Source organism: Pseudomonas sp. R11F, assembly GCF_050312575.1.
Classification (GTDB): domain Bacteria; phylum Pseudomonadota; class Gammaproteobacteria; order Pseudomonadales; family Pseudomonadaceae; genus Aquipseudomonas; species Aquipseudomonas palleroniana.
On record NZ_JBNPJU010000024.1, the window covers coordinates 56603 to 114273 of the forward strand.

At 60.5% G+C, this 57671-nt stretch carries 51 protein-coding genes and 2 tRNA genes (2 of these 53 running past the window's edge); 28 read left to right on the forward strand and 25 right to left on the reverse strand.

Going from position 1 to position 57671, the window contains the following annotated elements:
• The 3 genes from ACQRBV_RS07400 to ACQRBV_RS07410 form a co-directional block, all read right to left on the reverse strand.
• Nucleotides 1-1251, reverse strand: partial view of a DUF3999 domain-containing protein gene (locus tag ACQRBV_RS07400; protein WP_411985313.1) — the 5' portion only. It extends 99 nt beyond the left edge of the window; only the first 1251 of its 1350 coding nucleotides appear in the window; its start codon is at nt 1249-1251; its stop codon lies beyond the left edge, outside the window.
• Nucleotides 1251-4769, reverse strand: a complete 3519-nt coding sequence (locus tag ACQRBV_RS07405) for a DUF2339 domain-containing protein (protein WP_411985314.1) — start codon at nt 4767-4769, stop codon at nt 1251-1253. The genes ACQRBV_RS07400 and ACQRBV_RS07405 overlap by 1 nt, the downstream gene beginning before the upstream one ends.
• Before the next feature lie 166 nt (nt 4770-4935).
• Nucleotides 4936-7386, reverse strand: coding sequence for a glycogen/starch/alpha-glucan phosphorylase (locus ACQRBV_RS07410; RefSeq protein ID WP_104995279.1), 2451 nt, complete (start codon nt 7384-7386; stop codon nt 4936-4938).
• A gap of 227 nt (nt 7387-7613) precedes the next feature.
• Here ACQRBV_RS07410 and ACQRBV_RS07415 point away from each other — a divergent pair, with 227 nt between their 5' ends.
• Nucleotides 7614-8048 (forward strand): YkgJ family cysteine cluster protein, encoded by a 435-nt coding sequence (locus ACQRBV_RS07415; RefSeq protein ID WP_003237464.1) that lies wholly within the window; start codon nt 7614-7616, stop codon nt 8046-8048.
• A 195-nt stretch (nt 8049-8243) separates the two neighbouring features.
• Here ACQRBV_RS07415 and typA read toward each other — a convergent pair whose 3' ends face one another.
• Together typA and thiI are read right to left on the reverse strand one after the other, a co-directional pair.
• A complete protein-coding gene (gene typA, locus ACQRBV_RS07420) occupies nt 8244-10064 on the reverse strand; it encodes a translational GTPase TypA (RefSeq protein WP_411985315.1) in 1821 nt (606 codons plus the stop codon).
• A gap of 139 nt (nt 10065-10203) precedes the next feature.
• The gene (gene thiI / locus ACQRBV_RS07425; RefSeq protein ID WP_411985316.1) at nt 10204-11658 is read right to left on the reverse strand and encodes a tRNA uracil 4-sulfurtransferase ThiI; all 1455 of its coding nucleotides are present in this window, start codon (nt 11656-11658) and stop codon (nt 10204-10206) included.
• A gap of 333 nt (nt 11659-11991) precedes the next feature.
• Between thiI and glnA the strand changes: the two genes are divergently transcribed.
• From glnA to ntrC, 4 genes are all read left to right on the forward strand, one after another.
• A complete protein-coding gene (gene glnA, locus ACQRBV_RS07430; RefSeq protein ID WP_024072899.1) occupies nt 11992-13398 on the forward strand; it encodes a glutamate--ammonia ligase in 1407 nt (468 codons plus the stop codon).
• Between the two features lie 178 nt (nt 13399-13576).
• Complete coding sequence (locus ACQRBV_RS07435) at nt 13577-14113, forward strand: chorismate mutase (protein ID WP_060754599.1); 537 nt, start codon at nt 13577-13579, stop codon at nt 14111-14113.
• Nucleotides 14114-14374: 261 nt separating this feature from the next.
• Nucleotides 14375-15460, forward strand: coding sequence for a nitrogen regulation protein NR(II) (glnL, locus tag ACQRBV_RS07440; RefSeq protein WP_060754600.1), 1086 nt, complete (start codon nt 14375-14377; stop codon nt 15458-15460).
• Entirely contained in the window at nt 15457-16893 is a 1437-nt protein-coding gene (ntrC, locus tag ACQRBV_RS07445) for a nitrogen regulation protein NR(I) (RefSeq protein WP_060754601.1), read from the forward strand. The genes glnL and ntrC overlap by 4 nt, the downstream gene beginning before the upstream one ends.
• Nucleotides 16894-17355: 462 nt before the next feature.
• Here ntrC and ACQRBV_RS07450 read toward each other — a convergent pair whose 3' ends face one another.
• Nucleotides 17356-17796 carry a hypothetical protein gene (locus ACQRBV_RS07450; RefSeq protein ID WP_090367358.1) on the reverse strand — a complete coding sequence of 147 codons (441 nt, stop codon included), beginning with the start codon at nt 17794-17796 and terminating at the stop codon, nt 17356-17358.
• On the opposite strand from ACQRBV_RS07450, the gene ACQRBV_RS07455 reads away from it, so the two are divergent.
• Nucleotides 17795-18250, forward strand: coding sequence for a tRNA (cytidine(34)-2'-O)-methyltransferase (locus ACQRBV_RS07455; RefSeq protein ID WP_003171120.1), 456 nt, complete (start codon nt 17795-17797; stop codon nt 18248-18250). The two genes, ACQRBV_RS07450 and ACQRBV_RS07455, sit on opposite strands and share 2 nt — an antisense overlap.
• Before the next feature lie 126 nt (nt 18251-18376).
• On the opposite strand, the gene secB is transcribed toward ACQRBV_RS07455, so the two are convergent.
• Genes secB through ACQRBV_RS07470 form a run of 3 tightly spaced genes read right to left on the reverse strand, consistent with a single transcriptional unit; the run spans nt 18377 to nt 19567 of the window.
• A complete protein-coding gene (gene secB, locus ACQRBV_RS07460; RefSeq protein WP_060754603.1) occupies nt 18377-18856 on the reverse strand; it encodes a protein-export chaperone SecB in 480 nt (159 codons plus the stop codon).
• A 41-nt stretch (nt 18857-18897) separates the two neighbouring features.
• On the reverse strand, nt 18898-19152 hold the full coding sequence (gene grxC / locus ACQRBV_RS07465) for a glutaredoxin 3 (protein ID WP_060754604.1): 255 nt from the start codon (nt 19150-19152) through the stop codon (nt 18898-18900).
• A 1-nt stretch (nt 19153) separates the two neighbouring features.
• A complete protein-coding gene (locus tag ACQRBV_RS07470) occupies nt 19154-19567 on the reverse strand; it encodes a rhodanese-like domain-containing protein (protein ID WP_060754605.1) in 414 nt (137 codons plus the stop codon).
• A 150-nt stretch (nt 19568-19717) separates the two neighbouring features.
• On the opposite strand from ACQRBV_RS07470, the gene gpmI reads away from it, so the two are divergent.
• From gpmI to ACQRBV_RS07495, 5 genes are all read left to right on the forward strand, one after another.
• Nucleotides 19718-21244, forward strand: a complete 1527-nt coding sequence (gene gpmI / locus ACQRBV_RS07475; RefSeq protein WP_411985317.1) for a 2,3-bisphosphoglycerate-independent phosphoglycerate mutase — start codon at nt 19718-19720, stop codon at nt 21242-21244.
• Between the two features lie 504 nt (nt 21245-21748).
• Entirely contained in the window at nt 21749-23044 is a 1296-nt protein-coding gene (locus ACQRBV_RS07480) for a murein hydrolase activator EnvC family protein (RefSeq protein WP_090367365.1), read from the forward strand.
• Between the two features lie 31 nt (nt 23045-23075).
• Complete coding sequence (locus ACQRBV_RS07485; RefSeq protein ID WP_411985318.1) at nt 23076-24395, forward strand: S41 family peptidase; 1320 nt, start codon at nt 23076-23078, stop codon at nt 24393-24395.
• A 1-nt stretch (nt 24396) separates the two neighbouring features.
• A complete protein-coding gene (locus tag ACQRBV_RS07490; RefSeq protein WP_198760812.1) occupies nt 24397-25182 on the forward strand; it encodes a divergent polysaccharide deacetylase family protein in 786 nt (261 codons plus the stop codon).
• Between the two features lie 64 nt (nt 25183-25246).
• Nucleotides 25247-26578, forward strand: coding sequence for a Vps62-related protein (locus ACQRBV_RS07495; RefSeq protein ID WP_411985319.1), 1332 nt, complete (start codon nt 25247-25249; stop codon nt 26576-26578).
• Here ACQRBV_RS07495 and ACQRBV_RS07500 read toward each other — a convergent pair.
• The 7 genes from ACQRBV_RS07500 to ACQRBV_RS07530 form a co-directional block, all read right to left on the reverse strand.
• A complete protein-coding gene (locus tag ACQRBV_RS07500; RefSeq protein WP_060754611.1) occupies nt 26531-27286 on the reverse strand; it encodes a substrate-binding periplasmic protein in 756 nt (251 codons plus the stop codon). The genes ACQRBV_RS07495 and ACQRBV_RS07500 overlap by 48 nt on opposite strands.
• A 66-nt stretch (nt 27287-27352) precedes the next feature.
• Complete coding sequence (gene hisF, locus ACQRBV_RS07505; RefSeq protein ID WP_003171107.1) at nt 27353-28123, reverse strand: imidazole glycerol phosphate synthase subunit HisF; 771 nt, start codon at nt 28121-28123, stop codon at nt 27353-27355.
• 9 nt (nt 28124-28132) lie between these two features.
• Nucleotides 28133-28870: a 1-(5-phosphoribosyl)-5-[(5-phosphoribosylamino)methylideneamino]imidazole-4-carboxamide isomerase gene (gene hisA, locus ACQRBV_RS07510; RefSeq protein ID WP_008435688.1), complete on the reverse strand. Its 738-nt coding sequence runs from the start codon at nt 28868-28870 to the stop codon at nt 28133-28135.
• Nucleotides 28871-28909: 39 nt separating this feature from the next.
• Nucleotides 28910-29167: a DUF2164 domain-containing protein gene (locus ACQRBV_RS07515; protein WP_060754613.1), complete on the reverse strand. Its 258-nt coding sequence runs from the start codon at nt 29165-29167 to the stop codon at nt 28910-28912.
• Nucleotides 29168-29806: an imidazole glycerol phosphate synthase subunit HisH gene (gene hisH, locus ACQRBV_RS07520; protein WP_060754614.1), complete on the reverse strand. Its 639-nt coding sequence runs from the start codon at nt 29804-29806 to the stop codon at nt 29168-29170.
• The gene (gene hisB, locus ACQRBV_RS07525; RefSeq protein WP_017849940.1) at nt 29806-30399 is read right to left on the reverse strand and encodes an imidazoleglycerol-phosphate dehydratase HisB; all 594 of its coding nucleotides are present in this window, start codon (nt 30397-30399) and stop codon (nt 29806-29808) included. The genes hisH and hisB overlap by 1 nt, the downstream gene beginning before the upstream one ends.
• A 272-nt stretch (nt 30400-30671) precedes the next feature.
• A complete protein-coding gene (locus ACQRBV_RS07530) occupies nt 30672-32333 on the reverse strand; it encodes an OFA family MFS transporter (protein ID WP_060754615.1) in 1662 nt (553 codons plus the stop codon).
• 327 nt (nt 32334-32660) lie between these two features.
• On the opposite strand from ACQRBV_RS07530, the gene ACQRBV_RS07535 reads away from it, so the two are divergent.
• The 5 genes from ACQRBV_RS07535 (at nt 32661) to ACQRBV_RS07555 (ending at nt 37236) form a co-directional block, all read left to right on the forward strand.
• Nucleotides 32661-34877, forward strand: a complete 2217-nt coding sequence (locus ACQRBV_RS07535; protein WP_060754616.1) for an AsmA family protein — start codon at nt 32661-32663, stop codon at nt 34875-34877.
• Nucleotides 34874-35941, forward strand: a complete 1068-nt coding sequence (mutY, locus tag ACQRBV_RS07540; RefSeq protein WP_161547688.1) for an A/G-specific adenine glycosylase — start codon at nt 34874-34876, stop codon at nt 35939-35941. Before ACQRBV_RS07535 ends, mutY begins: the two co-directional genes overlap by 4 nt.
• Nucleotides 35938-36210 (forward strand): oxidative damage protection protein, encoded by a 273-nt coding sequence (locus ACQRBV_RS07545; protein ID WP_060754618.1) that lies wholly within the window; start codon nt 35938-35940, stop codon nt 36208-36210. The genes mutY and ACQRBV_RS07545 overlap by 4 nt, the downstream gene beginning before the upstream one ends.
• Before the next feature lie 103 nt (nt 36211-36313).
• Nucleotides 36314-36389: transfer RNA gene (locus ACQRBV_RS07550), tRNA-Phe, on the forward strand.
• A 172-nt stretch (nt 36390-36561) separates the two neighbouring features.
• Nucleotides 36562-37236, forward strand: coding sequence for a hypothetical protein (locus ACQRBV_RS07555; protein WP_411985320.1), 675 nt, complete (start codon nt 36562-36564; stop codon nt 37234-37236).
• Between the two features lie 19 nt (nt 37237-37255).
• On the opposite strand, the gene ACQRBV_RS07560 is transcribed toward ACQRBV_RS07555, so the two are convergent.
• Both ACQRBV_RS07560 and ACQRBV_RS07565 read right to left on the reverse strand, forming a co-directional pair.
• On the reverse strand, nt 37256-38863 hold the full coding sequence (locus tag ACQRBV_RS07560; RefSeq protein WP_060754620.1) for an ArnT family glycosyltransferase: 1608 nt from the start codon (nt 38861-38863) through the stop codon (nt 37256-37258).
• 86 nt (nt 38864-38949) lie between these two features.
• Nucleotides 38950-39915 carry an arsenic resistance protein gene (locus ACQRBV_RS07565; RefSeq protein WP_411985321.1) on the reverse strand — a complete coding sequence of 322 codons (966 nt, stop codon included), beginning with the start codon at nt 39913-39915 and terminating at the stop codon, nt 38950-38952.
• 173 nt (nt 39916-40088) lie between these two features.
• Between ACQRBV_RS07565 and ACQRBV_RS07570 the strand changes: the two genes are divergently transcribed.
• Both ACQRBV_RS07570 and ACQRBV_RS07575 read left to right on the forward strand, forming a co-directional pair.
• A complete protein-coding gene (locus ACQRBV_RS07570; RefSeq protein ID WP_411985322.1) occupies nt 40089-41009 on the forward strand; it encodes an alpha/beta hydrolase family protein in 921 nt (306 codons plus the stop codon).
• Between the two features lie 70 nt (nt 41010-41079).
• Complete coding sequence (locus ACQRBV_RS07575) at nt 41080-41493, forward strand: hypothetical protein (RefSeq protein ID WP_060754623.1); 414 nt, start codon at nt 41080-41082, stop codon at nt 41491-41493.
• Between the two features lie 119 nt (nt 41494-41612).
• Here the strand turns inward: ACQRBV_RS07575 and gabP are convergent, their stop codons facing one another.
• On the reverse strand, nt 41613-43004 hold the full coding sequence (gene gabP / locus ACQRBV_RS07580) for a GABA permease (protein WP_060754624.1): 1392 nt from the start codon (nt 43002-43004) through the stop codon (nt 41613-41615).
• A 556-nt stretch (nt 43005-43560) separates the two neighbouring features.
• Between gabP and ACQRBV_RS07585 the strand changes: the two genes are divergently transcribed.
• The 5 genes from ACQRBV_RS07585 (at nt 43561) to ACQRBV_RS07605 (ending at nt 47770) form a co-directional block, all read left to right on the forward strand.
• Entirely contained in the window at nt 43561-44334 is a 774-nt protein-coding gene (locus tag ACQRBV_RS07585) for an ABC transporter ATP-binding protein (protein ID WP_010213906.1), read from the forward strand.
• Nucleotides 44335-44347: 13 nt separating this feature from the next.
• Complete coding sequence (locus ACQRBV_RS07590) at nt 44348-45100, forward strand: ABC transporter substrate-binding protein (protein WP_060754625.1); 753 nt, start codon at nt 44348-44350, stop codon at nt 45098-45100.
• A 72-nt stretch (nt 45101-45172) separates the two neighbouring features.
• Nucleotides 45173-45868: an ABC transporter permease gene (locus ACQRBV_RS07595; protein ID WP_053253867.1), complete on the forward strand. Its 696-nt coding sequence runs from the start codon at nt 45173-45175 to the stop codon at nt 45866-45868.
• A gap of 38 nt (nt 45869-45906) precedes the next feature.
• Nucleotides 45907-46596 carry an ABC transporter permease gene (locus ACQRBV_RS07600; RefSeq protein ID WP_060754698.1) on the forward strand — a complete coding sequence of 230 codons (690 nt, stop codon included), beginning with the start codon at nt 45907-45909 and terminating at the stop codon, nt 46594-46596.
• Nucleotides 46577-47770, forward strand: a complete 1194-nt coding sequence (locus tag ACQRBV_RS07605; protein ID WP_411985323.1) for a methyltransferase — start codon at nt 46577-46579, stop codon at nt 47768-47770. The genes ACQRBV_RS07600 and ACQRBV_RS07605 overlap by 20 nt, the downstream gene beginning before the upstream one ends.
• 240 nt (nt 47771-48010) lie before the next feature.
• Here ACQRBV_RS07605 and bcsQ read toward each other — a convergent pair whose 3' ends face one another.
• The gene (bcsQ, locus tag ACQRBV_RS07610) at nt 48011-48916 is read right to left on the reverse strand and encodes a cellulose biosynthesis protein BcsQ (RefSeq protein WP_411985324.1); all 906 of its coding nucleotides are present in this window, start codon (nt 48914-48916) and stop codon (nt 48011-48013) included.
• A 346-nt stretch (nt 48917-49262) separates the two neighbouring features.
• Here bcsQ and ACQRBV_RS07615 point away from each other — a divergent pair, with 346 nt between their 5' ends.
• The 4 genes from ACQRBV_RS07615 (at nt 49263) to ACQRBV_RS07630 (ending at nt 51771) form a co-directional block, all read left to right on the forward strand.
• The gene (locus ACQRBV_RS07615; protein WP_104995262.1) at nt 49263-49496 is read left to right on the forward strand and encodes a DUF2790 domain-containing protein; all 234 of its coding nucleotides are present in this window, start codon (nt 49263-49265) and stop codon (nt 49494-49496) included.
• A gap of 138 nt (nt 49497-49634) precedes the next feature.
• Nucleotides 49635-49710: transfer RNA gene (locus ACQRBV_RS07620), tRNA-Thr, on the forward strand.
• A 226-nt stretch (nt 49711-49936) separates the two neighbouring features.
• Nucleotides 49937-50710, forward strand: a complete 774-nt coding sequence (locus ACQRBV_RS07625) for an SDR family oxidoreductase (RefSeq protein WP_411985325.1) — start codon at nt 49937-49939, stop codon at nt 50708-50710.
• Between the two features lie 152 nt (nt 50711-50862).
• Complete coding sequence (locus ACQRBV_RS07630; RefSeq protein ID WP_161547680.1) at nt 50863-51771, forward strand: LysR family transcriptional regulator; 909 nt, start codon at nt 50863-50865, stop codon at nt 51769-51771.
• 27 nt (nt 51772-51798) lie between these two features.
• On the opposite strand, the gene ACQRBV_RS07635 is transcribed toward ACQRBV_RS07630, so the two are convergent.
• Nucleotides 51799-52317 (reverse strand): hypothetical protein, encoded by a 519-nt coding sequence (locus ACQRBV_RS07635; protein ID WP_411985326.1) that lies wholly within the window; start codon nt 52315-52317, stop codon nt 51799-51801.
• A gap of 88 nt (nt 52318-52405) precedes the next feature.
• Here ACQRBV_RS07635 and ACQRBV_RS07640 point away from each other — a divergent pair, with 88 nt between their 5' ends.
• Entirely contained in the window at nt 52406-53302 is an 897-nt protein-coding gene (locus tag ACQRBV_RS07640; protein WP_411985327.1) for an AraC family transcriptional regulator, read from the forward strand.
• Nucleotides 53303-53375: 73 nt separating this feature from the next.
• Here the strand turns inward: ACQRBV_RS07640 and ACQRBV_RS07645 are convergent, their stop codons facing one another.
• The 4 genes from ACQRBV_RS07645 to ACQRBV_RS07660 form a co-directional block, all read right to left on the reverse strand.
• Complete coding sequence (locus ACQRBV_RS07645; protein ID WP_090367454.1) at nt 53376-54662, reverse strand: OprD family porin; 1287 nt, start codon at nt 54660-54662, stop codon at nt 53376-53378.
• 302 nt (nt 54663-54964) lie between these two features.
• The gene (locus ACQRBV_RS07650; RefSeq protein ID WP_090367457.1) at nt 54965-55177 is read right to left on the reverse strand and encodes a hypothetical protein; all 213 of its coding nucleotides are present in this window, start codon (nt 55175-55177) and stop codon (nt 54965-54967) included.
• 235 nt (nt 55178-55412) lie between these two features.
• Nucleotides 55413-56519, reverse strand: a complete 1107-nt coding sequence (aguA, locus tag ACQRBV_RS07655) for an agmatine deiminase (RefSeq protein WP_104995246.1) — start codon at nt 56517-56519, stop codon at nt 55413-55415.
• Nucleotides 56520-56640: 121 nt separating this feature from the next.
• On the reverse strand, nt 56641-57671 hold the end of the coding sequence (locus ACQRBV_RS07660; RefSeq protein WP_411985328.1) for an aminotransferase. 1879 nt of this gene lie beyond the right edge of the window; 1031 of the gene's 2910 nt are visible here — the last part of the coding sequence; the start codon falls outside the window, past its right edge; it ends in the stop codon at nt 56641-56643.

The following is a 57671-nucleotide window of genomic DNA, read 5'->3' on the forward strand; positions in this document are numbered from 1 at the left end:
GTCGCTACCTACCTCAGGCGAAACGGCCACGGCGGCGGGCTTGACCACAACCTCTCCCGTGACGCTGGCCTGGCCCAATGCCTTGAGCCGTTCGGCACTGTAGTCGGGAATCAACGTGGATAACGGCAAATTCGCCGCCTTCACCGAAGCATTGCCGAGCGCAAGAATAAACGGCGGCTCACCCCGCGCCAGGAACACCAATTGCGTGGAGCGCACGGCAAACCGCAGGGCCGGTGCTTCGATCCCCAGACCGCCGCCCCGCTCATCCACCTGCAACTTGAGCTGCGCAACGGCCACGCCCGGCAATTGCAACTCATCCTGCACCACGTCCTGGCCATTGCGGGTCAGGCGATACAACAAACCATTACTCAGCGGCTGCCACGCTTGATTGGCCTCAAGGCGCCCGGCCAAGGTCACAGGGGCCAACGTGTTGGGTTGCTTCAACTCGACGCGCAAGCGCTCGACATGCAGGCCCGTCGGCAACTGCCAGCTGTATTCGCCGGCGTTGAGCCGCGTGCCCGACAACGGCTGCGACCACACCAACGGCAGCGGCAGGCTGCTGCTGGTCGCGCTGACCAGCTTGGCCGAGGTCAACTGCGGCGCGGCTTGGCCCTGCCAGACCAGACGCAGATAGCGTGCCGACTGCCCCGGCAGACTCACGTCATGCTGCTCGACCCGCTCGTCGGCAAACGACAAGCGCGCCACTTGGCCATCACCCCAGGCTTGCCAGTGTTGCAGGTCATCACTGGCTTCAATGCTGAAACGCTGGAAGCCATCCTGCTCGCGGCTCCAGTCAAGGCTCAGTTGCTGCAACGGCGCCTTGATCGCACTGGCGTCCAGCACCCAGCCGCGCAGCACCTGTTTGTCCGTCTTGATGGCAGGGCGCACCTCCAGCAAGGTGCCCTCGGTGGTGGATTTCATCACCACGCCGGGCAACGCTTGCTGCGCGTCAGCGGCGTACAGCGGAAACCACTTCACATCGGCAACGTCGCGGCTTTCAGTACGCTGCGCCGATTGGCGCGACAACGCATAAGCCTGTGGCTCCCCTGCGGCGTTGAACACCCGCACATCACTGAGATCAGCCTGCCGCGCACTCAACTGCACCGCCAGCGGCAGCTCCAGGCGATACCAGGGGCCATTGCCGCTCACGGCCAGCGGCACCTGCGTGGTGAAGTCAGCCGGCCCTTCCTGCGCGTAAACCGCCGAACACAGCAGCCCTACCATCCACCCAGCCAGACTCAGCTTGCCCATCAAGAAGACGCTCCTTCGGTTTGAATCACAGGTTCGGCGCGCTTGGGCGGCAGCGGTGCAAAGTAGCCCACCACCAGCAACAGCCCGCCGACGCCGATAAACGACACGATCCGCGCCAGACCGCCGCGGTTACTCAGTTCGACAAAGAACAGCTTGGCCACCACCACCGCAATCAGCGCCGCGCCGATCAGCCACACTTCGCGACGATGGCGCAGGTGACCGCCGATCATCAGGCCGAGGGCGATCAGGGTCCAGACGATCGACAGTCCGGCCTGCACCAGCATCGACTCCAGCAGCGCATCCCAGTGAAACGGCACGCCGCCCCAATGGTGGGCGGTGCGCATCACCAATGCCGTCAAGAACGCAAACAGCGAAACACCCGCGACACCCTGGGCGATCAGCTCAGCCTGCGGCCCGCGTTGCGGCGCCACGCTGCGCGACCACAGGTACACCCCCAGCAGCGCGAACAACAAGCCTAGATCCAACGGATTGAGCAGCGGCACATAAGGCAGCGGCCTGGCCGTGCCGTCGCTGAAGATATTCGCCAGCCAGAACCAGCCAAGCATCAACACCGCCAACGGCAATGCCGCCAGCACGCGATACTCACGCGGATAAGCTGCCACCGGCCACGGCCAACGGCGTGGCGCGGCCGCCAGCACCAGATACAGGCTCGGCAGAATGGCCCAACCCAACCAGCGCCAGGCGTTGTACTCGCTCGACAGCAACAACAGGCCGTAGCGCAATTCCAGGGCCAGCACGCCGATCAACATCCAGCAGCCAAGCACATGAGCGATGCTCAACACCTTGCCTGGCACCACCGCAGCCAAGCGGCGCAGCGCAATGAAATGCACCGCGAACACCGCCAACCAAGCCAGCCAACCGTAGTGGGCCGCCGGGTGGTAATAGGCATGGGCGGACACCAGCAATACCAGGCCCGCCGCCGGCATCAGCAAGGTGCACAGCATGCCCAGCGAGGCCCAGCGCAGGCGTTCGGCCAACAGCGCCCAAATCGCTACGCTCACCGCGGCTATCGCCAGCAGGAACGGGCCTTGCAGTTCCTCGGGGATAAACCGCAACACTTCACCGATCAATGCCAGTGCCCACCAGGCGGCACCCCACACCAGCAACAGGTCCGACAGGCGTTGCAGCTTCAACACGGTAAATACCGGCGCCTGGGGTTCACGCTGCAAGCGCCAGGCGCCGACCAGAGCAGCAAGGCCCAGCACCATCGGTGTCCAGAACCCACTGTGGGTCAACGGCCGCAAGCCGTCGCCGGTCATGGGCCCGAGCAGCTCCGGCACCGCCAGCAGGAAGGAGGCGCCGCCGACCAGTTGCAACAGCAAGCCAAACACGAAGCTGACGCGCTGTTGCAGGTGCAGGCTCAACCAGATGATCAACAAACCACTGGCCGCCCACACACCGCTGGCACTTTCCCAGGGCAGTACGAACAGCACCGCCAAGTTGATCAGCACCAGCCCCGCCAGCAATACCACCGACAGTCCGCGCAGCAGCCGCACATCGCTGCGCACCTGGTCATCGCGCGCAGCCAGCAACATGCCGCCCACCAAGGCCAGGCCAATCAGCGACGCGCTCATCAGGCCGCCCCAGCCCGCATTGAATACCGCCGCCCCATCACCCCCCTGCAGGCGCAACAGGAACAATGCTCCGCCCAGCAACTGCACGGCGAAAGCGGTGAACAGGAAAGTACGCGAGCCGATGCGCAACCCAATCCACAACGTGACCAGACCGGCCATTGCCCAACTGATGGCCGTGCCTTGGGTCAGCAAAAACAACGGTGCAAGCAGGTACAAAGCACTCAAGCCCAGGCTCGCCAGCACCGGCAAGCCTTTGCGCTCCCAAACCGCCGTCTGCTCGGTCGATGCCTTGCGCAATTGATCAAAGCTGAACAGCAACGCGGCGCCCAGCAGCAATGCCCCCAGCGGCGCGCCCTCAAGCAAGGTCAGGTCGCCCACCCGTAGTTCACTGAGGAACGCCAGCGCCGACCCCAACTGCAGCAACAGGCCAAACGCCCGCGCCAACGGTCGCTGCTGACGCAGGCCAAGCCAGACGATCCCGGCGCCTTCCACCGCCCAGGCTGCGGCCGTCCAGCGCGCATCCAGGCCCAAGGGTATCGCCAGGCTGGCGAAGATTACCCCCAGCGCCAGGCAGGTTTCCGACAGTAACAAGGCACGCCCGCCACTGAGCCACCGGGCCAGGCCCATGTAGATGATGCCCAGGCCCAATGCGCTGAAAGCAGCGGCAAACTCCAGATGCTGCACCAGCGCGAACTGCAAGCCAAACCCCACCAGCGGCGGGCCGAACAACAGGCTGCCATCAACGTAGTTGCCCTTGGCCGCCGACCAGCGCAACAAGGCACCCCGGCTGTCGTCCTCGGGGGCGTCGCTCATCTCCAGCAATTTGCGGCGGGCGAACAACAGGCCGATCACCAGGTACATCAGGAAGAACAGAATCAGGAACGGCTCGGTGCTCCATAGCAGCTCCGGCGTATACGAGCGCATGCCCCAGGCAAAACCGATACCGAAGGTGCCCACAAACCCGATCAGATCCAGCAAGCGCCAAGCCTTGAACCAGGCGATGGCGAGGATGCCGGCATTCAGCAAGGCGAAATAGCTGAACAGCGCCACATGGTTACCGGCGCCGGTAGAGGTGAGGATCGGCGCGGCAAAACCACCCAACGCCGCCGCGCAAGCCAAGCCGAGGGCGTCCTGGGTAACCGCCAGGATCGCCGAGAACACGGTGACCGCCACCAGCAGGCCCAAGGCCGCACCCGGGTCAATCAGCGGGTGCAGACGCATCGCGGCAAAGACGGTCAGGTACAGCACCGCGATCCCGGTGCCTTGCAGCATCAAACCGTAATTGCTATTGCGCAGCCGCAGCCACCAGCCCAGGCCCAGCAGGCCGACGGCGGCAGCGGCAACACCGGCGTAACGCAGCTCGATCGGCACCACCATGCCTTCTGTGGCGTAGCGCAGCAGGAACGCCAGGCCGAGAAACAGCAGCACCACGCCGACGCGCAATACGGTATTACCGCCGAACAGCCAATTGCGCGCACCGCTGAGGGCGCGTTCGATCAGGTTGGGGCCACGGGGGATGGCAGGTTCTGCAGGGCGAGGCGCCGGCGTTGATGCCCAGACGTCATCCGGCAGCGGTTGGCTCGCTTCGGCGACCACGACCATGGGGGCGATTTCGGCAGGCAGTTCCCAGACCAGCTCGGGCGCCTTTATAACCGGTGCAGGCTCAGGCGCGAGCGGTTCGACGCTCACATTGTTCGTCGGCGCAGGGACTTCCAGTTGCCGCAGGCGCTCACCCAGTGCGATCAGCGCCTTCTGCGTGGTTTCCAACTGACCCGCCTGCTGTTGCGCCTGGGCCGCCAGCTGCGACAGGCGAATCGCCTGGCCAATGCCCAAGCCCAGCAGCGCACCGATGCCGGCATCACTGAACGACTCGTCGAGTGTCCAGCCGAGTACCAGGCCAATCAGCATGAAAATCCATTGCATGGTCGATATCCCTAATTAACCCGAGGCGGGCAAACCGGCGCTCAGTATATCGACCAGGATTTAATGTGGGAGGGGGCCTGCCCCCGATAGCGGTGTATCAGTCCACATATTTGCTAACTGAATACCGTCACCGGGAGCAAGCCCCCCACATTTTGGACAGTGGTGTTTAGTCGAGGGCTTTCCAGATCTCGGTGGCGTACTCCCTGATGGTGCGATCCGAGGAGAACCAGCCCATCCGCGCCGTATTCAGCACAGCCGAACGCCACCATGCCTTGGAGTCATGCCAATGCGCCTCGACCCGCGCCTGGGCGTCCCAGTAGGAGTCGAAGTCGGCACACACCAGGAAGCGGTCGTAACTGACCAAGCCGTCGATCAACCCCACATAACGCCCCGGATCATCCGGAGAGAACACCCCGCCGCGAATCGCCTGCAGCACGTCATTGAGGCGATGGGACGCCGCAATATCGGGGCCTGCGTGGAACTCACCGGCATGCTTGCGCGCCTCCACCTGCTGCGCACTGAGGCCGAAGATAAACATGTGCTCGGCACCGACGCGCTCGTGCATCTCCACGTTGGCGCCGTCCATGGTGCCGATGGTCAACGCACCGTTGAGGCCGAACTTCATGTTGCTGGTGCCTGAGGCTTCGAAGCCGGCGGTGGAAATCTGCTCCGACAAGTCCGCCGCCGGAATGATGCTTTCCGCCAGGCTGACGTTGTAGTTGGGCAGGAACACCACTTTGAGCAAGCCCCGTACGGTCGGGTCGTTGTTGACGGTGCGGGCGATGTCGTTGGTCAGTTTGATGATCAGCTTGGCCTGGTGATAACTGGCCGCCGCCTTGCCCGAGAAAATTTTCACACGGGGCACCCAGTCGGTTTCCGGCTCGGCGCGGATCGCCTGGTACAACGCGACGGTGTGCAACAGGTTGAGCAGTTGGCGCTTGTACTCGTGGATGCGCTTGACCTGCACGTCGAACATCGCCGCCGGGTTGACGGCGATGCCCAGCCGCTCGTGAATGATCTCGGCCAGTGCGCGCTTGCTGTGCAGGCGTTGTTCGGCGAAGGCTTTGCGGAACGTCTGCTTCTCGGCAAACGGTTCCAGCTCGACCAGGCGCTCTTCAGGCTTGTCGAGGATATCGGACCCCAGCGCCTCTACCAGCATCGCGGTCAGCTTGGGGTTGGCCTGGTACAGCCAGCGGCGGAAGGTGATGCCGTTGGTTTTATTGTTGATGCGCTCCGGGTACAGCTTGTGCAGCTCGGAAAACACCGTGCTGCGCATCAGTTGAGTGTGCAGGCCGGACACGCCGTTGACGCTATGGGAGCCGAGGAACGCCAGGTTGCCCATGCGCACGCGGCGGCCGTTGTCCTCTTCGATCAGCGACACCGAACGCAGCACGTCGAAATCGTGGATGCCTTTGGCACGCAGCGAGTCAATGTGCTGTGCGTTGATCAGGTAGATGATCTGCATGTGCCGCGGCAACATGCGCTCCATCAGGCCGACCGGCCAGGTTTCCAGGGCTTCGGGCAACAGGGTGTGGTTGGTGTACGAAAGCGTTTCCACGGTGACGTCCCACGCCGCATCCCATGGAAGATCGTGCAGGTCGACCAGTTGGCGCATCAATTCGGCCACGGCGATGGAGGGGTGAGTGTCGTTGAGCTGGATGGCGGCGTGCTCACCCAGGCTCAGCACCGAGCCATGCATGTTTTTGTGGCGGCGCAGCAGGTCTTGCAACGAAGCCGCGACGAAGAAGTACTCCTGGCGCAGGCGCAGTTCCTGCCCCGCTTCGGTGCTGTCGGCCGGGTAAAGCACGCGCGAGATGCTCTCCGCACGGGCGACTTCGGCCACGGCGCCCAGGTGGTCGCCGGCGTTGAAGCGCTCCAGGTGCAGGTCTTCCACCGCACGCGCACGCCACAGGCGCAAGGTATTGACGCTCGCGCCACGCCAGCCGACCACCGGCGTGTCATAGGCCACCGCGCGCACGGTTTCGTTGGGCGTCCACACCTGGATCATCTTTCCGGAAGGGTCAGCCAGGGTTTCGACGCTGCCGCCAAAGCCAATCGGGTAAATCACTTCGGCCCGCTCGAATTCCCACGGGTTGCCGAAATCCAGCCAGCGCTCGGTCTGCTCCTGCTGCCAGCCATCCACAATCGCCTGGCGGAACAAGCCGTGCTCGTAGCGAATGCCATAACCGTGGCCGGCAATGCCCAAGGTCGACATGCTTTCCATGAAGCACGCCGCCAGGCGCCCCAGGCCCCCGTTGCCCAGCGCCGCGTCGGGCTCCAGCAAGCGAATGCGCTCCAGGTCCACGCCCAGCTCCGCCAGGGCCTCGCGGGCAATTTCCAGCACGCCAAGGTTGCTCAGGCTGTCGTAGAGCAAGCGGCCGATGAGAAATTCCAGAGAGAGGTAATACACCCGCTTCTGGCCTTTGCGATAAATGCGCCGGGTATGGTCCATCCAGTGATCGACCATCTGGTCGCGGGCGGCCAGGGCAATGGCTTCGAACCAGTCATGGTCGAAGGCGTGATCCGGGTCCTTGCCCACCGCGTAGGTGAGTTTGGTCAAGACGGCATCGCGAAATGCGGCTACCTCTGCTTCTCGTGCAAGCGGTTCCTGAGACATCGGTGCGACCTCGGGCGAGATTGAAGGAGTTGCTAGAGCCTAGTCGGTCTGACAGACGGTAGACGTGCTGGTTCGGCAGTTTTTTTTACTCATTCACCTATGCGCGAATTTAATGCAGGGGTCGTGCCGATCAGCCTTTGAGCTGAAACCCGCAAAATATTGTTCAAAAAACCACCAATCCCGGTATGATCGCGCGCCCGGATACAGCCCCACCTTTTGGAACCCTGATGAAGCCTCAACTGATCGCCGCCGCGGAACTCGACCGTCTTGAGACCTGGCAGAAATATTCCGCCCACATGTGCGGCGGCTGCGTGTCCAGCTGCTGCACGCTGCCGGTCGAAGTGAAGATCAAGGACCTGATCCGCATCGGTATCGTCGATGAATTCGAGCGCGGCGACCCGCCGAAGAACATCGCCAAGCGGTTGCAGAAGGAAGGCATTGTCGAGCGCTTCAATTCCAAGTCGGAAATTTTTACCCTGCAGCGTATGAGCAACAACGACTGCCTGTACCTGGATCGTAAGACGCGCTTCTGCACTATTTATGACAAGCGCCCGGATACCTGCCGCAACCACCCGAAGATCGGGCCGCGGCCGGGTTATTGCGCATACAAGCCGAAAGAAGTGGTGCGCGAGACCAACTTCAAGACTCTCGACAAGTTCTGATGATCGTTCCCACGCTCTGCGTGAGAATGCCTCTTGGGACGCTCTGCGTCCCATCAAGAGCGGACGCAGAGCGTCCAGGGCTGCATTCCCACGCAGAGCGTGGGAACGATCAATCGCAGAGCGTGGGAACGATCAGGCATAAAAAAACGCCCCCGGCCTTTCGACCGGGGGCGTTTTTATTCAGCCTGAGCTAACTCAGTTCTTGGCTTTCTTGGCAGCGCGGGTACGCTCGCCTTCGTCCAGGATCTTCTTGCGCAGACGGATCGACTTAGGTGTAACTTCGCACAGCTCGTCGTCCTGGATGAATTCCAGAGCCTGTTCCAGGGTGAAGCGAACAGGTGGAACCAGGGCGATGGTTTCGTCTTTACCCGAAGCACGCATGTTGTCGAGCTTCTTGCCTTTGGTTGGGTTGACGCCCATGTCGTTGTCACGGCTGTTCAGACCAACGATCTGGCCGTTGTAGATCTCTTGACCGTGTTCAACGAACAGCTTGCCACGTGCCTGGAGGGTTTCCAGGGAGTAGGTCAGCGCCTTGCCGGTTTCTACCGATACCAGAACACCGTTCTGACGGCCGGACATGTCGCCGGACTTCATAGTGTCGTAGCGATCGAAGATCGAGGTCAGGATGCCAGCACCGTTGGTCAGGGTCAGGAACTGGTTACGGAAACCGATCAGACCACGAGCAGGGATGTTGTATTCCAGACGCACACGGCCTTTGCCATCCGGCACCATGTTGGTCAGGTCGCCCTTACGCAGGCCCATCTCTTCCATGACCTTGCCCTGGGATTCTTCAGGGGTGTCGATGGTGACGTTTTCGAACGGTTCCTGCTTCACGCCGTCAACCTGACGGATGATCACTTCAGGACGGCCCACGGCCATTTCGAAGCCTTCGCGACGCATGGTTTCGATCAGTACCGAGAGGTGCAGCTCACCACGGCCGGAAACCTTGAACTTGTCAGCCGAGTCGCCTTCTTCAACGCGCAGTGCAACGTTGTACAGCAGCTCCTTGTCCAGACGCTCCTTGATGTTACGGGAGGTCACGAACTTGCCTTCTTTACCGCAGAAAGGCGAGTCGTTTACCTGGAAGGTCATGGAAACGGTTGGCTCGTCAACGGTCAGAGGCTTCATCGCCTCTGGGGTGTCCGGGTGGCACAGGGTGTCGGAGATGAACAGCTCGTCCATACCGCTGATGCACACGATGTCACCGGCTGCCGCTTCGTCAACGTCGATGCGGTGCAGGCCGTGGTGACCCATCAGCTTCAGGATACGACCGTTGCGCTTCTTGCCGTCGGCGCTGATAGCCACAACCGGGGTGTTCGGCTTGACGCGACCACGAGCGATACGGCCAACGCCGATAACACCCAGGAAGCTGTTGTAGTCCAGTGCGGAGATCTGCATCTGGAACGGACCGTCACGGTCAACAGCCGGCGCTGGTACGTTGTCGACGATCGACTGGTACAGCGGGGTCATGTCTTCAGCCATGTCGGTATGGTCCAGACCGGCAATACCGTTCAGGGCCGAGGCGTAGACGACTTTGAAGTCCAGCTGTTCTTCGGTGGCACCCAGGTTGTCGAACAGGTCGAAGATCTGGTCCAGAACCCAGTCCGGACGCGCGCCTGGACGGTCAACCTTGTTGATGCACACGATCGGACGCAGGCCGGCTTCGAACGCCTTCTTGGTCACGAAACGGGTTTGCGGCATAGGGCCGTCTTGAGCGTCAACCAGCAGCAGAACGGAGTCGACCATCGACATTACGCGTTCTACTTCGCCGCCGAAGTCGGCGTGGCCCGGGGTGTCCACGATGTTGATGTGGTAGCCGTTCCAGTTGATGGCGGTGTTTTTTGCCAGGATGGTAATACCGCGCTCTTTTTCCTGGTCGTTGGAGTCCATCACGCGCTCGTCGTTGAGCTCGTTGCGCTCCAGGGTGCCGGACTGACGCAGGAGTTTGTCTACCAGGGTGGTTTTACCATGGTCAACGTGAGCAATGATGGCGATGTTACGTAGATTTTCGATCACTTGTGTATCTCGATCAGAGGATTCGGTGTGCTGACAGGTCGTGGCAGCGATTAACAATAGAGTCAGGCCTTGCCGTTACAGCTTGACGGCAGAGTCGGGGGGCCGGTGACGCAGGCCACAGGCAAACAGCCCCGGGCTCTTAGCTCGGTCGATAAACGCGCACATTGGCATGCCCCTCACTGAGCAAATGGTGGGCATGCAGGCGACTCATCACGCCTTTGTCGCAATACAGCAGGTACTGACGGCTGTCATCCAGTTCCTTGAAACGCGCGTTCAGTGCGTAGAACGGCAGCGTTTGCACGTCGATGCCAGCAATTTCCAGCGGTTCATCTTCAGCGGCATCCGGGTGACGGATGTCGATGACGATCTGGCCGGCCAGAGCCTCGCTGACTTCTTCGATCTGTACATCCTGGCCCAATTCATCGATTACGCGATCAATCGGCACCAGCTTGGCGTTCTCGAGCGCACGCTCCAGAACGGCCATATCGAATTCTTTCTCTTCATGCTCCACGCGGTGGCGCTTGGCATGGGTCTTGGGGTTCACCGAGATGACCCCGCAGTACTCGGGCATGTGCCTGGCAAAGTCGGCGGTGCCGATTTCTTGTGCCAGGTCGATGATGTCCTGCTTGTGGCTGGCGATCAGCGGGCGCAATACCAGCTTTTCGGTCACGCAATCGATCAGCGACAGGTTCGGCAGCGTCTGGCTCGAAACCTGGGAGATCGCCTCGCCGGTCACCAGCGCGTCGATGTGCAGGCGGTCGGCGATGCTCGACGCGGCGCGCAACATCATACGCTTCAATACCACGCCCATATGACTGTTATCGACTTTGCCGAGAATTTCGCCCAGCACTTCCTCGAACGGTACGCTCACAAATAGCACGCGTTGGGAGCTGCCGTATTTCTTCCAGATAAAGTGCGCAACTTCCATCACGCCCAATTCGTGTGCACGCCCGCCCAGGTTAAAGAAGCAGAAGTGGCTCATCAGGCCGCGGCGCATGATCTGGTAGGCCGCCACCGTGGAATCGAAACCGCCGGACATCAATACCAGGGTCTGTTCCAGGGCGCCCAGCGGGTAGCCGCCGATGCTGTTGTGCTGGCTGTGGATGACAAACAACCGTTGGTCGCGAATTTCGATTCGGACTTCGATTTCCGGCGTTTTCAGCGAAATTCCCGCTGCGCCGCACTCACGACGCAGCTTGCTGCCGACATATTTCTCGACATCCATGGAGCTGAACGGATGCTTGCCGGCACGCTTGCAACGCACAGAAAAGATCTTGCCTTCAAGCGAACTGCCGTAGTGCTGCTTGCACTTTTCGGTGATGTCGTCGAAGTCGCCCAGCGGGTATTCATCCACCTGCAGGAAATGCGCGATGCCCGGCATGCAGCTCAGGCGCTCGGTCATGTCCTTCAAGGCCTTGCCGTCGGTGACACGGGTTTCCAGCTCGAGATTGTCCCACACGCCATTCACCACCACAGCCGGGTCCAGGTCACGGAGCACGGCACGGATGTTCTTGGCCAATTGACGGATGAAACGCGTCCGTACCGGTCGGCTTTTAATGGTGATCTCGGGGAAGACTTTAACGATTAATTTCATGGAAACAGCGCGCGCCGGGCCTGCTGAAAAAGGGGGGCGCGGATTATAGCGGAAATCGCTCAAGGTTTAACCAGTTAATATGCACAGCACGCGCAATGCACTAATAGGGTGCATTTTCGATCCTCTGCGCTACATTGAGGTGCGCAATTTCTAGGCTTTTGTCGCAATGCACCTTTATAGGGGCGTTTTTGGAGCAGAAAACCCATGTTGGCGCACTGGCATGCAATTTGCTCTCTTGTGAGGCAGGTTGCCTTGGCGGACTATCCGCGCCGGCATCACCCACATTCTAAGGGCTAACTCCACTACCCAGCCCGAAGCCACCCGGAGGACACTATGTCGAAGTCGGTTCAACTCATCAAAGATCATGACGTTAAATGGATTGATCTGCGCTTCACGGACACCAAAGGTACTCAGCACCACGTGACCATGCCGGCGCGCGATGCGCTGGATGATGCTTTCTTCGAAGAAGGCAAAATGTTCGACGGTTCCTCCATCGCCGGCTGGAAAGGCATCGAAGCCTCCGACATGATCCTGATGCCGGACGACAGCACTGCCGTTCTCGACCCGTTCACCGAAGACCCAACCCTGATCATCGTTTGCGATGTGATCGAGCCTTCGACCATGCAAGGCTACGACCGCGACCCACGTGCGATCGCCAAGCGTGCCGAGGAATACCTGAAGTCGACCGGTATCGGCGACACCGTATTCGTAGGCCCTGAGCCAGAATTCTTCATCTTTGATTCGGTTAAGTTCAAGTCCGACATCTCCGGCTCCATGTTCAAGATCTTTTCCGAGCAAGGTTCGTGGATGTCCGACCAGGACGTGGAAGGCGGCAACAAAGGCCACCGTCCAGGTATCAAAGGTGGCTACTTCCCAGTTCCGCCGTTCGACCACGACCACGAAATCCGTACCTCCATGTGCAACGCCATGGAAGAAATGGGCCTGGTCATCGAAGTTCACCACCACGAAGTGGCGACTGCCGGCCAGAACGAAATCGGTGTGAAGTTCAACACCCTGGTTGCCAAGGCTGACGAAGTTCAGACCCTGAAGTACTGCGTACACAACGTGGCTGACGCCTACGGCCGTACCGCAACCTTCATGCCTAAGCCACTGTACGGCGATAACGGTTCGGGTATGCACGTTCACCTGTCCATCGCCAAAGAAGGCAAGAACACCTTCGCCGGCGAAGGTTATGCCGGCCTGTCCGACACTGCCCTGTACTTCATCGGCGGTATCATCAAGCACGGTAAGGCCCTGAACGGCTTCACCAACCCGTCGACCAACTCCTACAAGCGTCTGGTCCCAGGCTTCGAAGCTCCGGTGATGCTGGCCTACTCGGCGCGCAACCGTTCCGCTTCGATCCGTATTCCTTACGTGTCCAGCCCACGCGCTCGCCGTATCGAAGCCCGCTTCCCGGATCCGGCAGCCAACCCATACCTGGCCTTCGCTGCCCTGGTAATGGCTGGCCTGGACGGTATCCAGAACAAGATCCACCCTGGCGATGCCGCCGACAAAAACTTGTACGACCTGCCGCCTGAAGAGGCCAAAGAGATCCCACAAGTATGCGGCAGCCTGAAAGAAGCCCTGGAAGAGCTGGACAAAGGTCGTGCGTTCCTGACCAAAGGCGGCGTATTCAGCGACGACTTCATCGATGCCTACATCGAGCTGAAAAGCGAAGAAGAAATCAAAGTACGCACCTTCGTACACCCACTGGAATACGAGCTGTACTACAGCTGCTGATCCAGTAGCGCTGCTTGAAGTAGCGTGATGACGAAAAGACCTCCTTCGGGAGGTCTTTTTTTGCCCCGGTTTTATTAAAAATGTGGGAGGGGGCCTGCTCCCGATGGCAGAGTGTCAGCCAGCACCTGTATTCACAGGCCCCATCGGGAGCAAGCCCCCTCCCACAAGGAGATCTGCGTTGAAACATAGACTTTTGTCAGCCCTGTTATTCGTCAGTGTCAGTGCGAGCGCCGCGCCGCCCACCCTGGAACCACTGCTCAACAGCATCGCCGAACGCCTGGAGATCGCCGATCAGGTCGCCCTGAGCAAATGGGACAGCCACAAGCCGGTGGAAGACAAGAAGCGCGAACAAGAGGTGATCGCCAGCGTCGCCGCCCAGGCGCCGGCCTACAAACTGGCACCTGACGCGGCGGAGCAATTCTTCTCGGCGCAGATCGAAGCCAACAAACTGGTGCAATACACCCTGCTGTCCGACTGGCAGTTCCAGGGCAAGGCGCCCGACGAGCCACGCCCGGATCTGGTAAAGCAGATTCGCCCACGACTGGACGAACTGCAAAAGCGCATGCTCCAGCAACTGGCGGATTTCACTCCGCAACGCACCGACCCTCAGTGCCCGCAATGGCTGGCACAGGCCGTCCATGAACCACTGAACGACCCAATGCGGCAACTGGCGATGATTCGCGCCACGGCTGAGCTGTGCATCTTCAAAGGCTGACCGCCAGGAAAGCCGCCTGGCTTTCCTGAACGGACCTTTCAAAACAGCACTATATTGGTGCGCCAGGTTGCACTCTTCCCCTCTGTCCAGCCCATTTTGGTTCGAAACTTCACGATCAAGCTGGCAGAACGCCACAGTTTCGCGCCTTAACCCCCCATTCCAGAGGTTTCGCGCTTCTTTTCGGAGCCTTGGTTTGGTTTTTGCATTTTCCTGGTATCAGCGTGTGCCTCAAGCCCGCGCCTTGCTCCAAAAGAGGTCCTGATGACCATCAGCGATGCACTGCACCGTTTGCTACTCGACAACCTGACCACCGCAACCATTCTGCTCAATGACGACCTGCGCCTTGAGTACATGAACCCGGCGGCGGAGATGCTCCTGGCTATCAGTGGCCAGCGCAGCCATGGGCAGTTCATCAGCGAATTGTTCACCGAGTCGGCCGAGGCCCTGAGCTCGTTGCGCCAGGCAGTGGAGCAGGCACACCCGTTCACCAAGCGCGAGGCGATGCTGACCGCCCTCACCGGCCAGACGCTGACCGTCGACTACGCCGTGACCCCGATCCTGAGCAACGGCGCCACCTTGCTGCTGCTGGAAGTGCACCCCCGCGATCGCCTGCTGCGCATCACCAAGGAAGAGGCCCAACTGTCCAAGCAGGAAACCAGCAAAATGCTGGTGCGCGGCCTCGCCCATGAGATCAAGAACCCGCTGGGCGGCATTCGCGGCGCGGCGCAGTTGCTGGCCCGCGAGCTGCCGGAGGAGCATCTCAAGGACTACACCAACGTCATCATCGAAGAAGCCGACCGCCTGCGTAACCTTGTGGACCGCATGCTCGGCTCCAACAAGCTGCCGTCGCTGGCGCTGACCAACGTGCATGAAGTCCTGGAGCGCGTCTGCCAGCTCGTGGAAGCCGAAAGCCAAGGCTGTATCACCCTGGTACGCGACTACGACCCGAGCATTCCCGACGTATTGATCGACCGCGAACAGATGATCCAGGCGGTGCTCAATATCGTGCGCAACGCCATGCAGGCCATCAGCAGCCAGAACGAACTGCGCCTGGGCCGCATCAGCCTGCGCACCCGTGCCCTGCGCCAGTTCACCATCGGGCATGTGCGCCATCGCCTGGTGACCAAAGTCGAAATCATCGACAACGGCCCCGGAATTCCGGCGGAACTTCAGGAAACCATCTTCTTTCCCATGGTCAGCGGCCGCCCGGACGGTACCGGGCTGGGCCTGGCCATTACCCAGAACATCATCAGCCAGCACCAGGGTCTGATCGAATGTGAGAGCCATCCTGGCCACACCACCTTCTCGATCTTTCTACCACTGGAACAAGGAGCCCCATCGACATGAGCCGTAGTGAAACTGTGTGGATCGTCGATGACGACCGTTCTATCCGCTGGGTCCTCGAAAAAGCCTTGCAACAGGAAGGCATGGCCACCCAGAGCTTCGACAGCGCCGACGGCGTGATGAGCCGCCTGGCCCGCCAACAGCCGGACGTGATCATCTCCGACATCCGCATGCCCGGCGCCAGTGGCCTGGACTTGCTGGCACGCATCCGCGAGCAGCACCCGCGCTTGCCGGTGATCATCATGACGGCGCACTCCGACTTGGACAGCGCTGTCGCGTCCTATCAGGGCGGCGCCTTTGAATACCTGCCCAAGCCGTTCGACGTGGACGAAGCGGTGGCGCTGGTCAAGCGCGCCAACCAACACGCCCAGGAACAGCAAAACCAGGAAGCCCCGCCGACCCTGACCCGCACTCCGGAAATCATCGGTGAAGCGCCGGCGATGCAGGAAGTCTTTCGTGCCATCGGGCGCTTGAGCCATTCCAACATCACCGTGCTGATCAACGGCGAATCGGGCACCGGTAAAGAACTGGTGGCCCATGCCCTGCACCGTCACAGCCCACGGGCAGCCTCGCCGTTCATCGCCCTGAACATGGCGGCGATCCCGAAGGACTTGATGGAGTCCGAGTTGTTCGGCCATGAAAAAGGTGCCTTCACCGGTGCCGCCAACCTGCGCCGTGGCCGCTTTGAACAAGCCGATGGCGGCACGTTGTTCCTCGACGAAATCGGCGACATGCCGGCCGACACCCAGACGCGCTTGCTGCGCGTGCTGGCCGATGGTGAGTTCTACCGTGTCGGCGGGCATACCCCCGTCAAAGTGGACGTGCGCATCATCGCCGCGACCCACCAGAACCTGGAAACCCTGGTGCACGCGGGCAAATTCCGTGAGGACTTGTTCCACCGCCTGAACGTCATCCGTATCCACATCCCACGCATGTCGGATCGCCGTGAAGACATCCCGACCCTTGCCCGCCACTTCCTCAGCCGTGCAGCCCAGGAACTGGCCGTCGAACCGAAGCTGCTCAAGAGCGAGACCGAGGAATACCTGAAGAACCTGCCGTGGCCCGGCAACGTGCGCCAGCTGGAGAACACCTGCCGCTGGATCACCGTGATGGCGTCCGGACGCGAAGTGCATATCAGTGATCTGCCGCCGGAGCTGTTGAGCCTGCCGCAAGATTCGGCCCCCGTGACCAACTGGGAGCAGGCGCTGCGCCAATGGGCTGATCAGGCCCTGGCACGTGGCCAGTCGAACCTGCTGGACAGCGCTGTGCCGGCCTTCGAGCGAATCATGATCGAAACCGCCCTGAAGCACACCGCCGGCCGCCGCCGCGACGCCGCCGTGCTACTGGGCTGGGGCCGCAATACCCTGACTCGCAAGATCAAGGAACTGGGGATGAAGGTCGATGGCGGGGATGATGATGAGGGTGATGAAGGCTGAGTATCAGGTCTCTGATCGTTCCCACGCTCTGCGTGGGAATGCCGCCCTGGACGCTCTGCGTCCGCTTTTAGAGTCATGACGCGGAGCGTCACAGGATGCATTCCCACGCGGAGCGTGGGAACGATCAAAAGGTTCAGGACTGTGCACCGCTTCAATGCACCATGAACCGGCATCGAGCACGGATCCAACGCTTGAAAGCCAGGCATCACTGAGAAAATTCTGATAGCCAAAAACACCAAAGCCCCGTATTCCGGGGCTTTGCGCTTTATGAAGAAAATATTTTGTGCATCCTGGCCATTCTGGCATGCGCCCTGCAATAACCCTGACATAACCCAGTTTCGGGGACCTTGGTACAGGCAGGCCGAGAATCCCCTCTTTACACCGGGGCGCTTGATGCTAACAGCATCGTGCCCCACACCCGTTTTGGGAGCCCTGGTACAGGCAGGCCGGGAACTCCCTCTTTTATTCCTCCCGGAGATGGATCTCCAGCCGCCAGCGGCCGTCGGTTTTTCCCCCGTTCCACTCTCCACGCAACGGTCGCGCGGCCACCAGGTTGAGCAGCAAGCCGCGATCGGTCTTGCGCACGCGCCAGTTCACATCCTTGTCGTTGACCTTGAGTTGCCCACCGCCAGCCTTGCCCTGGGCGTCGAACAGCAACGCCACGGCGCCGTCGATATGCTCGCCGTGCAGCTTGGGTTCGCTGTTGAACCACACCACCATGCCATCCGCGCGGGTCTCGACCTGCTGCAACTCGACCGGGTCGGGTGTGGTCAGGCGGCCGATCATCAAGCCGATCATCAGGCCGACAATCGCCAAAGAGCCCATGACCCGTGGCAATAGCTTCGGCCTTGGGTCGTCTTCAGGGGTAGAATGCAACGCATCTTTGCCTTCGGAGCCGTGCATGTTTCACGTCATCCTTTTTCAACCAGAAATTCCGCCGAATACCGGCAACGTTATCAGGCTGTGCGCCAATAGTGGCTGCCACCTGCATTTGATCGAGCCGCTGGGCTTCGACATGGACGACAAACGCCTGCGCCGCGCCGGGCTGGACTACCACGAGTACGCCACCCTCAAGCGCCACGCCGACCTTGCCAGCTGCCTGGAAAGCCTGGGCCACCCGCGCCTGTTCGCGTTCACCACCAAAGGCTCGCGGCCGTTTCATGATGCCAGCTTTGCCGAAGGCGACGCCTTCCTCTTCGGCCCGGAAAGCCGTGGTCTGCCGGCCGAGGTGCTCGACGCCCTGCCCGACGGCCACCGCCTGCGCCTGCCGATGCGTGAGGGCTGCCGCAGCCTGAACCTGTCCAACACCGTAGCCGTTGCCGTCTACGAAGGCTGGCGCCAGCTGGGCTTCAAGTAACACCCATAACAAATGTGGGAGGGGGCTTGCTCCCGATGGCGGAGTGTCAGTCGACATCTATGTGACTGATCCACCGCCATCGGGGGCAAGCCCCCTCCCACATTGGGTTCTGCGTCGGGTTCGAGATTACTGAACCGTCGACGAACCTTCCTGTTGCATGCGCTGCAGCTCTTGAGCGTACAGGGCATCGAAGTTCACCGGAGCCAGCATCAGCGCCGGGAACGAGCCGCGGGTGACCAGGCTGTCCAGGGTCTCGCGGGCATACGGGAACAGGATGTTCGGGCAGAACGCGCCCAGGGTGTGGCTCATGGACCCTTCGTCCAGGCCCTGGATCAGGAAAATACCGGCCTGTTGCACTTCAGCGATAAAGGCCACTTCCTCGCCATTCTTGACGGTTACCGACAGGGTCAGTACCACTTCGTGGAAGTCGCCTTCCAGGGATTTCTGGCGGGTGTTCAGGTCCAGGGCAACGCTTGGGGTCCACTCCTGACGGAAGATGGCCGGGCTTTTCGGCGCTTCGAACGACAGGTCGCGAACATAGATGCGCTGCAGCGAAAATTGTGGGCCTTGGGCTTCTGCTGCTTCGGTATTCTGTTGGTCAGTCATCACAGATCCTTCTTAATCTTGGGGTCTTTAGGGTTTAGGAGTCAGACGAGCAGCAGCGCATCGAGTTTACCGGCGCGCTCCAGGGCGAACAGGTCATCGCAGCCACCGACGTGCCGGGTGCCGATCCAGATCTGCGGCACGGACGTGCGCCCCGCTTTCTGAGCCATTTCGGCACGCACCTGGGGTTTGCCGTCGACCTTGATCTCTTCGAAGGCAATGCCCTTTTTCTCCAGCAAGGCCTTGGCCCGCATGCAGTAAGGGCACCAATCGCTGGAATACACGACAACCTGGCTCATATCACTTCACCAGCGGCAGGTTATCGGCCTTCCAGCTGCCGATACCGCCGGACAGTTTGGCGGCGGTGAAACCGGTCTTGAGCATTTCGCGGGCGTGGGTGCCGGCGTGCTGGCCTTGGGCGTCGACCAGGATGATGGTCTTGGCTTTGTATTTTTCCAGCTCGGCCAGGCGTGCGATCAGCTTGTCCTGCGGAATGTTCAGGGCGCCAACAATGTGGCCGCCGGCAAATTCCTTGGCCGGGCGAATATCCACGACAACGGCTTCATCCTTGTTGACCAGCGCGGTCAGCTCCGACGTGCTCAGGCTGCGGCCACCGCGGCTCATTTCATGAGCGATCAGCAGCGCCAGCAGGATGACAAAGGCACCCGCGAGCAGGTAGTGGGCAGTGGCAAATGCAATCAGGTGATCAACCATCAAGGAGGTTCCAGGGCGTTAAAATGGCGGTAAGTATACACAGCCGTCCGGGGGGGCCAACCCCCGTAAAGCGGTGACGTGGTGGGAACTTCGCTTTAAACTGCCACTCACTTTTCAATTCTCTTCCTTATTAGCGCCGCGAGAGGATCTATGACTACCACGCCTAAACCTTTGGTCCTGATAATTCTCGATGGCTTCGGACACAGTGAAAGCCACCACGACAACGCCGTGTATTCGGCCAACAAGCCCGTGCTGGACCGCCTGACCGCTACCGTACCCAATGGCCTGATCTCCGGTTCCGGCATGGACGTGGGTTTGCCGGACGGCCAGATGGGCAACTCGGAAGTCGGCCACATGAACCTCGGCGCCGGACGAGTGGTATACCAAGACTTCACCCGTGTGACCAAAGCGATCCGCGACGGCGAGTTCTTCGAGAACCCGACCATCTGCACGGCGGTGGATAAAGCAGTCGCAGCCGGCAAGGCCGTGCACTTCATGGGCCTGCTCTCCGACGGCGGCGTTCACAGCCACCAGGATCACCTGGTCGCCATGGCCGAACTGGCCTTCAAGCGCGGCGCCGACAAGATCTACCTGCACGCCTTCCTCGACGGCCGCGACACTCCGCCGAAAAGCGCGCAATCGTCCATCGAACTGCTGGACGCCACCTTCGCCGCCCTCGGCAAGGGCCGCATCGCCAGCCTGGTGGGCCGCTACTTCGCCATGGACCGCGACAACCGTTGGGACCGCGTGTCCCAGGCTTACAACCTGATCGTCAACGGCCAGGCCGACTTCAACGCCGCCACCGCACAGGACGGCCTGCAAGCTGCCTACGAGCGCGGCGAGAGCGATGAGTTCGTCAAAGCCACCACCATCGGTGAGCCGGTGAAAGTGGAAGACGGCGACGCCGTGGTGTTCATGAACTTCCGCGCCGACCGCGCCCGCGAGCTGAGCCACGTGTTCGTCGACGACGGCTTCAAGGATTTCGAGCGCTCGCGCCAGCCGAAGGTCGAGTTCGTGATGCTGACCCAATACGCCGCCAACATCCCGGCCCCTTCGGCATTTGCCCCGGGCAGCCTGGACAACGTGCTGGGCGACTATCTGGCGAAAAACGGCAAGACCCAGCTGCGCATCGCCGAAACCGAGAAATACGCCCACGTGACGTTCTTCTTCTCCGGTGGCCGCGAAGAGCCATTCCCGGGCGAAGAACGCATCCTGATCCCGTCGCCGAAAGTCGCCACCTACGACCTGCAGCCGGAAATGAGCGCACCGGAAGTGACCGACAAGATCGTCGATGCCATCGACCACCAGCGTTACGACGTGATCGTGGTCAACTACGCCAATGGCGACATGGTTGGCCACAGCGGCAACCTGGAAGCGGCGATCAAGGCCGTGGAATGCCTGGACACCTGTGTCGGCCGCATCGTCGACGCCCTGGAAAAAGTCGGCGGCGAAGCACTGATCACCGCCGACCACGGCAACTGCGAGCAGATGTCCGACGAATCGACCGGCCAGGCCCACACTGCGCACACCACCGAGCCGGTACCGTTCATCTATGTTGGCAAGCGCGACCTGAAAGTGCGTGAAAGCGGCGTATTGGCGGATGTGGCGCCCACCATGCTCAAGCTGATGGGCCTGGAGAAGCCGAAAGAGATGACCGGCACCTCGATTCTGGTCTGACTCACCCTGATCGTTCCCACACTCTGCGTGGGAATGCCGCCGGGGACGCTCCGCGTCCCACTATTCTGCGTATGGGTGACGCGGAGCGTCACGGGATGCATTCCCACGCGGAGCGTGGGAACGATCGAAGTACGTGAGGCTGCGTATCAGCCTGTTGAAACTGATCGGCCTGGAGAAACCAGTGGAGATGACAGCCACCTCAATCCGGGTCTGACTCACCACGATCGTTCCCACGCTCTGCGTGGGAATGCCGCCGGGGACGCTCCGCGTCCCTCTATTCTGCGTATGGGTGACGCGGAGCGTCACGGGATGCCTTCCCACGCGGAGCGTGGGAACGATCGCCCCCCCCCCTCCCACATGTGATCTGCGGTGTTTGGTAGATGTCTTTATGCCATACCGCTGCCACTCGGCACCTATCTTGGCATCCCGCCCCAATTGGGCGTTTTTTTTGCAGCGCTTGGCGGGCATACTAGGCCGTCCCTTTCCCTGGTGTCGCCCGCCTCTATGCTTCGCGCCTTGATTACCCTCGCTCTCGTCTGCCTGCTCCAACCGGCTTTTGCCGATGAGCGCGCACAAACCCAACAACAGTTGGACGCAACGCGTCAGGACATTACCGAGCTGAAAAAACTGCTCGGCAAGCTCCAGGAAGAAAAATCCGGCGTGCAGAAAGACCTGCGCAGCACGGAAACCGAGATGGGCAAGCTGGAGAAGCAGGTCCAGGAGCTGCAAAAAGAACTAAAGAAGAGCGAGTCGGAACTGGAGCGACTCGACGCTGAGAAAAAAAAACTCCAGGGCGCCCGCGTTGAGCAACAACGCCTGATCGCGATCCAGGCCCGCGCCGCCTACCAGAGCGGCCGCCAGGAGTATCTCAAGCTGCTGCTCAACCAGCAGAACCCGGAGAAATTCGCGCGCACCCTCACCTATTACGACTACCTGAGCAAGGCCCGCCTGGAGCAATTGAAGGGTTTCAACGAAACCTTGCGCCAATTGGCCAACGTGGAACAGGAAATCGCCGACCAACAGTCGCAGTTGCTCGACCAGAAAAGCGCCCTCGACACCCAGCGCGACCAGTTGGACAAGGTCCGCAAGGAACGCCAGCTGGCGCTGGCCAAGCTCAACGACGATGTCAAAGCCCGCGACGCCAAGCTCCAGGCCCGTGAGCAAGACCAGGCCGACCTGGCCAAAGTGCTCAAGACCATCGAGGAAACCCTGGCCCGCCAGGCTCGCGAGGCAGAAGAAGCGCGGCAAAAAGCGCTGATCGCCCAGCAGGAAGCGGAAAAAAAGCGCCAGCGTGAGGCCGAACTGGCTGCCACGACGGATGCCCCGGCGCCCCGCAAACCTGCGCATTCCGCACCTGGCCCGCTGGTTTCCAGTGCGGGAGAATCGTTCGGTGGCCCTTTTGCTTCAGCTCGCGGAAAACTTCCATGGCCTGTTGATGGTCGATTGTTGGCTCGTTTTGGGGAAACCCGTGGCGATGACACCCGCGCCAAGTGGGATGGCGTGATGATCAGCGCCGCTGCCGGCAGCCAGGTCCACGCCGTCCACGGCGGGCGTGTGGTGTTCGCCGACTGGCTGCGCGGTGCCGGCTTGCTGGTGATTCTTGACCACGGTAATGGCTATTTGAGCCTTTACGGCCACAATCAGACTTTACTCAAGTCGGCAGGTGATGTTGTAAAAGCCGGTGAATCCATCTCCACTGTCGGTAACAGTGGTGGCCAGGACACTCCGGCGCTGTATTTCGCTATTCGTCAGCAGGGTCGCCCGAGCGATCCCGCACAATGGTGCAGAACCCAAGGATAAGGGTCGCGCCTACATTAGGAGTTCGTTCGACATGCTGCATTTGTCCCGCCTCACTTCGCTGGCCCTGACGATCGCCCTGGTGATCGGCGCGCCTCTGGCTTTTGCCGACCAGGCCGCACCGGCTGCACCCGCCGCGACCTACGCAGTGACCACCAAGGCGCCGTTGCCGCTGGAAGAGCTGCGCACCTTTGCCGAGGTGATGGACCGGATCAAGGCGGCCTATGTCGAACCCGTAGACGACAAGACCCTGCTGGAAAATGCCATCAAGGGCATGCTCAGCAACCTCGACCCGCACTCCGCCTACCTCGGCCCGGAAGATTTCGCTGAGCTGCAGGAAAGCACCAGCGGCGAATTCGGTGGCCTGGGCATCGAAGTGGGCTCCGAAGATGGCCAGATCAAAGTGGTGTCGCCGATCGACGACACCCCGGCGTCCAAAGCCGGTATCCAGGCCGGCGACCTGATCGTGAAGATCAACGGCCAGCCCACTCGCGGCCAGACCATGACCGAAGCCGTCGACAAGATGCGCGGCAAGCTCGGCCAGAAAATCACCCTGACCCTGGTACGCGACGGCGGTGCTCCGTTTGACGTGACCCTGGCCCGCGCGACCATCACGGTCAAGAGCGTGAAGAGCCAGTTGCTGGAGTCGGGCTACGGTTACATCCGTATCACCCAGTTCCAGGTCAAGACCGGCGACGAAGTGGCCAAGGCCCTGGCCAAGCTGCGCAAAGACAACGGCAAGAAGCTCAACGGCATCGTGCTCGACCTGCGCAACAACCCGGGCGGCGTGCTGCAGGCGGCGGTGGAGGTGGTCGACCACTTCATCACCAAAGGCCTGATCGTCTACACCAAAGGCCGGATCGCCAACTCCGAGTTGCGCTTCTCGGCCACCGGCAATGACCTGAGCGAAGGCGTGCCGCTGGCGGTATTGATCAACGGCGGCAGCGCCTCGGCCTCGGAAATCGTTGCCGGTGCCCTGCAGGACCAGAAGCGTGGCGTGCTGATGGGCACTACCAGCTTCGGCAAAGGCTCGGTGCAAACCGTGTTGCCGCTGAACAACGAACGGGCCCTGAAGATCACCACGGCGCTGTATTACACACCCAATGGCCGCTCGATCCAGGCCCAGGGCATCGTCCCGGACATCGAAGTGCGCCGCGCCAAGATCACCAACGAGACCGATGGCGAGTTCTACAAGGAAGCCGACCTGCAGGGTCACCTGGGCAATGGCAACGGCGGTGCCGACCAGCCTACAGGCAGTGGCGCGAAAGCCAAGCCGATGCCGCAGGACGACGACTATCAACTCGCCCAGGCACTGAGCCTGCTCAAGGGCTTGAGCATCACCCGCAGCCGTTGATATGCGTTTTGCCTTGATCATCGCTGTACTGTGCAGCCTGGCAGGGGTCGCCCACGCGACCCCTGGCGGCGAGCCACACAAAGCCTACCTGACCCTGATCATCGACGACCTTGGGCAAAATCTGCCGAGGGATCGCCGCGTGCTGGCCCTGCCTGGGCCGGTGACCACGGCGATCATGCCCGACACGCCCCACGCCGCCGAATTCGCCCGCGAGGCCCACAAGGCCGGCAAGATCGTGATCCTGCACATGCCCATGGACCCGGCCACCGGCCCGTTCGCCTGGCACCCCGACCTGCCGATCGAAGAACTGGGCAAACGCCTGGATGCCGCCTTCCAGGCGGTGCCCTACACCGCCGGCATCAACAACCACATGGGCAGCCGCATGACCGCGCAACCGGCCGCGATGGCCTGGTTGATGGCTGAGTTGCAACGGCGCAACAAGTTCTTTGTCGACAGCCGCACCAGCGCGCAGACCGTCGCCGCTGCCGAAGCGCAGAAGATCGGCCTGGCCAGCGTCTCGCGGGACGTGTTTCTCGATGACGAACGCACCGAAGGCGCAATCACCACGCAACTGCAAACCGCGATCAAGCTGGCCCACAAGCAGGGCTCGGCGGTGATGATCGGCCATCCCTACCCGCAAACCCTGGCGGTGCTGGAGCGGGAGTTGCCCAAGCTCAAGGCGCAGGGTGTGGAGTGGATCGATATCAAGTTGATGATCAGCGTGCGCAGCAATCAAGCGATGGCCGGCCACGGAAAAAACGGCACCTATTCACCCGCGCGTAGATAAGTACTGCCCCGCCCTTGCAGCATTCTTCGATAGTCGCTCCTCCCATTCATCGGAGAGCTCTCGAATGCCCCATCTACAGTTCAAAGACCTGCTCATCAGCTTCACCAGCGAATTCCTGCCGCTCTGGAATGACCTCGGGTCCGGCGCTCACAAAGCGGTCAGCCTGTGGCGCCCCAGCACCTCCGCCGACGCCCTGGGCCAGTTTTTCCCCGTGGGCGATATCGCCACCGACAGCTATCGCAATATCAACCAGCGCAAGATCGTCGCGGTGGTCAGTGACGCGAATAAAGTCGACGGCACCGCCCTGCGTTCGCCGGAAGACTACCAACTGGTCTGGAAAGACACGGATTCAGGCGCACGCACCGACTTTTCCATATGGCGGCCGCTGGCGCCCGAAGGCTATGTCGCCATGGGCCTGGTGTGCGGCGTGGGCTATGAAAAGCCTTCGCGCAACGCCGTACGCTGTGTCCGCGCCGACTTGGTCGTCAATGCAAAACCCGGTGACTTGATCTGGAATGATTACGGCAGTGGCGCCTCCAAGGACTTCAGCGCCTGGTCGATCACGCCTCCGGACGCAGAGCCTGGAGAGATCTACCTGGCACCTGGCACCTTTATCGGCAATGCACGCTACGCCAAGCCTGATCTGCCGACCTACGCATTGCGCCTGGACCTGACCGCGCAACCGGGCGAACCATTATCCCCACCGGCACTGACGGGTTATGAACCACCTGCAACAGAAGAAACTCCTGCTCCGCCGCTGGTCTGTGAACTGCCCTGGTTCTGCGTGAAGGACCCGGAACTGAGCACAAACGAGCAGTTGCTATCGTCGCCGACCTACCGACTGGAGCGCACAGACCGCCATCAGTTTGCCGGTTTCGGGCACAACACCAGCGTCACCAGCCAACCGTTCATGTGGACAGCGACCAAAGGCGAGATCGGCGATTACTCGCTCGCTCTGTCAGCCATCTCTCGCGTTTCGATGTGGCGCAAATGGTCGGCGAGCCTGCGCCCGTTCCAGTTGAGCTTCTCGGCGAACCTGGAGCCGGCCTTCACTCATACCCAGCGGTCCGCCAAAGGTTGGAACTATGCCTCGCCCCTGGAAATCATCACCTACATTCCGGCCCAAAAAGCCGTGGCGGCTTACCTGATCCAAAGCGAATACCGCTTGCTGCGCCAGGACGGCAGCCAGGTGGCGGCGACCGTCACTTACATCAACGGCGATCACATTTACATGAGTGAGTATCCCAAGGATCAGCCGGTACCCGACGTCAGCAAGACTGAGTTGCCCGAGCCCCTACCCACAACCGAGGTGGCGCTGGAGCACGCCGCTGCACAGACAGAACCGGCGCTAGAGATAGCGGGCCATGATCTCGTCAATGAAACCATCGCCCCGTAACTGATCGAGCGCGGCCTGGAGCTTGGCTACCACGTCGTCGGGCACATCCTTGTTCAGCGCCAGGTACAGTTGGGCACTGTTAAAGCGCAGTACCGTCTTGAGCCCGGTCACACCGACCTGGCGCGCCAGGTAACGCCCGGCGGGATCACCGGTGGCCCACAGGTCGATCTGGCCATCCAGCAGCTTCTGCGCATTGTCCTGGTCGCGCAGTACGACTAACGGCTTGAGACCCTGTTTTTCCAGGGTCTCGGCAATCGCGTCGCCCTTGTAGGCGCCTACCTTGTAATGCCGGGCGTGCTCCAGGTCCGGCAGCTGGATAGTGCTGTCAGCCTTGGCCAGCATCACCCAGTCGTCCGGGCCGATGGGGCCGACCCATTTGAACAAGCCTTCACGGTCCGGCAGGCGCGCCATCACGAACACGCCGTAGCCGGGTTTCTCCAGGGCGAGTTTGTAGATTCGTTCCCAGGGGAAACGCAGGGTTAGGTTGTAGGAAATGCCGGCACGCTTGAAGGTTTCACGCACGATGTCCACGGCGATGCCTTCGATGTTCTCGTCCTTGGCGAAGTTCTTGCCGTTTTTCGCCATGTTGTAGGGCGGGAAGTTTTCCGTCAGCAACACCAGGGAGACGTCGGACGGCGCTTCGGCATTCGCCGAGCCGGCCAGCACGGCGCAAGAACTGGCGAGGGCGAGCAGCAGGTGTCTGAACATGAAGGTTACCGGAATCCATGGCAAGCGCAGAGAGTGCCCCGCGCCTGCCAGGGTGTCCAGCAGCGTTTAGCGAACGACGATACCGCGCGCCGCCATGTACGCCTTGGCTTCGGGAACGGTGTATTCGCCAAAGTGGAAAATACTCGCCGCCAGCACGGCGCTGGCGTGGCCTTCGATCACGCCGTCGGCCAGGTGCTGCAGGTTGCCGACACCACCAGAGGCGATCACCGGAATGCCCAACGCATCACTGATGGCACGGGTAACGCCCAGGTCGAAGCCGTTTTTCATGCCGTCCTGGTCCATGCTGGTCAGCAGGATTTCACCAGCCCCCAGGCCCTCCATCTTCATCGCCCACTCTACTGCGTCCAGGCCGGTGGGCTTGCGACCACCGTGGGTGAAGATCTCCCAACGCGGGGTCTCACCCGGGCCGGAAACCTTCTTGGCGTCGATGGCGACGACGATGCACTGCGAACCGAAGTGTTGCGCCGCTTCACCGACGAACTCCGGGTTGAACACGGCAGCGGTATTGATCGAGACCTTGTCCGCCCCCGCGTTGAGCAGGTTGCGGATGTCTTGCACGGTGCGCACACCACCGCCCACGGTCAGCGGGATAAATACCTGGCTGGCCATTCGCTCTACGGTATGCAACGTGGTGTCGCGGCCGTCGACGCTGGCGGTGATGTCGAGAAAGGTAATCTCGTCGGCACCTTGCTCATCGTAGCGACGGGCGATTTCCACCGGGTCGCCGGCGTCACGGATGTTCTCGAACTTGACGCCCTTGACCACGCGACCATTGTCGACGTCCAGGCAAGGGATGATGCGTTTGGCCAGCGCCATGGTCAGTCCTCAGCCGTTGTAGGCATCGCAGTAAGCCTGGGCTTCGGCGACGTCCAGGGTACCTTCGTAGATCGCGCGGCCGGTAATGGCGCCGATGATGCCAGGCGCCTTGGCGTCCAGCAGCGACTTGATGTCACCCAGGTTGTGAATGCCGCCGGATGCGATCACCGGAATTCGGGTTGCCGCCGCCAGCGCCGCGGTAAACGGTACGTTGCAGCCCTGCATCATGCCGTCTTTGGCGATGTCGGTATAAACGATGGCAGACACGCCGTCGGCTTCGAACTGCTTGGCCAGGTCGATCACCTGCACGGTGCTGATCTCAGCCCAACCGTCGGTGGCGACGAAACCGTCCTTGGCGTCCAGGCCCACGATCACTTTGCCTGGAAATGCACGGCAGGCTTCAGCCACGAACGCCGGGTCTTTCACGGCCTTGGTGCCGATGATCACGTAGCTCACGCCAGCCTTGACGTAGTGCTCGATGGTTTCCAGGGAGCGGATGCCGCCGCCGATCTGGATCGGCAGGTTCGGGTAGCGCTTGGCAATGGCGGTCACCACCTCGCCGTTGACCGGCTGGCCTTCGAAGGCGCCGTTCAGGTCCACCAGATGCAGGCGACGGCACCCCCCTTCCACCCATTTGGCGGCCATGCTCACCGGGTCATCGGAGAACACGGTGGAGTCTTCCATGCGGCCTTGGCGCAGACGTACGCAGGCGCCGTCCTTGAGATCGATAGCGGGGATAATCAGCATCTGGCAAACCTTATTCGATATTCAGCAATGCTTGGGAAGTCAGGGCTTCTCAAGCGACCACAGGTCGCTTTCGATGCTTTCGAACCTTTCTTTAAGGAGCGTCTGCGTGTCGAAAATCGCCCGGTTGTAATAGTGCGGCGCTACTTCGGTGGTGAACAGCTCAAGAATCTCGGCCACCTCAAACGAGCCCAGCGTGAGCTCGAAGCGGTCCTCCATGAAGACCTTGATCTTGTGGGTAGCCTCACGCTCCTGTTCGGGCGTGAGGTTCAGGATCGGCGGCCTGGGCTTCTTGGCCATTTACCAGCGACCATCCCACGCGGCGAAGTTCTGCAGCAATTGCAGGCCATGGGTGTGGCTCTTCTCCGGGTGGAACTGCACGGCAAAGCGCGAACCTTCGGCCAGCGCTGCGGCGAAGTCGACGCCGTAATGCCCGCCACCCACCACCTGGCGCGGGTCACCGGCGGCAATGTAGTAGCTGTGCACAAAATAGAAGCGCGCCAGATCCGGAATGTTGTGCCACAGCGGGTGTTCCACTGTCTGGCTGACTTCATTCCAGCCCATGTGCGGGACTTTCAGGTGGGCGCCGTCTTCGTGCAGGTCCTTGCCGAAGAACTTTACCTGGCCGGGGAACAAGCCGATGCAGTCAACGCCATCGTTCTCTTCACTGCGATCGAGCAAGGCTTGCATGCCCACGCAGATGCCGAGGAACGGGCGATCCTGGCTGACTTCACGCACCAGGCTGTCAAAGCCCAGGCGGCGGATCTCAGCCATGCAATCGCGGATCGCGCCCACACCAGGGAACACCACCCGGTCAGCTTCGCGAATCACCTTGGCATCGCTGGTGATCAGTACCTTGCCGGCGCCTACATGTTCGAGGGCCTTGGCCACCGAGTGCAGGTTACCCATGCCGTAATCGATAACCGCGACCGTCTGCATTACAGGACGCCCTTGGTCGAGGGCATTTGCCCGGCCATACGCTCATCCAGCTCCACGGCCATGCGCAGGGCGCGGCCGAAAGCCTTGAACACGGTTTCGATCTGGTGGTGGGTGTTGGTGCCGCGCAGGTTGTCGATGTGCAGGCTGACCAATGCGTGGTTGACGAAGCCCTGGAAGAATTCCTGGAACAGGTCGACATCGAAGCCGCCCACGGTGGCGCGGGTGTAGGGCACGTGCATCTGCAGGCCTGGGCGACCGGAGAAGTCGATGACCACGCGCGACAGCGCTTCATCCAGCGGCACATAGGCGTGACCGTAGCGACGGATGCCTTTTTTGTCGCCGATGGCTTTGGCAAAAGCCTGGCCCAGCGTGATGCCCACGTCTTCCACTGTGTGGTGGTCGTCGATATGCAGGTCGCCCTTGCTGACGATATCCAGGTCGATCAACCCATGACGGGCGATCTGGTCCAGCATGTGCTCAAGAAAAGGGACGCCGATATCAAATCGGGCCTTTCCGGTGCCATCCAGGTTGATCGAGGCTTTGATCTGGGTTTCCAGAGTATCGCGCTCGACGGACGCCTTACGTTCGGCCATCACCAACTCCGCAAAATCATTGGGCGAAAAAGGCAGCCATTATAGGGGTGCGGGCGCTAAACAGAAACATCGAAGGGGACAAGACTGACGAGTTGAAGCGAGGATAGACATGTGCATACATGTGAAAGCCTGTAGTGAGCGGGCTCGCCCCGCGCTGGGTGGCGCAGCCGCCCCAAACCCAGGCACCGCGGTTTTCCTGAAACACCGCGACGTCCTTGTTGGGGCGGCTACGCCACCCAGCGCGGGGCAAGCCCGCTCACTACAAGGTTGTATCAGTGGAACAGGACTGCGGTTTTCTGCAGGGTCACCCACACACCCCACGCCAACGGAATGCCCACTACCAGCCACGCGGCGATGGCCAACGGCACGCTACCGGACGCTGCCTTCCACTCCAGGGAAGTGGTGGCATCCGCGCCCTTGTCATGGCCCAGCGCCTGTTCGGCGGCCAATTCGGCGTCGGTCATGAAGTACTTGTCGGCCACCGGACGTACCAGCATGTTGCAGATAAAGCCCAGCACCAATAGCCCGGCGAGGATGTACAGGGTGATGTCGTAGGCCGCAGCTCGCTCAACACCGATGCTCAACTGATACTCACGCAGGTAGTTCACCAGCACCGGACCCAACACGCCCGCCGCGGCCCAGGCGGTCAGCAGGCGACCGTGGATCGCGCCGACCATCTGGGTGCCGAACAGGTCGGCCAGGTAAGCCGGAACCGTCGCGAAACCACCGCCGTACATCGACAGGATGATGCAGAACGCCGCCACGAACAGCGCCACGTTACCCAGGTGCCCCAGGTTCGGAATCAGCGCATACAGGGCAAAGCCCAGGGCGAAGAACACAAAGTAGGTGTTCTTGCGGCCCAGGTAGTCGGAGAACGACGCCCAGAAGAACCGGCCACCAATGTTGAACAAGCTCAACAGCCCCGTGAAACCGGCCGCGATCGCCGCAATGGAAGCCAACTGCCCCGCATCCAACTGACCGAACGGCACATCGACACCCAGCAACTTGCCGCCAAACACTTCCTGCAACAGCGGCGAAGCCATGCCGAGGATGCCGATACCGGCGGAAACGTTCAGGCACAGCACCAGCCATACCAGGCGGAACTGCGGGGTTTTCCAGGCCACGTTCACATGGACGTGACGGTGAGTGATCATCGCATTGCTGGCTTTTTTCGCCGGAGCGGTCCAGCCCTCAGGCTTCCAGCCGGTCGGCGGGACGCGGTACGACAAGGCGCCACCAATCATGAACACGAAGTAAATCGCCGCCATCACCAGGAAGCTCTGCCAGACGCCTACGCTGGTTGGAGACGCAAAGTGGCCCATCAGCGCCGCGGCCAACGGTGCACCGACCATCGCGCCGCCGCCGAAGCCCATGATCGCCATGCCGGTCGCCATGCCGCGTTTGTCCGGGAACCACTTGATCAGGGTCGATACTGGCGAGATGTAGCCCAGGCCCAGGCCGATGCCGCCAATGACCCCGGAGCCGATCCACATCAGCCAGATCTGGTGGGTATAGATACCCAACGCCGAGATCAACAGGCCGCCGCACCAGCACAGAGCCGATACAACGCCCGCCTTGCGTGGCCCGGCGTGTTCCAGCCAGCCACCCCAGATCGCTGCCGAGCAACCCAGGAAGATGAAGAACAGCGTGTAGATCCAGCCCAGCATGGAGATGGGCCAGTCACATTGGGATGAGAAAACTTGGGCAATAAAGCTCATGTCCGGCGCGCAGGCAACCGGCGCGGTGATGCCCAGCGCCTTGGACAGCGGCAGCCAGAACACCGAGAAACCGTAGGCCATGCCGATGCACAAGTGAATGGCCAGGGCGGCCGGCGGAACCAGCCAGCGGTTGAACCCTGGCTTGGCGATGATGCGTTCCTTGGACAGGAACGCAGGCTGCGCGACAGTACTACTCGTCGCAGTGCTAGTGCTCATTGGTGTTTCCCCCAGTTATTGATTGTTGTTCGTCGGGCGCTCTCTCACTCGGCCTTACACGCAAAGCGATGGCCGTTTTTGTTGAGGAGAAGCTCCTTAAGGGCGCGACGCAGTGTCGCAGAAGGCAGACGAACCCGCGCAGATTAGCACCTGCGGATGACAGAAAAACCAAACTGATATCACCTTTTTCGCAATAACTGTATTTTTTGGCGCCAAAATCCCGTTTCACAGGGTCTAGATACAATGTAACGATCCGTGAACTGACGAGAGCCTGCGGGCGTTATACTCTTCGGCTAAATTTTGAATTCGACATACAAGGACTCGCCCATGAAAGCGTTCGGCAAAATCCTGGGTCTGGTACTTCTCGGGCTGTTGCTGATCATTGTGGCCCTGGGCTTCGCCCTGACCCACCTCTTCGATCCCAACGACTACAAAGACGAGATTCGCCAGATTGCCCGCGACAAGGCCCACATCGAGCTGACGCTCAATGGCGACATCGGCTGGAGCCTGTTCCCCTGGCTGGGCCTAGAGCTGCACGAAGCCAGCGTCGCCACCCTGACCAACCCGACCAAGCCATTCGCCGACCTGCAGATGCTCGGCCTGTCGGTGCGCGTGTTGCCGCTGCTGCGTCGTGAAGTGCAGATGAGCGACGTGCGCGTCGAGGGCCTCAACCTGCGCCTGAACCGCGACAAGCAAGGCCACGGTGACTGGGAAGACATCGGCAAGAACGTGCCTGTGGCGAGCGCCGACGCCCCGGTTCCCGCTCCCGTGCAAGCACCTGCCGAGCCGGAGCCTGAAAAACCGCCGAAGCCGATCCGCCTGGACATCGACAGCCTGACCATCAACAACGCCCGCGTTGAATACAACGACGAGCAGACCGGCAAGCAGTTCAGCGCCGAAAGCATCCAACTGAGTGCCGGCGCCGTCCACGAAGGCGCCAGCATCCCGCTGAAACTCACCGCATTCCTGGGCACCAGCCAACCGCTGATGCGCGTCAAGACCGAGCTCACCGGCAACCTGCGCATCCAGAACGCCCTCAAACGCTATCAGCTCGAAGACATGCGATTGAGCGGCGAGGCCACCGGCGAGCCGTTGCAGGGCAAGACCATGACCTATTCCACCCAGGGTCAGGTGCTGGTGGACCTGGCGGCCAATATCGCCGAATGGACCAACCTGAAACTGTCCGCCAACCAGTTACGCGCGCTGGGTGAACTCAAGGTCAACGACCTGAACAAAACCCCGCAGCTCAACGGTGCCCTGTCCATTGCCCAATTTGACCTGGCCAAGTTTCTCGAAAGCGTCGGCCACCCATTGCCGGCGATGGCCGAGGGCAGCCTGAGCAAGGTCGAACTGGTCAGCCGCCTCAAGGGCACGCCTACCAGCGTGGCCCTGGAAGACCTGAACCTCAAGCTGGATGGCAGCACCTTCACCGGTCGCGTTGCCGTGGATGACTTCGCCAAGCAATCCCTGCGCGTGCAGCTCAAGGGCGATACCTTCAATGCCGACAACTACTTGCCGCCTAAATCCGAGTCCGCCAAAGGCGCCGCCGCCGCACGCCAGGCTGAAGTCCAGAACAGCGAAATGGGCGCCATGGCCGCCGGTGGCACCACACCACTGCCGGACGCCCCGACCAAAGGCGCCTGGAGCACCGACAGGCTGCTGCCGCTGACCCGCCTGCGCACCCTGGATGTGAACGCCGACCTGGCCTTCGGCCAACTGACCCTGAGCAAGCTGCCGATCCAGAATGCTGCACTCCAAGCCTCCGGCATCGACGGCCAACTCAAGCTCGACAACCTGAGTGGCGGTCTCTACAACGGTACGTTCCAAGCCAACGGTACGCTGGATGTGCGCCAAGACATCCCGGTCGTGGCACTGCAAACCCATATCAAGCAAGTGCCGGTCGAACGCATCCTGCAGGCCCAGGGGCAAAACCCGCCGGTGAAAGGCCAGGTCACCCTGGACAGCAACCTCACAGGCCGTGGCAACAGCCAGAAAGCCTTGGTCGACAGCCTCAACGGCACCGCCAGCTTTGTGATCAACAACGGCATGCTGCTCAATGCCAACCTTGAACAGCAACTGTGCACCGGCATCGCCCTGCTCAACCGCAAGACCCTGAGCAGCACCCCACAGGGCAAGGACACGCCCTTCCAGGAACTGCGCGGCAACCTGACTTTCCGTAACGGCGTGGCCAGCAATCCAGACCTGAAAGTGCGCATCCCGGGCTTGACGGTCAACGGCAACGGTGACGTCGACCTGCGCGTACTGGGCATGGACTACCGCGTCGGCATCATCGTCGAAGGCGACAAGCGCGACGTTCCGGACCCGGCCTGCCAGGTCGGCAGCAACTTCCAGGGTATCGAAGTACCGCTACGCTGCCGTGGCCCGCTGGAGTTGGGCGCCAAGGCCTGCCGCCTGGACAAGGATGGCTTGACCCAGGTGGCGCTCAAGGCGGCCGGCAACAAGCTCAGCGACAAGCTTGAAGAGAAGCTCGACAAGGTCAACCCACAGTTGAAAGACGCCCTGAAAGGCCTGTTCAAGCGATGAGAAACGAGCAATTTTCACAGGCGGTGCTCGACTGGTACGACCGCCACGGGCGCCATGACCTGCCCTGGCAACAGGGCATCACGCCTTACCGGGTGTGGGTCTCGGAGATCATGCTGCAGCAGACCCAGGTCAGCACGGTGTTGAACTACTTCGATCGCTTCATGGCCTCGCTGCCGACGGTCGAGGCCCTGGCCGCCGCGCCGGAAGACGAGGTGCTGCACCTGTGGACGGGCCTGGGTTACTACACCCGTGCCCGCAACCTGCAGAAGACCGCCAAGATCGTCGTCGCCGAATACGGCGGCGAATTTCCCCGCGATGTCGAAAAACTCACCGAGCTGCCCGGTATCGGCCTGTCCACCGCCGGCGCGATCGCCAGCCTGAGCATGGGCCTGCGCGCCCCGATCCTCGACGGCAACGTCAAACGCGTGCTCGCGCGCTTTACCGCGCAAGAGGGCTACCCCGGCGAACCCAAGGTCGCCAAGCAGCTGTGGGCTACCGCAGAGCGCTTTACACCGCATGACCGGGTCAACGCCTATACCCAGGCGATGATGGATATGGGCGCCACGCTCTGCACGCGCAGCAAGCCAAGCTGCCTGCTGTGCCCGCTGGAAAAAGACTGCGAAGCCCACATGCTCGGCCTGGAGACGCGCTACCCGATCCCCAAGCCGCGCAAGACCATCCCGCAAAAGCGCACACTGATGCCGCTGCTGGCCAATACCGAAGGCGCGATCCTGCTTTACCGACGCCCGTCCACGGGCCTGTGGGGCGGTTTGTGGAGCCTGCCGGAGCTGGATGACCTGGAAGACCTGGACCACCTCGCCAACCAGCACGCGCTGGCGTTGGGCAAGCAGCAGCCACTGCCCGGGCTGATCCACACCTTCAGCCACTTCCAGCTGGCCATCGAGCCCTGGCTGGTGCAGGTTGAGGAAACCGTCCATCACGTGGCCGAGGCCGACTGGCTCTGGTATAACCTCGCCACCCCGCCGCGCCTGGGCCTCGCCGCCCCGGTCAAAAAATTGCTGAAGCGCGCGGCCGATGTATTGAACGCAGGAGAGTCGTCATGACCCGCACCGTAATGTGCCGCAAGTACAAAGAACAACTGCCGGGCCTGGAACGCCCACCGTATCCGGGCGCCAAGGGCCAGGATGTGTTCGATCACGTGTCTGCCCAGGCATGGGCCGACTGGCAGAAACACCAGACCCTGCTGATCAACGAAAAACGCCTGAACATGATGAACGCCGAAGACCGCAAATACTTGCAGGGCGAAATGGACAAGTTCTTTTCCGGCGAAGATTACGCCAAGGCCGACGGCTACGTGCCACCTGCTCAATAACTGATCAAAAACCGGGGTCGGAACGTAAGCGACGGTAATAATTAAATATTTTTTGAAAACTTGCTTGACGACCCCCTGAAAAACCCGTTTAATGCGCCCCGTTGCCCAGATAGCTCAGTCGGTAGAGCAGGGGATTGAAAATCCCCGTGTCGGCGGTTCGATTCCGTCTCTGGGCACCACTAATACCGAAAAACCCCAAGCGAAGATGATTCCTTGGGGTTTTTTATTGCCCACGATTTAACGCCGGCTGGACGAACTCAGGGCCACGCCGGACTGCCCCAAATTGAAGCTTGTTTATCGTGCGGCTCAATCGTCTAGTTTTTACATTTCTGGCTGCAAGGTAGTGATTTCATGACCCGGTATTTGTCCTGCGCGCTGTTACTGCTGGCTGCACTGCTCAGCGGATGCGCCACGCAAATGGATGTTTCGATCAACGCAACGCCTGATCCGGACTATCACTTTGATCGAGAGGCAACCGTACTGGTGACGACCTCCGTTGGCGGCAATGCGCAGAACACGCTCAATGCGCGCTACTACCTTCGAGACATGGTCAGGGCCATGAAGGACCAGGGCTTTCGCAACGTATTCACTGACAACACCCTGCCTCAGAACCCTGCACCGATCAGAATGACCGTCACGCTCGATGTCGACAGCCGCCAGGTCACTTACCGCTACACCGCCACCGAGTACGGCCAAGTGCCGACAAGCACCACCACCGAGTGCAAGAAGAGCAAGAAAAAAGACGATCAACTGACCTGCACCAGCAAACCCAATACCACCTATGGCCCAGTGGGCACCTCGGAGCGAACCGGCTACACCACGCTCACCACGCTCACCGCCACGGCTCGGGACGAAGCGAGCCGGCGCGCGGTGTATGTGCTTCGGGCAACGTCCTACAACGAGGATTGCCAGGCGGCCAAAGTCGAGGCGTTCCTGGTTGAACAGGGTTTGCAGAACCTGAATTTTCAGGATCGCGTGCAACGCAACTACACCGTGAAGATGCCGGAGGGCTACCAGTGCAAGTAGCCTGCACTGGACCCGCGGTTTAATTGAGCAAAAACACCATCAACGGATTGTCGTTCAAGCGCCCTTCGAAGCTGGGCGCCAGTTGCTCCACCGGCGTGCCCTTCAAAAGCGCAGTCTCTTTACGCGAGACAATCACCCAGGATGGACGCGGCAACGCGTTCAACTTCTCAAGCTCGTTACGCCCCACGAACAGCGGCTGCTCATCGTGGTCCAGGTTCATCATGTAGCGTATGGCCCAGGTGTCCCGCGCCAGATCGACAAACACCAACGGGCCGGGCTGCGACACCCGAAGTGTTTCTACCTGGCTGACGAACCGCTGCGTATCGAATTGCAGGTCCTTGGCCGGCTCGATCACCGCCACCAGCAGCAGCCATTGCGCCGCCAGCGCGATCACACTGAGCGACACCAACCTCAGCTCCCGCCGCCAGGCCACCAGGGCCGCCACTTGAAGAATGACCAGCACACCGATCAGCAGCGGCAGCGAAACATCAGGCCAGTAACCGTGCTTTTGCCACGCCTGTCGACAGACGAAGAGCACAACCACGCCCAAGGCCGGTAGCGCTGCGACAAGCCATTCATAACCGCGACGTACACCCACCAACCAATTTTGCGCGTAAAGCAGCCCATAGGCGGCGACAGCGGCAAACATCGGCACCATCGGCAGGATGTAGTAAGCACGCTTGAAGTGTGGCACCGATAGGCCGAGCAAAATCATCAAGCCACACGCGCCCAGACGCCAAAAAAGCTGCATGTCCTCATTCGCCCAGCGCTCAGACCAACGATGACGCAGCGCAATCAAGGTCGCCAGCGCCAACGGCACCACAGGGAAGTAGCGATACAAACTCAGCTTGAAGTAGAAATAAAATGGCTCGCCCGACTCATCAAGACGGCCACCCACCTGCATTTTGAACACTTCATCGGCAAAGGCATCGCCGCCACTGATACGTGCCAGCTTCATCAGCAGCCACCAGCACGCCGCAAGCAGCACCAACCCGACAACGCCGTGGACCAGCACCTGCTTGACCCTCTCGCCTGGCCGAGCCAGCGCCCAATACACGCACACCACCCCGCACACCTCGATCAACCCCAGCGGCCCGCGAATCGCGAAGCCCAGGACGAACAGCGGGAACACCGCCAACTGCCGCACCCGCGAACCCAGACGCTCGCCGCTGTGCAGCAGATAAAAACTGCCGACGCACAACAACGCGACCATCTGGTCCAGGCATACCGAGCGGGATTTTTCCAATAACTGGGTCGTGAGCAGCGTCAGCAACACCGTGAGCAACGCCCAAGGACGGCCGGCAGGCGCCAGCAAGCGGTAGATCAGGGCAACCACACCTGCCGAGGCGAGCGCCGTAGGCAGCACATTCGCCAAGTGATTCGGCGCACCAAACAACCGGGCAAACACAAAACTGAAGAAAGTCGCCGTGCCGGGGTAATCCGCATACGGCTGACCATAGGTAGTAGGGAAAAGGCTCGCACCATGGCGAAACATTTCCTGCATAAACAGCGCCCAACGCCCATCAAAACCTTGGGGCTGCTGATCCCAGATCCCTAGGGTGAATAGCAGTAAGGCGATCAGAAAAATGCCCAGGGACTCCAGGCGAAAACGACTGCGGTGGTCCATCGATTGTCCTTTCAGGTAGGGTGCGCCGACTTATGGTGCCGCAGCCCGTCCTGAATGACGCCTGAACAAAACCCAACATTCACGCTTTACCGATTGGCGGGCCACACCCACCGTGGCACCAGGCGAATGTAGATCAGCTCCCCCACCAACTCGACCAGTGTTTGCAGGATGACTGCCGTTGCGGCAATACCTCGCACCTCTTCGGGCAGAGCCAACGCCAGAGGCAGCACCACCAGCGAATTGCGGGTCGATGCACTGAAGGTCACCGCCCGCGCCGTCATCGCGGGCAAAGCGAACAACTTCGATGCAAACGCGCCCATCAGCGGCGCCAACAACAGGAAGCCCAGGTAGACCGGAACCACCGGCAACAACAGGCCGATATCGCGCACCACTGCGCTGATCTGCCCGCCGATCACCACAAACAGCACCAGCGCCATCGCCGGCACCGGCAGCCAGGCCCAGGCATTGTTCCACGCGCCGACAATCTTGGAGCAGCGCGCCAGAGCCGTGGTCAGCACCGCAAGGATCATCGGCGCCACGATCAACCCCAGGAATGCCTCGACAAACGGCCCCACCGCCACCACCCCCTCGAACTGCGCGCCCAACAGGAAACTCAGGTAAACCGGCAGCAACACCAATTGCAGCAACAACAGCAGCGGCGTCGCCGCCAGCATTGACCGCGAATCGCCCTTGCCGATATGGGTAAACACCACCACGTAGTCGATGCACGGCGTGAGCAGCACCAACAGCGCCCCCACCAGCAAACCCGGGCACTCCACCAGGCCACGCGTCAACGCCCACACGAGCAATGGCACCAGGACGAAATTGGCCAGCAACAATGCCCAGAGGAAGCGTTTGTTGATCAAGCCCTGGCGCAAGTCTAGAAACGGAATTTGCAGGAACATCGCGTACATCAGCACCGCAATCGCGGGCATGACCAGCATGCCAAGCCCTTGGGCGGCCACGGGCGCGAGCAAGCCGAAGCAGGCAGCCAGCAGGACCGCCGCAAAGTACACAGGAATCTGGTGGTGTTCGAGGGTGTCGCGGGTCATGGGCCAACTCTGTTCAATCAACACGATCGCAAGCCCGGGCGGCCGACGCGATACACCGAGCATACCGGCACTTTCTGCACGCATGGCAGGTTAAATTTGGTAATTTCGGCTTCTTATAAAAAAGCGCATGAGTCTTCAGGCTTACCCTACAAGCGCATGGATTGAGGCAACCGATGAACCTGCCGACCCGACCTGCCCCGGAAACCTTTCGACAAGCTGCCGCCGACGGCTACCTTATCGGCGGCTTCACCTGGCGGCACATCCGTACCGACCCCACACGCCCGGTAGTGATCATCAACGCCGCTACGTCCGTGCGCTGCCGCCATTATTCACGCTTTGCCGACTATCTGTTTGCCAATGGCTTGGACGTCATCACTTACGACTATCGCGGCATCGGCGAATCCAGGGACGGCTCCCTGCGCGGCTTCAAGGCCTCTTGGTCAGATTGGGGCGTGCTGGATTTCGAGGCAATGCTGCAACGGGCTCAGCGAGAATTTCCCGGGCAACCGATTGATGTGGTCGCCCACAGTTTCGGCGGTTGCGCTGCCGGGCTGGGGGCATCGGGAGCGGTGATTCGGCGGGTTGTCACGGTAGGCGCGCAGTTCGCCTACTGGCGCGATTATCACGCAAGCGAACGCTGGCGCATGCTTGCCAAATGGCATGTGGCGATGCCCTTGCTGACGGCACTGTGCGGTTACTTCCCCGGCAAGCGTCTGGGCTGGCTGGAGGACACGCCGACGGGCGTGGTGAAGGATTGGGCCACACCGACCTCGAGTTACGAAAGACGCCCCAGCGGTCGCATCCTGGGTGAGCTGCCATTTAGCCGCGTGAAGGCGCGGATACTGGCCATCAGCATGACCGACGACCCGTTTGGCACCGTGGCGGCCATCGAACGGTTACTGGGCTATTTCAACAACAGCGAATGCACTCACTGGCGGATTGCACCCGAAAATATCGGCGAGGAAAACGTCGGACATTTCGCGTTCTTCCGTAGCGAGTACCAGAACCGACTATGGCCCATCGCACTGGCGTGGCTACAAAAAGGCAAGATGGCAGACGGTACGCCCGGGCACCGAGTGACGGAACGCACGTAGATTCCCTTGGGATTTCACCCAACCTGCGCTTCAATACCCGACCCCGATCCTGAACCAAGGACGCAAGCCCATGGCTTCGCCAAACAAACAGCAAAAACGCGCCCACCGGGCAAAGGCCAAGGCCAAGCAAAACCGCACCCAACGCGCCGTCGCGGCGAAGCCGGATGCGTTCGCCGGCGATGACAGCCGTATCGACCTTGAATCGGTGGATTTGACCGAGCTGTTTGTTGAAATGCGCACAGCCGGTGAAATCAGCCAGCAGGCGCTGTGTGCGGCATTCCTGTCGCACCCTTTGCTGGCACTGGTGCTGGAGCAGGAAGGCGAAGAGGAAGCCACCGATTTTATCCTGGCGGCGCTGATCGAGTATCGGCAGTGGGCCACGGACAGCGATGACGAAGCGGCGGCGCTGGCGTGGATCGAATCGTCAGAGTTCCAGGCCGATTACGTGGCAGCCTCCCAAGCGCTCGCCAACTCGGAAGACTGACGCAGAGTGAAATGTGAGAGGGGGCTTGCTCCCGATAGCATCAGGTCTGTCAGAGCATCTGGTACTGACACACCGCTATCGGGAGCAAGCCCCCTCCCACATTTTTGTTCTGCGGCGTGTCAGTTCAGTACTGCAGCACCCACTCTTTGAGCCTTGCGACGGCTTGCCACAACCAACCCCGCCAACACCACCAACAAGCTCAAGATGCCGGTCGCGATAATCTCGACCCGATGCGCTTCCTGGAACAGCATGACGGTCAACGTACCGACGATGAACACCATCACCGCATAGGTCAGGCCCGGGAACAGCCACATTTTGAACGCGATCTTCTCGCCCGCCGCCGTGCGCTTCTGGCGCATGCGCAGTTGCGACACCGCAATCACCAGGTACACCAGCAACGCAATGGCACCGGAACTGGCCAGCAGGAACTCGAACACTGCCGCCGGCGCCACGTAGTTGGCAAACACCGCCAGGAACGCCGCGCCAGTGGACAGCAACACCGCCCAATAAGGCGTGCCGCTTTTGTTGGTGCGCTTGGACACAGCCGGCGCATCACCGCGACGCCCCAGGGAGAACAGCATGCGCGAGGCGGTGTACAGCGCCGAGTTCAGGCAGCTGGTCACGGCAACCAAGACCACCAGGTCGACGATCAGCTTGGCATTCGGGATGCCCATGCGCTCCAGCACCGTCTGGTAGGAACCTACCGCCGCCAGAGTCGGATCGTTCCATGGCACCAGGGATACGACGATAAAAATCGACAACAGATAGAACAAGCCAATCCGCCAGATCACCGAGTTGGTGGCCTTGGTGATTTGTTGGCCGGGGTTCTTCGATTCAGCCGCCGCGATGGTGACGATCTCAGTGCCCATGAACGAGAACATCGTCGTCAGGATGGCCGCCAAGACTGCGCCGATGCCATTAGGCATGAAGCCCTGGGTGTCGAACAGGTGCGAGACGCCACTGACTTGGCTGGTTGGCAGGAAACCGAAAACCGCCGCCAACCCGAGGATCACGAAGCCGACGATCGCCACCACTTTGATCAGTGCAAACCAGAACTCGAACTCACCGTAGTTCTTCACGCTGAACAGGTTGGTCGCCGTCAGCAGCAAGGTGATGATCAGGGTAAACGCCCAGATTGCCACGCCGGGGAACCAGGCATGAAGGATGGTCGCAGCGGCGTTGGCCTCCAGCGGAATCACCAGCACCCAGAACCACCAGTACAACCAGCCGATGGTGAAACCGGCCCAATGGCCGATCGCACGGTCGGCATAAGTGGAAAACGAACCGGTGTCCGGCGACGCAACGGCCATTTCGGCCAACATGCGCATCACTAATACCACCAGCGTACCGGCCGCCGCGTAGGCCAACAGAACGGCCGGGCCGGCTGCAGCGATCGCATGGCCGGAGCCGACAAACAAACCGGCACCAATAACGCCGGCAATCGACAGCATGGTGACATGACGCGGTTTGAGCCCCTGTTCGAGGTCATTGGAGCTTTGCGTACTACTCATTGACACACCTTTGCGAGGAATTGCGAAAACGGTCCGTCCCGCCTGCAGTCTTTCTCGTGAAAAGAAACCAACGGGGCGTTCTTTATTTTTTACGCAAGATTTGCGCCAAAATGTTACAAAGCCGCGATTGACGCGGGCTGTAGGACGATTCAACAACCGACGCAAGTCATTGAGAACAATGGCATTCCGCTATAGCGTTACCGTGCGACCCACTTTCAGGACGAACAAACGCACCAAAAGCACACACAAAAAGTACGTGACGCCTCATAAAAGGGCTGATAAGCACCGTTTGCCCGGTTAACCCTTCCAACACCCGGCCAAAGCTGGCACCATCGCGCCCTTTTTTACGCGAAGCCTGTGGATTTACCGGGTTCATACGTCTGTCAGGTTGTAGATGGCGCGACACGCTGCTGTGCCGATGCGACACCCTGCCGCAGACCACCCGTTAACCGCCCGCAGCGCTGTTGGCTGCCATCCGAACGCTATGCTAGCTTGGCGCCTCGCCAGGAAGGCGGCCCAACAGCGTCGAACGCAACGAACACAATGAGGACCGCACATGGCCGAGGCCACGCCCGCGCTTGAAATCCGCAACTTGCATAAACGCTATGGTGAGCTGGAGGTACTTAAAGGTATCTCGCTGACCGCCCGCGACGGCGACGTGATCTCGATCTTGGGTTCCTCCGGTTCCGGCAAGTCCACCTTTTTGCGCTGCATCAACCTGCTGGAAAACCCCCATCAGGGCCAGATCCTGGTCGCCGGTGAAGAACTCAAGCTCAAGGCCGCGAAAAACGGCGAGCTGATGGCTGCCGACGGCAAACAGATCAACCGCCTGCGCAGCGAAATTGGTTTTGTGTTTCAAAACTTTAACCTGTGGCCGCACATGAGCATCCTCGACAACATCATCGAGGCGCCCCGCCGCGTGCTCGGCCAGAGCAAGGCCGAAGCCATTGAAGTGGCCGAAGCCCTGCTGGCCAAGGTCGGCATCGCCGACAAACGCCACGCTTACCCTGCGCAACTGTCCGGCGGCCAGCAGCAACGGGCGGCCATTGCGCGCACCCTGGCGATGCAGCCCAAGGTCATCCTGTTCGACGAGCCGACCTCGGCCCTTGACCCGGAAATGGTTCAGGAAGTACTTAATGTGATCCGCGCACTGGCCGAAGAAGGCCGCACCATGCTGCTGGTCACCCATGAAATGGGCTTTGCCCGCCAGGTGTCCAGCGAAGTGGTGTTCTTGCACCAGGGCCTGGTCGAAGAGCAAGGATCGCCACAGCAGGTGTTTGAAAACCCGCTTTCGGCACGCTGCAAACAATTCATGTCCAGCAACCGCTAACGGAGCAACATGCATGCAGAACTATAAAAAATTCCTTCTGGCCGCGGCCGTTTCGATGGCGTTCAGCGCCACAGCCATGGCGGAAACCCTGAAGATGGGGATCGAAGCGGCCTACCCGCCCTTCAACAATAAAGACGCCAGCGGCAACGTCGTCGGCTTCGACAAAGACATCGGCGACGCCCTGTGCGCCAAGATGAAAGTCGAGAAGTGTGAAGTGTATGTCTCCGACTGGGACGGCATCATCCCGGCCCTGAACGCCAAGAAATTCGACTTCCTGGTGTCTTCGCTGTCGATCACCGATGAACGCAAGCAGGCCGTCGACTTCACCGACCCGTACTACTCCAACAAGCTGCAATTCATCGCGCCGAAAGCCACTGCGGACTTCAAGACCGACGCAGCATACCTGAAGGGCAAAACCATCGGCGCACAGCGAGCGACCCTGGCCGGTACTTACCTGGAAGACAAGCTGCCGGACACCACCGCCAAGCTGTATGACACCCAGGAAAACGCCTACCTCGACCTGACGTCCGGACGCCTGGACGGCATCCTCGCCGACAAGTACGTGCAATACGAATGGCTCAAGAGCAAAGACGGTTCGGCCTACGAGTTCAAAGGCGACCCGGTGGTAGAAAGCGACAAGATCGGTATCGCCGTACGCAAGGGCGACCCACTGCGCGAGCGCCTGAACAAAGCCCTGGCGGAGATCAAGGCAGACGGCACCTACAAGAAGATCAACGACAAGTATTTCCCGTTCAGCATCGAATGATCTGAACGACTTGCCCGGCGTGCTCAGCGGAGCACGCCGGCTTTAAGCTCTGCCTTGCGATATGAAAACACCATGAATTTCGATCTCTACGGATTCGGCCCGGCACTTGCCGCCGGCGCGCTGATGACCGTCAAACTGGCGCTCACGGCCCTGTGCCTGGGGCTGGTGCTGGGCCTTGCCGGCGCCTTGGCCAAGACGTCCCCGTACAAGCCGCTGCAATGGCTTGGCGGCGCTTACTCGACCATCGTCCGCGGTATTCCCGAATTGCTCTGGGTGCTGCTGATTTATTTCGGCACGGTCAACCTGATGCGTGCCCTCGGTGAGTTCTTCGGTAACCCCGACCTTTCTCTCAGTGCCTTTGCCGCCGGGGTGATCGCCCTCGGCCTGTGCTTTGGCGCCTACGCCACGGAAGTGTTCCGTGGCGCGATCCTCGCCATTCCCAAGGGCCACCGCGAAGCGGGTGTGGCGTTGGGGCTGTCGAAGTTCAGGATTTTCACCCGCCTGATCATGCCGCAGATGTGGCGCATCGCCCTGCCCGGCCTGGGCAACCTGTTCATGATTCTGATGAAGGACACCGCACTGGTTTCGGTGATCGGCCTGGAAGAAATCATGCGCCACGCCCAGATCGGCGTGACCGTGACCAAGCAGCCCTTCACCTTCTTCATGGTCGCGGCATTCATGTACCTGGGCCTCACCGTGCTGGCCATGACCGGCATGCACTTCCTGGAAAAACGCGCCGCCCGCGGCTTTGCAAGGAGCACCCAATGAGCGGCGACTACAGCTGGCTGGCGCATTTCGACCTGGGCCTGAACTGGGCCGTGATCATCAAGTGGCTGCCCAAGCTCGCCCAGGGCGCCACCCTAACGCTGGAACTGGTTGCCATCGCGGTGATTGCCGGCCTGCTGCTGGCGATCCCGCTGGGCATCGCCCGTTCCTCGCGCCGCTGGTACGTGAGCGCCCTGCCCTACGCCTACATTTTCTTCTTCCGGGGCACGCCACTGCTGGTGCAGTTGTTCCTGGTCTATTACGGCCTGGCACAGTTCGATACGGTCCGTGAGAGCGTCCTCTGGCCCTACCTGCGCGATCCGTTCTGGTGTGCCACGGCGACGATGACCCTGCACACCGCCGCTTATATCGCCGAGATCCTGCGCGGCGCGATCCAGGCCATCCCGCCGGGTGAGATCGAAGCGGCACGCGCCCTGGGCATGTCCAAGCCCAAGACGCTGTTCTACATCATCCTGCCCCGCGCCTCGCGCATCGGCCTGCCGGCCTACAGCAACGAAGTGATTCTGATGCTCAAGGCCAGCGCCCTGGCCAGCACCGTGACCTTGTTGGAGCTGACGGGCATGGCGCGTACGATCATCGCCCGCACCTACTTGCCGGTGGAGATCTTCTTCGCCGCCGGGTTGTTCTACCTGCTGATGGCTTACATCCTGGTGCGCGGCTTCAAACTGCTCGAACGCTGGTTGCGCGTCGATGCCTGCCAGGGACGCTGAGGCCCGTTTCAAAGCGCTGGATGCGTTTCTGATCGAGCATCAAGGGCTGTGGCGACCACGGCCCTTTACGCACCTGCAATTACCCTGGGAAGCCGCGCATCCCGAGTTGGCCCACTGGCTTCGCCAACGCTCGTTGGCGGATGCCGAATCCAGCCACAACCACAACCACGCCCACGCGTTAGCGGCGCCTGCGCCTTTTCCACAGTTGGCGGAGCGGGCATTGCGCCTCAGTGCAGTGGACGAGTTACCGAAACGCGCACTGGAGCCGGCCCGCCACCGCCTGAACGTCGACGTGCCCGGCCGCAAATGGCAGCAGATCGAAGCCTTCGGTGCCGCATTGCAATTCACCGAAACACCTGGCCACTGGCTGGACTGGTGTGCCGGCAAAGGTCATCTCGGCCGTCGCCTGCTGCAACCCGGCCAGCAACTGACTTGCCTGGAATACGACCCTGCCCTGATCGCCTCAGGCCAGGCGCTGAGCGAGCACCACCGATTGCCGGTCACGCATCGCCTGCAAGACGTGATGGCGGATGTGACACTCAGCCCCGCCCACACGCCCGTCGCATTGCATGCCTGCGGCGACTTGCACGTGCGCCTGTTGCAACTGGCCAGTGCTGCCGGCTGCAAACAACTGGCGCTGGCGCCCTGCTGTTATAACCGCATCAATGCCGAGCACTACCAACCGCTATCGAGCGCCGGCCGGACGTCAGGCCTGCGCCTGTCAAAAGATGACCTGGGCCTGCCATTGAGCGAAACCGTCACCGCCGGCAATCGCGTGCGCCAACAACGTGACACCTCCATGGCTCGACGCCTGGGCTTTGATCACTTGCAACGCCAGTTACGCGGCCACGACGACTACTTACCCACCCCCTCTCTGCCCGCCAGTTGGCTGGGTAAACCCTTCGCCGACTACTGCCGGGAACTGGCGAACCTCAAGGGCTTATCCACAGGTGAACAGGATTGGGCTGCACTGGAGGCCGAGGGTTGGCGCCGCCTGGCACAGGTACGCAACCTGGAATTGGTCCGAGGCTTGTTTCGACGCCCGCTGGAGATGTGGCTAGTGTTGGACCGGGCGCTCTATCTGTCGGAACAGGGCTACAAGGTCGAGATAGGCAGCTTCTGTGAGCCCGCCCTGACCCCACGCAACTTGATGGTGCTGGCCGAGCGCGATTAAGGGGCAAAATTTCCTATATGCCCCTGTGGATAACTCTGTTGATGGATTCTTTACAGAGGCTGTTCCCATCAGCGCTGCAGGCCAAAAGGCACGCTGGTCATTTTTTGTTCACAAAATAAAATGCACACAAAACAGGCAGTTGCAGCGTGTTGAGAACCGCTCCACAAAATGGCCGTCACCTGACAGCCGCAACCAACCGATTGTGCATAAGCATCTGGCATTAAGCCTATAAAGCGCGCTTCATGGTTTCTTTTTCGGTGCCTTCAATGCCAGGCAAATCTCATTGATATCGTCTCCGGCCAGCCGCTTGGCTGCGCTGTCCAACGGGTCTGCCGCAAAGGCCAGCGCCTCGTTGATTGCCACGTCACGATGTACTTCAAATGGTGGGGACTCCAGGCGCTGCTTGAAGGCCTCGACCATGTCCAGGCCGAAGGCATCACTCTCGTCCACCTGATTGACCACTACATGCACAGAGGGTGGGCGAGAGCCCTCAAGATGGGGCGCCAGCAGTTGGTCAAAATGCTCCAGAGTGGCAAGACACGCAGCATCGGGATGAACCACCAGCAGCACCACGTCGGCAACGCTCAGCGCTTGATGGAAGTAGACGTTATTACCGGCAGGCGTATCGATGATCAGCGTTTGCCGCTCGCTCAGGCCCAGGGACGCGAGACGCTGCGCCAACCAGTTGGGCTCATGCTTGAGCCAACGCTCCAGGTTTTCCTGCTGCTGGATATCGATATCGCCAAAGGTAATCACCTGGCAACCGGCGAAGCTGACCTGTTGCAAAGCCCCCCACTGCCCATGCTCCAGACTGGTGCGGCCAATACCGGGTAACGCCGCACTGACCCCGAAGTGATGATGCAAGGCATTTTGCGGGTCCAGATCCAGCGCCACCACTGACTCACCATGACGCTGCAAGCCACTGCTCAAGGCCGTGGCCAACGTGCTGCGCCCAACGCCGCCATTGATAGACACCAGCGCCACGACCTTGGCGCGCACAACCGCGATATCGGCGGGCGGGGAATGTGAGTGGGTGTCTTCGTCGCCAGGCACACTGCCAAAAAAGTGCATCCGCGCATTAATGCCTTGGGCATCGTGGCTGACATCTTTGCCAAATAACGCCAAAAGTTCTTCGCTGAGGCTCATAGCCTTCTCCTCACGACGCAGCTTAAAGACGTGAAGTTCGGCAAGCAGGCACTAGCCGCAGGTCTTTTTTATAGGCGTCCCGGTGAATGCATTCTGGGTCAGGCACAGAAAAGTGTCATTATTTTGATGTTTTCGCAGTTTATTTTTCGGACGAACGGCTTAAAGTCAATTAAATGGCTTTCTAGCCGCTTAATGCCCCCTTCCCCTTCAGCCCTCCTTCGTATCGGCAAGTACATAAATATTCAGCCAATACACAACGAGACAAAACCCGAGATCGACGACACAGACCAGATACCTCCCAGGCGCTCAATGACCTCACCCCATCACTGACCCTGAGGACACTACGATGAACCCCAACAACTGGAAACCCCTGATCGCCGCCGCCCTGCTTGCACTGACCGCCACCGCACACGCCGGCGTAACCCCCAAGCCAGACATCCAGCGCGTACTCTCCACCAGCGAAGACTCCCGCTCGGGATGCGGCATAGTGAACGCGCGAATGACCTATCTCGACTCAAAGGGCCAGACGCAGGTGTTGGATTACATGAAATTCACGGACAACTGCGGCGATGGCAACTGAGCTGATTAGACGGCCCCGGAGCACGACTCGCCGCCATGAAAATACGGCCTGCTCAAGAAAACCTCTGTATTTGCAAAAATAGTCAGAATTCAGGGGTTTACAGATGCCTTCCAATCGCTATAATCGTCGCCCTAACACGCCGGTATAGCTCAGTTGGTAGAGCAACTGACTTGTAATCAGTAGGTCCCGGGTTCGACTCCTGGTGCCGGCACCATACAAAACGAAGCCCTCGCAGAAATGCGAGGGCTTTGTCGTTTCTGGAACGTCCATTTTTCCGTCAACCCACTGACAATCTTCCAGCCAATACACCAACACAACGTAAGTAACTTCACACCTATTGGCCGAAAACGCTGAACAGTGCATCCAGCATCAGCGTGCTTATCTTTGCCCCCTGCCTCTCTAGACTGGGTCGTACCTTTCCCAGCCCAAGGAGCATTGTCATGTCCAAACATTCAATCAATGGCAAGGTCGTACTGATCGCCGGCGGTGTGAAAAATCTCGGCGGTTTGCTCGCCCGCGATCTCGCCCTGCAGGGTGCCAAGGCGGTAGTGGTGCATTACAACAGCGCCTCCAGCCAGGGCGATGCCAACGCCACTGCGGCGGCTCTCGAGGCGCTGGGAACCCAGGCGGTGGTGTTGCAGGCAGACCTGACCACAGCCGGGGCCGTGGAAAAGCTGTTCAGCGATGCCGTGGCTGCAGTCGGGCGTCCGGATATTGCGATCAACACCGTGGGCAAGGTGTTGAAGAAACCCATAGCTGAGATCACTGAAGCTGAGTACGACGAGATGATGGCGGTTAACTCTAAAACCGCGTTTTTCTTTCTCAAGGAAGCCGGCAAGCACCTCAACGACAACGGCAAGATCTGCACCATCGTCACCTCGCTGCTCGGCGCGTTCACGCCGTTCTACGCGGCGTATGCCGGCAGTAAAGCGCCGGTGGAGCAGTTCACCCGAGCGGCTGCAAAAGAACTCGGCGCGCGAGGTATTTCGGTGACGGCAGTGGGCCCGGGCCCGATGGATACACCGTTTTTTTATCCGGCCGAAGGTCAGGATGCGGTGAACTATCATAAGACCGCCGCGGCGCTTTCGCCGTTCTCGCGCACGGGCCTGACTGATATCGAGGATGTGGTCCCGTTCATTCGCAACCTGGTGAGTGATGGCTGGTGGGTGACGGGCCAGACGATTTTGATCAACGGCGGGTATACCACCAAGTAACGGGCGAAAAGCGATTGCAACCCCGTAATGCGGCGTTGACACTTTTCCCGACAAACCAGGCCGTGGGGTTGCTATGAGCGTCGATCAGTCTGCACATCACCCGCCGGTTTCGAGTGAAACAGGCTAACGCCGTCGTCGAGCACTGATAACCCATGGACCGCATCGACCAGTACCAAATTTTCGTTCAGGTGGCTGAGCTCGGCAGCTTCATCCAGGCCGCACGCCTGCTGAAACTGCCGCGTGCCACAGTATCGGCGGCGATTCAACAATTGGAAGCCAATACCGGAACGCGCTTGCTGCACCGCACCACGCGTAAGGTGTCGTTGACCACCGATGGCAGCCAGTTACTGCAGCGCGCACGCCAGGTATTAGTCGAGATCGATGAGATCGACCAACTGTTCCACACCCATCAAGAGCAGGTGATGGGGCGCCTGGAGGTCGATGTGCCCAGTCGTATCGCCCGGCGCCTGCTCATTCCTGCGCTGCCCGATTTTCTCCAGCGTTACCCGCACCTGGAACTGGGCCTGGGTTCCACCGACCGCTCGATAGACCTGGTGCAGGAGGGCGTCGATTGTGTGATTCGTTTCGGCACGCCGCAGATCAGCAGCCTGGTAGTGAAACCGTTAGGGCAGGTGTTGACGATCAACTGTGCCAGTCCCGCTTACCTGAGCGAGTTTGGCGTACCCACCGACCTTGCCGAGTTGCAGGAGCGGCACGTATGCGTCGGCTATGTGGCGGGATCGAGCGGGCAGGAGGTTCAGTGGGAATACTGTCTCGACGGCGTCCGGCATTCGTTGCCACTGCCCTGTCGCTTGGTGGTCAATAGTGCGGAAAGCTATATCACCGCATGCCGCACAGGCCTCGGTTTGATTCAGGTGCCGTTGTTCGATGTGCAGCATCTACTCGATAGCGGCGAGTTGGTGGAAGTACTGGCAGCTTACCGGCCACCGTCGATGACCGTGTCTGTACTGTATCCGGATCGTCGCCAACGCTCTCGCCGCCTCAGTGCCTTCATCGAGTGGTTTGCCAGCTTGATGGCGCCATATCTGCAGAGTAGGTAAAGCCGTTTCGATTGGCGGTGAAGACAATCAAGCAACCCGCCCCCCTCTCCTGCGCAAGTAGATCATCTGCACAGTAACGCCGATAACAAGCACCAGCGCTATCCCCGCCTGCGCACCGATCAGCACCGGCGATTTCAAATCGCTAACAAAAGGATGACCATCAGGCACCCGGCGCAATGTCTCGGACACCGTCGGCACCATCAGGAAAAACGCCGTCAGGCTCAGGAAGATGGTTTCCAGATAAATCCGCGCACGGCCCAGCCAGGCCAGGTGCGCAACGCCATAACCGGCCACGAGCAAGGCAATCGTGATGACGCCAATGAGGTTGCTGACCGGTTGTTTGGCGACCAGGAACACGCTGAAAGCACCGATCAGCATCGATGCCAGATAGAACCTGCCCGGTGTTGAGCGGGGAACGATGCGCCCGGAGCGGATGAACATGTAGGCCGCCAGTGGAATGGCGGGCAGGCTGCCGAGGGTGTGGATCCAGCCGAGGGTGGAGATTCCGAACATTTTGCGTTTCCCGTGTGATTGGAAGATATGCATAAACGACCTGCGCTGGAAACGCTCATCCAGATCGCCTCGGCGCGTTATGATCCGGGAATCAGCTTATTGAAGGCGTGGCCGTGCAGACATGACCAATCCCCTCGAACATTTGATCATTCATCCGGAAATGCAGTTGGAGGGCCTGGCCAAAGGCGACCTTTTGTCTCAGGTACTGGCGCAGATTCGTCTGACGGGCGACCGCGTTTATGCCTCTGAGCTGACCATCGGGCAACCGCTCAAGCTTGATGAAAAGAGCGCGCATATCTGCGTAGTCCAGCAAGGCGGGTTGCAACTGGAGAGCTGTGGCCAAGCACCGGTGATGCTGGAACAGGGCGATGTGCTGCTACTCCCTCACGACCCCACGGGTATCAGGATTACGGCATGCAGTGGGCCGGCCACGGTGGTGGTCTGCCGATTCTGGTTCGATGCAAGCAGTTTCCAGGCGATGCTGTTTGCCCTGCCGCAGTTGATCCACATCCGACAGACCGAAGCGGCGGCCTGGGCCGAAGGTATTCTGCATTTCATGTTGCTCGAAGCCCATGACACGCAACCCGGCGGTGCGTTGATGATTTCGCGCCTGATTGATCTGGTGGTGATACGCATCCTGCGCACCTGGGTTCAACAGGGTGGTGCGTCGGGATGGCTCGGAGGGTTGTCGGATGCGCGCATCGCCCGGGCGCTGCGGGCTATCCACGCAACGCCCGGCCAGCAGTGGCGCATTGATGCGCTGGCGGAAGTTGCCGGCATGTCGCGTTCCAATTTCTGCGAGCGGTTCAGTACGTTGGTCGGGCGCTCACCGTTGCGCTATCAGAATGAGTGGCGGCTGACCTTGGCAAAAACCATGCTTTCCCGACAGGGAGGTCGCATCGGCGAGGTTGGGTTTGCGGTGGGTTATGAGTCCGAGGCGGCGTTCAGCCGGGCCTATAAGGCTTTTTTCGGGCGTTCGCCTCGGGATGACCACGCCCGACACGCACCCGATAAGTGATCGCCTGCACATAAAAAAACCCCGAACCAGTCGGGGTTTTTATCGCCTGGGATCAGGCGCGACTTGCGATCAATCAGAAAACGTTGATCGGGTAGTCGGCGAACAGACGGATTTCGTTACCGCCTACGTTGTAGTTGCTGGCGTTGTTGGAGACGCGCAACCAGGACGCACGCGCACGCAGGCTCAAGTCTTTGGCTGGGCCGCTCTGTACGACGTACTTGAACTGGTTCCAGATTTCACGCTCGGTACCGTCGCCACGGTTGCTACCGTCGTCGATGTTGGTACCGCGTACGTAGGCAACGTTGTAGGTCAGGCCCGGTACGCCGAAGGTGGCGAAGTCGATGCCGTAGCCAACCTGCCAGGAACGCTCGTCCTTGCCGTTGAAGTCAGACCAGTAGGAGTTGGCCAGCAGGATGGTGTTGCCACCGTCGCCGATGCCGCCGGCGTTGCGGTAGCCGCCGTACAGGTAGCCGGTGTCGCCGGTGCTGCGCTGGTGAGCGACGGTGAAGCTGTGCGGGCCGACAGCCCAGGTAGCGCCCAGGCTCCAGATCTTGTTGTCGCGAGCGTCCGCATCACCTTGGTTTTCCAGGGCGAAGCTGCGGTCCAGCTTGGTTTTGTAGCCGTTGAAGTCAAACGTCAGGGACTGTTTCTCTGGCAGGGCCAGCACGTAGTTGACGTTGACGTATTGCTTCTTCAGCACGTCCTGCATGTTGGAGGCATACAGTGCAGCCGACAGGCTTTCGGTGAATTTGTAGCTACCACCGATGTAGTCGATGCTTTTCAGGCGGCCGCTGTCGCTGCCTTCGGCGCTCTTGCGGGCTTCCTTGGTGAAGTGACCGGCGTCCAGTTGCAGGCCGGCGATCTCTTTGGAAACGATCGAGGTGCCTTCAAAGGTTTCCGACAACAGACGGGAGTTGTCGTACTCCAGGACCGGTACGGCTGGCATCTGCTGACCGTATTTGATCACGGTATTGGAGATGCGCGCCTTGACGGCTGCTCCACCCTTGGCCAGGTCGTTGGCGGCTTCGCCGCTGTCGCCTTGTTTGAAGAAGTCGATACCACCAGCGCCGCTACGGCCTTTGCCACCATCCAGGCGAATGGCGTACTGGCCGATCACGTCCACACCCACACCGACGGTGCCTTGGGTGAAACCGGACTCGAACTTGCCGATGAAACCCTGGCCCCACTCGGCTTTGTCTTGCTTGCCGTTTTTGTAGTCGCGGCTGATGTAGGCGTTACGGGCAGCAATGTTCAGGTGGCTGTCGTCAACAAAACCCTTGGATTGCTCCTGGTCGTTTGCCATGGCTGTCGATGCGCTCAAAATCCCCAGAGCGATCAAACTCATCCGTTGCTTCAACATATTCTTATATTCCTTATTACTGGTTGAGTACGCGCTGTGACACCAGGCTCCGTGTCGCTTTTCTGGTGTCGGCTTTTTCCGGAAAAAAGAAGGCCCGCGGACGACTGAACTGCCGCGGGCCTTTTTTTATTGGAGTAAGTCATGGCGGTTAGCCACAGGCGTTGGGCGCAATCCTATGCGCCCGTTGAACTATGTGTCAATTTCGTGAATCGTCTGTATTTAGGCGAAATAATTCTAAGCAGCGTCCTACTGCGCCCACTGTGGATGGGTATGCGCAAACCGGCAGTTGCGCGTGGCGCTCTTCAGTTCTTCAATAACTCACACAATGCTTGCACTTCATCGTCACTGAACAACCCCACCGGATAGCGCTGCATCACCACGCTGCGCAGGTCTGCCCGCCTGGCTGGTCGCGGTCCATTTGCCTTCAACCACAGCGCCAATGCGTGGATCGCATCACCGTTGACCCGCGTCGGGTGGAACGGGCGCGTGTAGATCAGGTTGATATCGGCATTCATTTCAGCGCTCTCTCCTACTGCGTGAGCGGCTAACTTACTCAAGGTTTATGACAGAACTGCGCAGTCATCAAACCTTGATCACGGTGACAACATCGATACAAGAGCTATGCCAATGTCCCGTGTTTGCAGGCTTTAGAGCATAAAAAAGCCCGCGACCTTGCTGGGCCGCGGGCTTGCTATGAGCGCTCTAAAGAGGTAGCGCGCAGCGCTGCTGCAAGCGCTGTTACAACTGCACTCAGTTTTTGTGCGGGGCGGGCTGTTGTTGGGTCAGGCAATGGATATTACCGCCGCCCAGTAACAGTTCACGGCCCGGCACCATGACCACTTCGTGCTGCGGGAACAAGTGCTGCAGGATAGTCCTGGCCTGGCCGTCCATCGGATCGTCAAAGCTCGGCGCGATGATGCCGCCGTTGACGATCAGGAAGTTGACATAGGAACCGGCCAACCGAACGCTCGGGTTACGCTCCTGGCTGCCATCCACCGGGTCCACGCCTGCGCACTCTTCCTCGGTGGCGAACAGCGGCCCCGGGATCGGCATTTTGTGCACGATGAACGAGCGTCCCTGTGCGTCAGTGCTACTTTGCAGCACATCCATGGCCGCGTGGCAGCGCGCATAGTTCGGGTCTTGCGGGTCGTCGGTCCAGGCCAGCAGCACTTCGCCTGGGCGTACGTAGCAGCAGAAGTTATCCACATGGCCGTCGGTTTCGTCGTTGAACAGACCGTCCGGCAGCCAGATGATCTTATCCACAGCCAGATTGGCGCTCAGCACGGACTCGATGGCCGCGCGATCCAGATGCGGGTTGCGATTACGGTTCAGCAGGCATTCTTCGGTGGTGATCAGCGTGCCTTCGCCGTCGACATGGATAGAACCGCCTTCCAGCACGAACCCTTCGGTGCGGTAACGCGGTGCGCGCTCGATCTCGAGGATCTTGCCGCCCACCTGCGAGTCACGGTTCCACGGCGCATACAACCCCCCGTCAAAACCGCCCCAGGCGTTGAAGTCCCAGTTAACCCCACGCACTTCACCGCTGTTGTTGATGACAAAAGTCGGGCCGGTGTCTCGCACCCAGGCGTCGTCGCTGGACATTTCCACGACACGGATATTGGGCACATCCAAACGTGCGCGGGCGTTTTCGTACTGGCCGGCGGAAACAGCAACCGTCACCGGCTCAAAACGCGCAATCGCCTTGGCCACCGCCACATGAGCCGCCTGCGCCGGCTTGCCGCCCAGGCGCCAGTTGTCCGGACGCTCGGGCCAGATCATCCAGGTTTGGGTCTGTGGCGCCCATTCGGCGGGCATATAGAAGCCATCGGCGCGAGGTGTGCTGTGCAGGGTGGTCATGGCGTTCAGGACTCCGAATGAGGGAATGGCCGACTTTATAGCGGATAAAAATCGGCTTTAAAAGCAACAAAAGATCATACAAGGAAAACATTACATAAATTGGTCGATAAAAATCGGCTATCTACAATTGCTCATCCAGCACTTTCGACAGCATGTCGACAAAGAAATCCACGCTGCGCCTGGACGTGATCATCGGCGGCTTGATCTTCAAGATGTTGAGATAGTCGCCGGTCGGCTGCATGAAGATGCCCAGCTCGCGCAGACGATCGCACAACAGCGCGGTCTCGAAAGTGGCGGGCTCCAGGGTTTGCCGATCACGAACCAGCTCCAATCCCAGATAGAACCCAGAGCCGTGAACAGCCCCTACCAATGGGTGACGGTCGATCAGTGCCTCCAGGCGAGCCTTGAAATGCCCTCCCACTACCTGGGCGTTTTCCCACAGCTTTTCTTCCTCCATCACATCCAGTACCGCCATGCCGATACGGCAACTGACCGGGCTCCCCCCTGCCGACGAGAAGAAATAGCCCTCGGCCTCCAGCGCTTCGGCGATCTCCCGTCGGGTGATTACCGCACCCAGCGGTTGGCCGTTGCCCATGCCTTTGGCCATGGTGATGATGTCCGGCACCACGACCTGTTCCTCAAAACCCCAGAAAAAATGCCCCATGCGGCCGTAGCCCACTTGCACCTCATCGGCGATACACACACCGCCCTGGGCACGTACCAGGCTATATACCTGCTGCAAATAGCCCGGCGGCAGGGAAATGCCACCGGCATTGCCGTACACCGGCTCGCAGATGAAGCCCGCCAACTGGCGTTTGCTCGCGGCGATTTTCGCCAGGTTATGCTCCACGCTTCGTACGTAATCCGGCGCACTGTCCGGCCCGCGGAACTCACCTCGATAGGTATTCGGTGCGGTCACCGGGTGCACCCAATCCGGGCGGCTGCTCAATGCCTGGGGGTTGTCGGCAATCGAGGTGGACACCGCATCCGCCGCCACCGACCAACCGTGGTACGCCTCCAGCACGCTGAGCATGTCGCGCCCGCCGCTGTAGGCCCATGCCAGGCGGATCGCCAGGTCGTTGGCCTCGGTGCCGCTATTGACCAGGAATACCCGGTCCATGCCATCCGGCGCCAGCGCCAGCAAACGTTCGG

Excerpts from the sequence above, each read along its gene's own strand:
- ACQRBV_RS07405 (WP_411985314.1), bottom strand. The coding sequence starts at position 4,769 with ATGCAATGGATTTTCATGCTGATTGGCCTGGTACTCGGCTGGACACTC.
- ACQRBV_RS07410 (WP_104995279.1), bottom strand. The coding sequence starts at position 7,386 with ATGTCTCAGGAACCGCTTGCACGAGAAGCAGAGGTAGCCGCATTTCGC.
- ACQRBV_RS07415 (WP_003237464.1), top strand. The coding sequence starts at position 7,614 with ATGAAGCCTCAACTGATCGCCGCCGCGGAACTCGACCGTCTTGAGACC.
- thiI (WP_411985316.1), bottom strand. The coding sequence starts at position 11,658 with ATGAAATTAATCGTTAAAGTCTTCCCCGAGATCACCATTAAAAGCCGA.
- glnA (WP_024072899.1), top strand. The coding sequence starts at position 11,992 with ATGTCGAAGTCGGTTCAACTCATCAAAGATCATGACGTTAAATGGATT.
- glnL (WP_060754600.1), top strand. The coding sequence starts at position 14,375 with ATGACCATCAGCGATGCACTGCACCGTTTGCTACTCGACAACCTGACC.
- ntrC (WP_060754601.1), top strand. The coding sequence starts at position 15,457 with ATGAGCCGTAGTGAAACTGTGTGGATCGTCGATGACGACCGTTCTATC.
- ACQRBV_RS07455 (WP_003171120.1), top strand. The coding sequence starts at position 17,795 with ATGTTTCACGTCATCCTTTTTCAACCAGAAATTCCGCCGAATACCGGC.
- ACQRBV_RS07450 (WP_090367358.1), bottom strand. The coding sequence starts at position 17,796 with ATGCACGGCTCCGAAGGCAAAGATGCGTTGCATTCTACCCCTGAAGAC.
- secB (WP_060754603.1), bottom strand. The coding sequence starts at position 18,856 with ATGACTGACCAACAGAATACCGAAGCAGCAGAAGCCCAAGGCCCACAA.
- grxC (WP_060754604.1), bottom strand. The coding sequence starts at position 19,152 with ATGAGCCAGGTTGTCGTGTATTCCAGCGATTGGTGCCCTTACTGCATG.
- ACQRBV_RS07470 (WP_060754605.1), bottom strand. The coding sequence starts at position 19,567 with ATGGTTGATCACCTGATTGCATTTGCCACTGCCCACTACCTGCTCGCG.
- gpmI (WP_411985317.1), top strand. The coding sequence starts at position 19,718 with ATGACTACCACGCCTAAACCTTTGGTCCTGATAATTCTCGATGGCTTC.
- ACQRBV_RS07480 (WP_090367365.1), top strand. The coding sequence starts at position 21,749 with ATGCTTCGCGCCTTGATTACCCTCGCTCTCGTCTGCCTGCTCCAACCG.
- ACQRBV_RS07485 (WP_411985318.1), top strand. The coding sequence starts at position 23,076 with ATGCTGCATTTGTCCCGCCTCACTTCGCTGGCCCTGACGATCGCCCTG.
- ACQRBV_RS07490 (WP_198760812.1), top strand. The coding sequence starts at position 24,397 with ATGCGTTTTGCCTTGATCATCGCTGTACTGTGCAGCCTGGCAGGGGTC.
- ACQRBV_RS07495 (WP_411985319.1), top strand. The coding sequence starts at position 25,247 with ATGCCCCATCTACAGTTCAAAGACCTGCTCATCAGCTTCACCAGCGAA.
- ACQRBV_RS07500 (WP_060754611.1), bottom strand. The coding sequence starts at position 27,286 with ATGTTCAGACACCTGCTGCTCGCCCTCGCCAGTTCTTGCGCCGTGCTG.
- hisF (WP_003171107.1), bottom strand. The coding sequence starts at position 28,123 with ATGGCGCTGGCCAAACGCATCATCCCTTGCCTGGACGTCGACAATGGT.
- hisA (WP_008435688.1), bottom strand. The coding sequence starts at position 28,870 with ATGCTGATTATCCCCGCTATCGATCTCAAGGACGGCGCCTGCGTACGT.
- ACQRBV_RS07515 (WP_060754613.1), bottom strand. The coding sequence starts at position 29,167 with ATGGCCAAGAAGCCCAGGCCGCCGATCCTGAACCTCACGCCCGAACAG.
- hisH (WP_060754614.1), bottom strand. The coding sequence starts at position 29,806 with ATGCAGACGGTCGCGGTTATCGATTACGGCATGGGTAACCTGCACTCG.
- hisB (WP_017849940.1), bottom strand. The coding sequence starts at position 30,399 with ATGGCCGAACGTAAGGCGTCCGTCGAGCGCGATACTCTGGAAACCCAG.
- ACQRBV_RS07530 (WP_060754615.1), bottom strand. The coding sequence starts at position 32,333 with ATGAGCACTAGCACTGCGACGAGTAGTACTGTCGCGCAGCCTGCGTTC.
- ACQRBV_RS07535 (WP_060754616.1), top strand. The coding sequence starts at position 32,661 with ATGAAAGCGTTCGGCAAAATCCTGGGTCTGGTACTTCTCGGGCTGTTG.
- mutY (WP_161547688.1), top strand. The coding sequence starts at position 34,874 with ATGAGAAACGAGCAATTTTCACAGGCGGTGCTCGACTGGTACGACCGC.
- ACQRBV_RS07545 (WP_060754618.1), top strand. The coding sequence starts at position 35,938 with ATGACCCGCACCGTAATGTGCCGCAAGTACAAAGAACAACTGCCGGGC.
- ACQRBV_RS07555 (WP_411985320.1), top strand. The coding sequence starts at position 36,562 with ATGACCCGGTATTTGTCCTGCGCGCTGTTACTGCTGGCTGCACTGCTC.
- ACQRBV_RS07560 (WP_060754620.1), bottom strand. The coding sequence starts at position 38,863 with ATGGACCACCGCAGTCGTTTTCGCCTGGAGTCCCTGGGCATTTTTCTG.
- ACQRBV_RS07565 (WP_411985321.1), bottom strand. The coding sequence starts at position 39,915 with ATGACCCGCGACACCCTCGAACACCACCAGATTCCTGTGTACTTTGCG.
- ACQRBV_RS07570 (WP_411985322.1), top strand. The coding sequence starts at position 40,089 with ATGAACCTGCCGACCCGACCTGCCCCGGAAACCTTTCGACAAGCTGCC.
- ACQRBV_RS07575 (WP_060754623.1), top strand. The coding sequence starts at position 41,080 with ATGGCTTCGCCAAACAAACAGCAAAAACGCGCCCACCGGGCAAAGGCC.
- gabP (WP_060754624.1), bottom strand. The coding sequence starts at position 43,004 with ATGAGTAGTACGCAAAGCTCCAATGACCTCGAACAGGGGCTCAAACCG.
- ACQRBV_RS07585 (WP_010213906.1), top strand. The coding sequence starts at position 43,561 with ATGGCCGAGGCCACGCCCGCGCTTGAAATCCGCAACTTGCATAAACGC.
- ACQRBV_RS07590 (WP_060754625.1), top strand. The coding sequence starts at position 44,348 with ATGCAGAACTATAAAAAATTCCTTCTGGCCGCGGCCGTTTCGATGGCG.
- ACQRBV_RS07595 (WP_053253867.1), top strand. The coding sequence starts at position 45,173 with ATGAATTTCGATCTCTACGGATTCGGCCCGGCACTTGCCGCCGGCGCG.
- ACQRBV_RS07605 (WP_411985323.1), top strand. The coding sequence starts at position 46,577 with ATGCCTGCCAGGGACGCTGAGGCCCGTTTCAAAGCGCTGGATGCGTTT.
- bcsQ (WP_411985324.1), bottom strand. The coding sequence starts at position 48,916 with ATGAGCCTCAGCGAAGAACTTTTGGCGTTATTTGGCAAAGATGTCAGC.
- ACQRBV_RS07615 (WP_104995262.1), top strand. The coding sequence starts at position 49,263 with ATGAACCCCAACAACTGGAAACCCCTGATCGCCGCCGCCCTGCTTGCA.
- ACQRBV_RS07625 (WP_411985325.1), top strand. The coding sequence starts at position 49,937 with ATGTCCAAACATTCAATCAATGGCAAGGTCGTACTGATCGCCGGCGGT.
- ACQRBV_RS07630 (WP_161547680.1), top strand. The coding sequence starts at position 50,863 with ATGGACCGCATCGACCAGTACCAAATTTTCGTTCAGGTGGCTGAGCTC.
- ACQRBV_RS07635 (WP_411985326.1), bottom strand. The coding sequence starts at position 52,317 with ATGCATATCTTCCAATCACACGGGAAACGCAAAATGTTCGGAATCTCC.
- ACQRBV_RS07640 (WP_411985327.1), top strand. The coding sequence starts at position 52,406 with ATGACCAATCCCCTCGAACATTTGATCATTCATCCGGAAATGCAGTTG.
- ACQRBV_RS07645 (WP_090367454.1), bottom strand. The coding sequence starts at position 54,662 with ATGTTGAAGCAACGGATGAGTTTGATCGCTCTGGGGATTTTGAGCGCA.
- ACQRBV_RS07650 (WP_090367457.1), bottom strand. The coding sequence starts at position 55,177 with ATGAATGCCGATATCAACCTGATCTACACGCGCCCGTTCCACCCGACG.
- aguA (WP_104995246.1), bottom strand. The coding sequence starts at position 56,519 with ATGACCACCCTGCACAGCACACCTCGCGCCGATGGCTTCTATATGCCC.